A 57,374-nucleotide genomic window follows, 5' to 3' on the forward strand; every position below is an offset into this window, starting at 1 on the left:
GTCTTAGAGCATGACTATCCACATGCTTATGTACGTTTATATGTGAGCATCATTCGTAAATGGTCGGGTACCCCAACGGGTTGCGAAGGACAAGCTTTATCTTGGCAATCCATTGCCGCAGAAAGCCCTTCTGTAGAACCTTTATTGCCAGCCGCTTGGCCAATGCTGGAGTGCTTAAGACGCTTTCTAGCTCAGAACTGACAAAGCGTCAGTTTGAAGGGTACATCCGCATTAATAGGCTGCGCTTTCTTGTCTTGCTCCGCCTTTAAAAAGCGTACGGAGAGCAGGTATTTATTAGCACTAATTTCTGAGTAGAGACTATCGTCTTCCACCATGATGCGCATGAGCTGGTATACCTTGCCTGAGGGGGCCTGTTGAAACGCTCCATTGTGTGCGAGCACATCCTTCGCCTCACCGGATTGGCGCAATAGACGTAAAAATAATTGACATGCATCTTGCCAAGGCAAGAGAGGATGAACATAATTTTCTAAAAGTTTGCGGCGCTCAGTTGATGGGCTATTTTTCCAGGCATGGTAGCTTGGCAAATCAATTGGACTTGTTCCGCCAGGAATATTTAAGCGAGTACGAATTGCATTGAGCCATTCACTATCAGTAATGACTGAATTCGGTCTGCCAGTTGATTGATTGATGCTGCTAGCAACTGAGTCAATCTCAGAAAGAGTTTGCGCAAGCGCCTCTTGGTCTACTTTTTGTGACGACTTGAGTCCATTGAGCGCATATTTTTGTCGCTCGAATTCTTTGAGTAATAAAGATTTAATATCGCCACGAGCACCAATGTCGCCAAGATCAAACAAAATAGAGATCGCATTGTGGTGTAACTCTGGATCATCCGAGCGAGTAAAGTGATTAAAACGGGCGAACAAATACTCCAGCCGAAGCATGCTTCGAACTAATTCGTTGAAGGGGTATTCGTAGACAATCACAAGCCCATATTCTATGACGAACTGAGCAGATCTTTCTGAATCTGTTGAATTTTTTGGTGCAGACTTTGCACCTCTAGCTCCAAGTCCTCAAGACGCCCTTGGTTTTTGATCACCGTATCGGCCTGGCTGAGGCGCTCTTCTCGACTGGCTTGAGCTGCCAGAATTCTCTCAATTTCTAGACGGGATAAGTTGCTGCGCTGCATAACTCTCTCAATTTGCGTCTCTTTTGGGCAATCCATCACCACCAAGTGATCAATTAAGCCCTTCCAGGCGCCGGACTCTATCAGCAGGGGCACCACGAATACAAGATATAGCGCGCCATCCTGGGCCGACTGTAAAGCTTGCTTGATGGTTTCTTGTCGAATAAGGGGGTGGGTAACAGCTTCCAGCAATTTGCGGGATTCAGGATTTTCGAAAACTAGGGTCCGCATCTTGGCTCTATCGAGCGCTCCATCGTCTCCAATGTATTCCGAGCCGAATTGTTCCCGAATAAGTGGAATAGCTGAACCCCCTGGGCCAGTAATGTGATGGGCGATCAGATCGGTATCGACAATACCCGCACCCAATTGAGCCAATAACTTACTAACTGCGGTTTTTCCAGACCCAATGCCACCAGTCAGGCCAATGAGGGGAATACGCCCCTTCAATGCCGCTAAGTCGGACTGATTATCAGGATGTTTTGGAGTAGCTGTGGCCATAACAACTCAATGATGCCAGCAAAGATGAGAAATGGCCCAAATGGAAATGCCGAGCCAATAGTTTGTTTATTCAGTTTTAACCACGCTAGACCGCCTAGGAGGCCAGCGATCGAGGCGGTAAATAAGAGGGCGGGAAGTGAGCTCCATCCAAGCCAGGCACCCAGACCAGCTAATAGTTTGGCATCCCCCATGCCAATACCCTCTTGTTTTTTAAGAAATCGGTAGAGGCGATTTAATCCCCATAGACAGATATAGCCCAGTATTGCGCCCAAAATAGATTGCTGAAGGTTGACAAATCGGAGGCCAGAAAGCGCATTAAAGAAAATGCCAGAGGCGATCAAAGGAAGTGTGATGAGGTCAGGCAGTTGAAAGGTCTGAAAATCGATATAGGCTAAATACACCAATACCAAAATCAGTAGGGTACGAATTAGGTCGACTACTGCAGGATCACTCATTAAACAATCTGCCCTAAATTAAAGATTGGAAGATACAAGATTATGACAAGACTACCAATCACAATCCCCACGAAGATGATCAGCAAGGGCTCCAAGCTTTGACTTAAGGTATTGAGTTTGTTGCTTAATTGAGTGCCCAGAGTATTTGCACGTTTACACAACATTTGTGGGAGTGAACCGCTTTCTGAAGCGATACGGAGTAATTGCAAAGTTTCAAGATCAAATAGCTGATGCTTGGGATCTGCACGTATCAACGCATCCCCGAGTGGCCATCCCCTAGTGAGGTGTTTAAAGACTTCTGCACTCAAGTCATGGCTCAGCCAATGATTGGAGGATTGTGCAGTCACCCTTAAGGCATCAGGCAGTGGTAAGCCAGATTCCAATAAATGACCGAGTGTCCTGCACCAGTAAGTAAGGGTAGCTAGGCGAAATAATCTACCCAGTATCGGAATAGAAAAACAAAGTGCATCACACTTTTTTTGTAGACGAGAAGATCTCAGCCATGAGATAGCAAACACCGTACTAGTAAAGAATAGCAGGATGGTGATTTCTAGAAAGTAATGTTGGACCAGCGTTGAGATTTGAATCAAGACTTTGGTGGGTGCAGGCAATTCTGCTTGAAAGTGGGTAAATACATCCTTAAAAACGGGCACTACCCAAATCATCATGACTAAGATCAGTAAGAAAGAGCTGGCGAGTGTAATCAGAGGATAGCTCAGCGATTGTTGAATCTTGTGACGTAATTCAATTTGCGACTCTAACTGCTGGCAAATAGTTTGCAATGCTAATTCAATATTTCCGGTACGTTCGCTGACTCGAATCAGATTGATAAATTCTATAGAAAACTGATTTTTCTGAGACAGCAAGCTTTGAGAAAGGCTTTCGCCCCTTTTTAATTGGGTGCAAAGATTGCCAATACCGTTTTGCCAATGTTTAGGGGCAGTGGTGTGGATCAATTCCATGGCATTGAGTAGCGGAAGCCCCGCACCTAAGAGCGATAAGAGCTGTTGAGCGAATGCCAGTTGATCCGATTTGTTTATTGCCATGTGCCAATCTCAGCTTCTAAGTCAGAATGCAATATCAAGCCTGTTTTGAGGTAGTGGAGACCCACATCAGCCATAGTGGCATGCTTGATTGAAGGATTAAAGAGATGATTACTACTTAGTACTTCATGTATTCCAATTCGACCATAGCGCTTACTTCCTTTACAGGCACTACAGTTGATATTTTCAGTAGGGGAGCTGCCTTCGCATGCTTGGCAGCGCTTACGAACCAAGCGCTGTGAGCTGACGCTACGTAAACAGGATTGGATAGACTCATCATCAATCCCTAAGCTATTTAACCTAGTGAGAGCCCCTCTGGCATCTTTTGTGTGCAGTGTGCTTAAGACCAGATGACCTGTTTGTGCAGCTTGAATAGCAAGCTGCGCGCTTGCGCTATCCCGAATTTCGCCAATCATGATGACATCCGGATCTTGTCTGAGTAGGGCGCGAATAATAGTTGCAAAGTCTAAGCCTGCACGGGGGTGATATGCCACTTGATTCACACCAGGAAGCCGAATTTCAATAGGATCTTCAATGGAACACAGGTTTCTGTGACTCTGGTTCAGCTCATGCAGGCAGCTGTATAGAGTACGTGTTTTGCCGCTTCCCGTTGGGCCAGTAACTAAGATCAGCCCATTCGTCTGACTAAGGGCGCTTCGAATGATTGTCAACTGTTCTGGTAATAAACCAATTTGATCGATCGATAATTCATCGATGCGGTTTGGCAAGATTCTCACAACGGCTTTTTCACCGTACAGGGTGGGGAGTATAGAAACCCTACAATCTACGTCGGGTTTAGAAAAGTCGTTTCCAACGAGTAATCGACCATCTTGCGGCAGACGTTTTTCAGCGATATCAAGCCTCGCCAAGATTTTGATGCGGGTGATTAAGCGTTCATGCAGGTCCAGCGGAAAATGTGACTGTACTTGTAGCAAGCCATCTACCCGAATCCGAACTAGCGTCCCACGAAGTCCGGCTTCAATATGGATATCACTCGCTCTGGATGCAAGCGCATGAACTGCGATTTCATGCCAGGTGCGAATAATGAGTGAGTCTTCATGATGACCACTCAATCTTGCGCAGGACTTAAGATGGGGCGATAAAGCTTGACGGTCTTCACTCCCTGATCATCAAACTGCACAATTTCCATCACGATATCGGCAATGCGAAGGCTGACATCGTGATCTGGAATAGCCTCAAGTTTTTCGAGTATCAGGCCATTGAGAGTTCTGGGGCCATCCAATGGAAGGTTGAGGTTGAGTAAGCGATTAAGATCTCGCAGCGAGGCGCTACCACTGGCGAGATACGTACCATCTGCGAGCCAATGTGGGTCGGTTGATAGGTTGGAGAAGGAGGTAGTGAACTCCCCAATCAGCTCTTCCACGATATCTTCAAACGTGACTAGACCCAGAACTTCACCATATTCATTAACGACTAGACTCAAGCGCTGTTGGTTGTCTTGGAAGAATTGCATCTGCTGCAAAACCGGGGTACCACTTGGGATGAAATATGGCTCATTGAGTAATGATCTAAAGTCTTCATGTTGTAAGTCGGTATCGCCCAAAAGGGAAAGTGCCTTTTTGACAGACAAGATGCCGACAATCCTCTCAGAGTCACCATCACATACTGGCAACTTATTGTGATAACAAGTCTCCAATTGCTGGACTACTTCATCAATGGGTCGTGAGAGGTCCAGGATCTCAATCTTGGATCGAGGGGTCATGACATCATCAACCGTAATGTTTTCAAGGTTGAATAAGTTCAACAGAATATTGCGATGATGATTCGAGACGAAACGGTTCGATTCTAGAACTAGGCTACGCAACTCCTCTTTGCTCATGGTTCTGCTATCTGAAGAGGATTGCAAGCCAGATACTCTCATTAAGCCTGAAACAAAGTTATTAATGAGCCATAAAAGGGGTTTAAGGAAAAAGGTGAGCGGCAGAATGAACCAACCAACTCGAGACGCAATTTTTTCTGGAAAGGCTGCACCAATCACTTTTGGGGTGATTTCGCTAAAGATAATGATGAGTAAGGCAACTACTAGGGTAGCGATGGAAAGTACTAGGCCGCTATCTCCAAATAGGTGTAAAGCAATACCAGTCACCAAAATAGGGAGGATAGTATTAATGAGATTGTTAGAAATTAAGAGAACCGATAAAAGTGAATCAATCCTCTTGAGCAGTCGTTCTGCTAAAGCAGCGCCAGCATTCCCACTCGCAGCCATGGCACGTAGGCGATGGCGATTGGAGGAAAGCATGCTGGTCTCGGCCATGGAGAAAAAGCCTGAGAGTGCGAGTAAAAATAGGACAAGAGCAACTTGGCTATAAAAAGGCCAATCGTCAAAAAAGGTGTCCATGAGGTCTGCCTGCAAAAAAGTAAGGATGAATCAATATAGCAAAGTGGCAATTCACAAGCTATAGATGAGGAAGAAAGCCTTATCAGTTTATTTGCTAAATTATGTAAGAATTACTCCCTATGGCATCTTCTCATCGGCAAACCCGTTCTGATAGCGCTCAATATTGTGTGATCACAGCCCCTTTTGGGCGGCTGGGCATTGGTACTGAATTGGTGGATGACAGTTTGATGCTGTCCAAAATCGACTATCTTCCAGCTACAGCCCAACTCATGAGCCCTAAAAATCACTTGGCTAAAGAGGCAGAAAAGCAATTTAGGGCCTATTTCAAGAACCCTGATTATCAATTTGATTTGCCTACTAAGCCAGCGGGGACAGAGCATCAGAAAAAGGTGTGGGCCGCCGTTCAAACTATTCCTGTGGGTAAGACAAAAACCTACGGTGACATTGCGAGTCAATTAAAAAGCGGGGCTCGTGCTGTCGGGACAGCCTGTGGAGCAAATCCTTATCCTTTAGTTGCCCCTTGTCATCGAGTAGTTTCTGCAAAAGGAATCGGCGGCTTCATGAAGGAAGATGCACCAGGGCTCTATCGCCAAATCAAAATCTGGCTTTTAAAACACGAAGGTGTTCTCTAGTTAGCGTACTTTACGCAAAGGGCGTGACGCCGCGAAAAAAAAGACTTTCATTAAAGAATCGCTGGCTACTGCAAATTTTGTAAAGACGTAAAACGCCATTACCGTTTTGCGCTTCAGCTTAAGCTCATCTTTATCGTTGAAAGATTCCTGCTGTGCGATTTTCGACAGCGTCATGACTGCGAGGCCAAAGGCTAAGAAACAAAAACGCCTCATTCCAAACTCTTTTTTTGGAATCAGCGCAATATAGTCTAGAGATTCCTGTAGTTTTCTATAGGCAATCTGCAAAAGCTGATTCTGGTCCATGCCAGCGGGTTTCCAAGATACGCCACGAGCCCTATCTTCAGGAGAGTCTTTGAGAATGTTAGTCATTTGCAAAGCCTGTCCAAAAGCAATTGCTAAATTCTCATGACTCTTGATCTGCTTTGCAAAAGCAGGTGAGTGATTGCTGAAGATCGTCGTGAGGAGCTCTCCAACAACTCCAGCAACTACATAACAATACTTCTCAAATTCATTTAAATCCTTCAAGCCAGCCGCATTCTGTTTGCTATGAAAGTATGACATTCCTTCTGACATGACAGAAATACAGCGACTAACTGCCGCTTGATCGGCTTTAGAGCATGTATGCAGGATGCGCAACACAGTTGGTGTGTGCGCAATCAGATCCAGTTCATCTGAATTGCCATAGTCAGAGAGGGCAGCTAAACAGGGATCCACAAAAGATTCAACGGAACTTTTTTCAAGTACGGCATCTAAAAATAATTTAGAAAGTCGTTGTTTGGTATCTGGATCTAAGTTCGCAGCGTCTTCAATCGTATCCACAATGCGACAAAGTAAATAGGTATTGCCCACCACTTTTTCAATGCTAGTGGGCAAGAGGGGAATGGTTAAAGCAAAGGTGCGGGAGACTGAGCCCAAAATGGCTTTTTGGTAGGCCAGGTCAGAATTAGGGTTGTAGCCGAAGTGATTTTTTGGGGAACTCACCCTTGAATTATGTCAGAGTGGTGTGCTCTACGCAGTAGCCAATACAGTGCGCCAAATTCGTGCGAATTCCCTTACTGACAAAAGTGACAAGGACATATAATTTCACGAATTCTTTAGGGGGAAATCGGGCGTGCTTATTTGGTTCGTCATCATTTATTGGGTTATTTCTGTAGGCATTGGCTTGTGGGCTGCTTTACGAGTGAAAAATACTGCCGACTTCGCAGCCGCCGGCCACAGTCTCCCGATGCCCATTGTGACTGCAACTGTATTTGCGACATGGTTTGGGTCAGAAACAGTATTGGGTATTCCAGCTACCTTTCTTAAGGAGGGTCTGGGCGGTGTAGTTTCTGATCCCTTTGGATCCTCTTTATGCCTAATTTTGGTCGGTCTCTTTTTTGCGCGGCATTTGTATAACCGCCGCATGCTCACGATTGGTGATTTCTTTCGTGAGAAGTATGGTCGAACTGTTGAGGTATTAGTAACACTCTGTATTGTTGTCTCCTACTTGGGATGGGTTGCTGCACAAATTAAAGCCTTAGGTTTGGTATTTAACGTTGTGTCAGAGGGTGGTATCTCACAGACGGGTGGCATGATGATTGGCGCAGCTAGCGTTTTGATCTACACCTTATTTGGCGGGATGTGGTCGGTGGCGATTACTGACTTTATTCAGATGATCATTATCGTGGTCGGCATGCTGTATATCGGTGGTGAAATGACCATGCAAACTGGGGGAGTTGCGGTAGTGATTGAGCATGCAGCGGCGGCGGGTCAATTTAGTAACTTCTGGCCCGATATGAATTTGGCGTCTATTCTAGGTTTCGTTGCAGCCTTGTGCACGATGATGCTCGGCTCGATTCCGCAGCAAGATGTGTTTCAACGAATTACCTCTTCGAAGAATGTCAATATTGCGGTGCAGGCTGCCATATTAGGTGGCGTTTTGTACTTTATTTTTGCTTTTGTACCAATGTATTTAGCCTACTCAGCAACCTTAATTAATCCGGATTTAGTAAAAGAATATTTAGATACTGACCCTCAGATGATTCTGCCAAAGTTGATTCTGAATCATGCGCCAATGATTGCGCAGGTCATGTTCTTTGGCGCCTTACTTTCTGCAATTAAGAGTTGTGCCAGCGCCACCTTACTTGCGCCTTCCGTTACGTTTGCTGAAAACATTGTTAGAGGTTTTTATAAACACTTGTCTGATCGAGATTTATTGAAAATTATGCGCATTACCGTTTTGTGTTTTGCTGTAGTGGTAACCTTCTTTGCCGTGAATTCTGAACTTTCAATTTTTAAAATGGTAGAAAGCGCCTACAAGGTGACCCTGGTAGCTGCGTTTGTGCCCTTGGCATTTGGGGTTTATTGGTCTAGAGCAAATTCAATGGGTGGATTGCTAGCTGTGGTGGGTGGCCTAACCATTTGGATCAGCTGTGAAATTTTGGCTCCAAATGCGATTTTGCCACCTCAATTGGCGGGCTTATTAGCCAGTCTGTTGGGCATGATTTTGGGAAGTTTGGTGCCAAAAGACCTTTTAAAGCCTGTTTAAATGATATGTTGCCTAAATATTAGGCAATCATAATTGTTGCACTGCAAAATATTCTCATCTAATATGACACTAATACAAAATTTTTTATTCTTATGGAGTTTTTATGAAAATCTGTGTAATCGGAGGCGGTGGTGCCATTGGCGGCTACTTAGCGGTCATGCTCTCGCGAGCAGGCAATGATGTCACTGTAGTCGCGCGGGGAGCCACTCTTGCCGCTATCAAAAAGAACGGTTTAACGCTCATTAATGAAGAACACCCTGAGCCTTTAGTCGCAAAAGTGAAGGCGGTTGAAAAAATTACTGATGTAGAAACACCTGATGTGGTTATTCTGGCTGTGAAGGCGCATCAGGTTGATCCAATCATTCATGATTTGGCATCGATTATTGGATCAGAAACTATTTTGATCCCAATGCAAAACGGAATTCCTTGGTGGTATTTCCAAAAATTGTCAGGCGAGTATCAGGACCATAGTGTTGAGACGATTGATGCAGGTGGCATTGCTAAGAACGCTATTAATCCAAACAACATTATTGGTTGCGTAGTTTACCCAGCGACTTTCTCTGAGGCGCCTGGTGTGATTCGCCTTGTCGAAGGTAATCGCTTCCCTTTGGGTGAGTTAGATGGCAAGGTGACAGAGCGAGTACAAAAAATGTCAGAGATGATGACTAATGCAGGCTTCAAGTCACCAGTGCTCGAAGATATTCGTTCAGAAATTTGGCTCAAGCTTTGGGGCAATATGACTTTTAATCCCATTAGCGCTTTGACTCACGGGACTTTGGAAGGTATTTGCCAGTTCCCATTAACGCGAGAATTAGCACGTAATATGATGGCCGAAGCACAGGCAATTGCCGGCAAGTTGGGTGTCACTTTCCGTGTGGATATTGAGCGCCGCATCGCGGGTGCAGAAAAAGTGGGTAAACACAAAACATCGATGCTGCAGGATTTGGAAGCTGGACGTAGCTTGGAGGTTGATGCCTTATTAGGTTCTGTGATTGAACTCGGTAACATCACTAAGACACCTACACCTTGCTTAAATACCGTTTTTGCTTTAACTAAATACCTTGATGAAAACATCCAAGCAACTGGTGGAAGTCTGGCCTTACCTCCAGTAGGTGATTGTTACGTGTTGAACTAGTATTCGTTTGGCAATAAAAAACCCTCATCAATTTGATGAGGGTTTTTCTTTTTGAGAGGCGCTTTACTCAAAGCGATTATCGAGTCGACCAACACCTTCAATAATGATGCTGACGCTACTGCCAGGTTTCATGGAGCCAACGCCAACAGAGGTGCCACAAGCAATGATGTCGCCTGGCTCTAGTGGAACATCTTGTGAGATCAAGCTCACTAGTTTTGCAGGCGGGAAAATCATATCTGAGACAGGGTAGTTTTGACGCTCTTGCTCATTCAGGATGGTTTTGATTGTGAGTTTGCTAGGGTCAATCTCAGTGGTGATGTAAGGCCCAAATACACCAAAGGTATTGAAACTCTTTGAGCGTGTCCACTGAGCATACCCTGGCTCACGATTCAGAATTTCAATGGCGGTGACATCATTAATGCAGGTGTAACCAAAGATGGCCTGAGCGGCTTGTGCTTCATCCGCTTCATGGCAGTGTTTGCCAATCACAATTCCGAGCTCGCCCTCGTAAACCACTTTTCCTGAATAGGATTTGGGTGTTCGAATAATTTGGTTTGCTGCCAAAAAAGAATTATTGCCTTTCAGAAAGTACAAAGGCTCTGCTGGCACGGCATGCTCAAGTTTGGTAACTAGCGCATGGAAGTTATCAACCATGGCTACCATCTTGGATGGTGTGCAAGGTATGTCAATCGTCACATCTGCTAATTTGAGTGTTTCACCAGTAGGTTTAGGGCCCTGAAATAGATTGCCTGAGTAGACGCTAATGTGGTCGCCGTTGAGCTGTCCTAAACCACTTGTTCCTTGATGCTGAAATCGAAGCCATTGAGCCATTTGAAGATCCTGAAAGGTAAATAATGAATTTAAGTTTGGCGAGCGAGGGAGTATTCGCATAGCGCACGAAGCGCAGCGGTTGCTTCATTGTTGGGGAAGTCTTGAATACATTCCAAAGCCAGATCAGCCTCACGTTTTGCTGCAGATTGTGTGTAGTCAAGGGCTCCAGAGCTTTGTACAGCTCCTAAAATTTGGGCAAATACATCGTCTGGTAAATCTTGGTTTTGTTCAATTGCAGCCCGCACTAAAAGACGCTCTTCTTTACTGCCATTTTCCAGTAAATAGATCAGTGGCAAAGTGGGTTTGCCTTCACGTAAATCATCTCCAGCATTCTTGCCCATCTGAGCAGCATTAGCGGTGTAATCCAATAAGTCATCCATTAACTGGAACGCAGTACCAATGTGCCGACCGAAGGCAGCTGCTTGTTCGCGCTGTACATCAGTTGCATTGGCCAAAATTGCACCAAGTTCTGTAGAGGCTTCAAAAAGTTTGGCGGTCTTGTAGCGGATAACTTGAAGGTAGCTTGCCTCATCCACCTCTGGATCGTTCATGTTCAGGAGTTGTAAAACCTCACCCTCGGCAATCGTGTTGGTGGCATCCGATAGGATTTGCATGACCCGAAGGTCATTTGGGCTAACCATCATCTGAAATGCCCTGGAGTAGAGAAAATCCCCCACTAAAACGCTGGCGGCATTACCAAAAGCGGCATTTGCGGTTTCTCGCCCCCTTCTGAGGGTGGATTCGTCTACAACATCATCGTGAAGGAGGGTGGCAGTATGGATAAATTCCACTACCGCTGCCATTTCTAGGGAATGGGAGGTTTCCTGGCCATTGGCCAGTGCCTTGGCTACCAGCATCAAAAGGGCTGGTCTTACCCGTTTTCCGCCTGCGTGGATGATATAGGTCGAAATTTGGTCAATTAAGGCAACTTTTGAGGCTAATCGCTCACGAATGACCCCATCTAAGGCCTTGAAATCTAAGGCAATCGGGGCCAGGATTTGGCTTAAGTCATTGATTTTGACAGTGCTCGTCATGCAAGATATAATAATGGGCTTAGCTTCTCCAGGGTGGATTAGCTTAAATGTAGATATTAATTGAGGTTTCAAACCATGTACGCGGTCATAAAAACCGGTGGCAAACAATATAAAGTTGCTGCAGGCGAAAAATTGAAAATAGAACAGATACCAGCGGAAATCGGCAGCGAAATCACTCTTGACCAAGTCCTCGCCGTTGGCGAAGGCGCTTCACTGAAATTGGGTGATCCGTTGGTTAATGGTGCAGCTGTGATGGCCACTGTCGTCTCCCAAGGACGTCACGATAAAGTGACAATCTTTAAGATGCGCCGTCGCAAGCATTATCAAAAGCACCAAGGCCATCGTCAGAATTTCACTGAAATTTTGATCAACACGATTAAAGCCTAATTCAGGGTAGGAGAAAGATATGGCACAGAAAAAAGGCGGCGGCTCAACACGAAATGGCCGCGACTCAGAATCGAAACGCCTAGGCGTTAAGGTATTTGGCGGCGAGCAAATTAATGCTGGCAGCATCATCATTCGTCAACGTGGCACACGTGTTCATCCGGGTGCTAATGTTGGTATTGGTAAGGATCACACTTTGTTTGCCTTAGTTGACGGCCAAGTGGAATTTAGCGTTAAGGGTGCATTGAAGAAGGCCCAAGTTTCAGTTTTGCCTCGTTCATAAGGCGCCTGACTGAGACTCGTTTGATTCAGATTTATTCCGAATTTAACTCTTAGGAACAGGCCTCGCTAAGCGAGGCCTTTTTTATTCATGAAATTTATAGACGAAGCGCGTATTGAAGTCATAGCTGGCCAAGGTGGCGCCGGAAGCGCGTCTATGCGCCGTGAAAAGTTCATTGAATTTGGTGGACCTGATGGCGGTGATGGCGGCAAGGGCGGAAGCGTTTGGGCTATTGCCGATCGCAACATTAATACCTTGATCGACTATCGCTACGCTAAAACACACACTGCAAAAAACGGTGAACCAGGGCGAGGCGCTGATTGCTATGGCCGCGCAGGCGACGATATTGAATTGCGTATGCCAGTAGGTACCATCATCGCTGATTACGAAACTGGCGAGCCGATTGCTGACTTAACAACTCATGGCGAGCGTCTTTGTTTAGCGCAGGGTGGTGTTGGTGGTTGGGGCAATATTCACTTTAAGAGTTCTACAAACAGAGCTCCGCGTCAAAAGACCAATGGCAAGCCAGGTGAGCGTCGCAAGCTCAAGCTGGAATTAAAGGTATTGGCAGATGTGGGTTTGTTGGGCATGCCAAATGCGGGTAAGTCGACATTGATTACTGCGGTTTCTAATGCACGTCCAAAAATTGCGGATTATCCATTTACTACCTTGCATCCAAATTTGGGTGTGGTGCGAGTCGGCAATGAACGTAGTTTTGTGATTGCGGATATTCCAGGTTTGATTGAAGGAGCTGCTGAAGGTGCTGGCTTAGGCCACCGCTTCTTGCGCCACTTACAACGTACTGGCGTGCTATTGCACCTGGTTGATCTCGCTCCATTTGATGAGAACGTTGATCCCGTTGCCGATGCCAATGCGATTGTCAATGAATTGCGTAAATATGATGAAGCCTTGGTTGAGAAGCCACGCTGGTTAGTGTTGAACAAAGTCGATATGATTCCCGAAGAGGACCGCAAGAAAGTTGTCGCTGACTTTGTGAAAAAGTTTAAGTGGGAAGGCCCAACATTTGAGATTTCTGCTTTGACTGGACTGGGTTGCGATAAGCTTTGTTATGCCTTGCAAGATTACTTAGATTCTGTGCGTCGCAATCGAGATGAGATAGATGAGCGTGCTCAAGATCCTCGTTACCAAGATCAGTTAGAAGATAAAAAACCGGATTAAAGTATTCATTCACACTGCAAGATGTTATGAACACCACTCAAACTAAACGCATCGTTGTTAAAGTAGGCTCTAGCCTTGTCACCAATAACGGTGAGGGTTTAGACCATGCTGCGATTGGAATGTGGGCTGAGCAGATGGCAACCCTTTTAAGGGCGGGTCATCAAGTGCTCATGGTGAGCTCTGGGGCGATTGCTGAAGGTATGCAGCGTCTGGGTTGGACAAAACGCCCACAAGAAATTCATCAACTACAGGCCGCAGCTGCAGTGGGTCAGATGGGTTTGGTACAGGTTTACGAAAGTTGTTTTGCGCGTTTCAACTTGCACAGCGCTCAGATTTTGCTAACCAATGCGGATTTGGCGAATCCTGAGCGCAATGCTAATGCGAAAGCAACTTTGGATACGCTATTGAAGCTAGGGGTCGTTCCGATCATTAATGAGAATGACACTGTAGTCACTGATGAAATTAAGTTTGGCGACAACGATAGTCTCGCAGCTTTAGTTGCAAATTTAATTTATGCAGATCTCTTAGTGATTTTGACTGATCAGGGTGGTTTATATACTGCAGATCCACGTCAAAATCCTAATGCCACTTTGTTAACTCATGCAATTGCTGGGGATCCTGCCTTGGAGAAAATGGCGGGTGGCGCTGCCAGTGAGCTGAGTAAGGGCGGCATGTTGACTAAAGTCCTGGCTGCTAAAGTAGCTGCTCAAACTGGTGCCACCACGGTGATTGCCTCTGGGCGCGAACCTAATATTCTTACCCGACTTTTGGCGGGTGAAAATATTGGAACGCACCTTACTTCAAGCAAAAATACTTAATTCGCAATTATTCCAAATGAATTGCTGGGCTGAGTACCACCAGTAAAGTTATTGGGGTTTAGCGATTTCTGAATCGTAGCCATGTTTTTCTCTTGGCTGGTGAAATTGCAAAATGCACCTTGAGCTAGAGCTGCTTGATAGCGGTTTGGGACAACGGTTGGAATCGCTCTCCATGACGATAGAGGATTTTCTCTCCAAACATTATTTTCCAGTGTTCCGTACAGGCGCCACTGGAATGAGTCACAACGAATGCCTTCATACTGTGCTTGCTTTTCACCGCTGGGGTTCGTCATCACGACAATGTAGCGTGTAACCCCATCTTTGCCGATTGAAATTGAGTCGGTATCCACCGCAAATTTAAAGATCGTCGTTTCTGAAACATAGAAAGGTATTAGAGTGCCTGGATTTGGTGGATTGAGGGGCATCGTTGTAACACCCTCCTTAAAGACCATCGGAGCGTAAGGATCAAGCCCGCTTTCCATTGGGTCGCCAGCACAAGCGATCAATGTACTTGTAATGCAAATGCTGATCGTATAGCCACTGATTTTGCGAAAACTGATATTCATTTTTCTTTATCCGATTTGGTAGGTGCTTTGTTTTGATCTTCGTTGCCGGCGTAAAAGGATTGGATTAGATCGAGCGGAGTTCCCCAAGCAAGCTGCTGCATACGTAGACCTCTAGAAAGGTAGCGAGCAAGTTCTGACAAGGCTAACTCATAGACCTCACGCTTAAAGTCAATCACTGCGTCTAGCTGAATCCAGAATGGAACCCAGCGCCAGGCATCAAATTCTGGGTGGTCTGAGGCACGCAATTGAATATCGCTATCTAAACCTACTAAGCGCAAAAGAAACCAGATTTGTTTTTGGCCGCGATAAGCGGTGCGGTGAATGCGTGTGGCATGTTGACGGCGCAGGTATTCCTCAGGGACGTCATAGCGAAGCCAATCCCTAGTCCGTCCAATAATTTGGACATGTTCCGGCAGCAAGCCAACTTCCTCATGCAATTCGCGGTACATAGCCTGCTCAGGGCTCTCACCATGCTGAATCCCGCCCTGCGGGAACTGCCACGAATGCTGCCCAACGCGTTTTCCCCAGAAAACCTCGTTACGGCTATTAAGGAGGACAATGCCGACATTGGGGCGATACCCTTCACGGTCAAGCATGATCGTGCCTCAAATCCTTTAAAATCAATGATTTGATTATATCCATACATGAAAGCATCACAATCATTTCTCGCAACGTTAAAAGAAGCCCCCTCTGACGCTGAGGTGGTTTCGCACAAACTCATGGTGCGGGCAGGCTTAATTCGCAAGCTCAGTGCAGGCATCTACAACTATTTGCCGCTCGGCTTGAAAGTGATTCGCAAGGTGGAAAACATTATTCGCGAAGAAATGAATCGTGCGGGTGCAATTGAGTTGCTCATGCCGATGATCCAGCCAGCTGAATTGTGGCAAGAAACGGGTCGCTGGGAAAAGATGGGCCCTGAATTACTCCGCATTAAAGATCGTCATGATCGTGACTTTTTGATTCAGCCAACCTCAGAAGAGGTTATTACAGATTTAGCTCGCAATGAAATCAAGAGTTATAAACAACTTCCAGTCAATTTCTATCAAATTCAAACGAAGTTCCGTGATGAGCGCCGCCCGCGTTTTGGCATTATGCGTGGCCGTGAATTCAGCATGAAAGATGCCTATTCGTTTGATCGTGATGCGGAAGGTTTGAAGAAGTCCTATCAAATCATGTTTGATGCTTACACCCGCATTTTTAAGCGCATGGGGCTTAAGTTTCGTGCAGTCACTGCAGATAACGGTGCGATTGGCGGTTCAGGAAGTCAAGAGTTTCACGTGATTGCAGATACTGGAGAAGATGCCATTGTATATTGCCCTAATTCCGACTACGCAGCCAATCTGGAGGCGGCAGAGTCGCTTGCATTGATTGCTACGCGTGCTACTGCTTCTGCACCAATGAGTAAGGTTGCAACACCCGATAAAACTCATTGTGCGGAAGTTGCGAAGTTCTTAAATATTCCACTAGAAAAGACTGTGAAGTCTTTGTTGTTTGCTGCCGATCAAGAAAAAGGCCCTGCCAAACTGTTTATGTTGTTGGTGCGCGGAGATCATGAGCTCAATGAAGTAAAGGCGAGCAAAGTGCCGGGCTTGGCTGAGTCGCGTTTTGCTACAGAGACTGAGATTCAGCGGGCATGCAATGCCCCTGCAGGTTATTTAGGTCCTGTTGGTGTAAGCGGAGATGTCACAGTGGTCGCTGATCGGACCGTTGCCAATATGTCTGATTTTGTTTGTGGTGCAAATGATGCTGGCCATCATTTAACTGGTGTGAACTGGGGCCGTGATTTACCTGAACCAATGGTTATAGATATTCGTAATGCCATGATTGGCGATCCATCACCAGACGGTAAAGGTGTTGTTGATATCTGTCGCGGTATTGAGGTGGGGCATGTATTCCAATTGGGAACACGTTATTCTGAAGCAATGGGCTGCACATACCTTGATCAACAAGGCAAAGCACAACCTATGGTGATGGGTTGCTATGGAATTGGAGTGACTCGTTTATTGGGTGCTGCTATCGAGCAAGGTCATGATGAGCGCGGCATTATTTGGCCGATCTCCATGGCACCTTTTGAAGTGGTTATTTGCCCAATGGGTTACGATAAATCAGAAGCCGTTAAGGCTGCCTGTGATCAACTGCATGATGAATTACTTGCAGCCGGTATTGATGTGATCTTGGATGATCGCAATGAGCGTCCGGGTGCGATGTTTGCGGACTGGGAGTTGATTGGCGCGCCATTCCGGGTAGTGATCGGCGATCGTGGTTTGGCAGATGCGCAAGTGGAATTTAAAGGCCGCACTGATGCTGAATCGCAAAACATTCCGCTGGTAGACATCAAGGCTAAAGTGATTGCTGCCGTGCAAGCAGCAAAGACCGCTATTCACTAAACGCTTTGCAAGATTGACTGAGTTTATTTTTTAAAGAGGCCGCCGATACCCTTGGCGGCTCCTTTTGCAGCCATGGTCGCCATGGTGCGCGCCATCTTCCCACCCTTAAATTGTTTCATCATCGTTTGCATTTGCTCAAACTGAGCAAGCAGGCGATTTACTTCTTGTACTTCTACGCCAGCACCAGCGGCAATGCGGCGTTTACGGCTTGCCTTGAGTAGTTCTGGCTTACTACGTTCGCGTGGAGTCATGCTATCAATAATGCCGCGCATCCGTTTGGTTTGTTTGTCAGCGTTGCTCAGATTTGTTTTAGAGGCAGCTTGCGCTACTTGACTTGGGAGCTTATCCATCAAACTAGCCATGCCACCCATCTGCTGCATTTGCATGAGCTGATCGCGGAAGTCTCCAAGATCAAAGCCACCTTTAGAAATTTTGCTAGCAAGCTTTTCTGCTTTAGCAACATCCACATGTTGCTGGGCTTGCTCTACTAATGCCAGGATATCGCCCATACCCAAAATACGATTGGCCATGCGCTCGGCATCAAATTCCTCCAGGCCATCCATTTTCTCGGCTACGCCAATAAATTTGAGTGGCACACCTGTGACCTGTCGCACAGATAGCGCGGCACCACCACGAGAGTCACCATCTAGCTTGGTGAGGATCACGCCTGTCAGGGGTAAGGCTTCATGGAAAGCCTTAGCTGTGTTGACGGCATCCTGTCCGAGCATGGCATCCACTACGAACAAGGTTTCGATAGGGTTTAGGCTTGCATGCAAAGTTTTGATCTCTTGCATGAGTGCTTCATCAATACCGAGGCGACCTGCGGTATCGACAATAACTACATCAAAATAATGGCGACGGGCCCAATCGAGTGCTGCGAGAGCAATATCGTTTGGTTTTTGGTTGATGTTGCTCGGGAAAAATTCTGCACCGACCTGCTTGGTAACAGTTTCCAATTGCTCGATCGCCGCAGGACGATACACGTCACACGATACGGTCAATACTTTCTTTTTCTTTTTCTCTTGCAGCCACTTGGCTAACTTGCCAACCGAAGTCGTTTTACCAGCACCTTGTAGACCTGCCATCAAAATGACCGCTGGAGGTTGGGTGGCTAAATTCAGTTCACCGCTTTGATTAGTGTCACCTTGCATGACTTGGGCGAGCTCGCGTTGAACTACGCCAACAAGTGCCTGTCCAGGACTCAGGCTGCCAACCACTTCTTCGCCAAGGGCTTTGAATTTAATTTGTTCAAGCAAAGACTTGACTACAGGAAGGGCTACGTCAGCCTCCAATAAGGCTAGGCGGATCTCCCGCAGCATTTCTGAGGTATTGGCTTCAGTCAGGCGGGCTTGCCCACGCATTGTTTTAACAACGCGTGATAGGCGGTCGGTGAGGTTCTCTAGCATTTATCGATTAGACTTTCCAGATGGATATTTTAGGTTACTCAAGTTCTGGCTGGCTGCCATCGGCACTTTACTTGCTACTTTTGCTTGTTTTGAGCTTAAGAGCCAAGGGTGGCGCGGAGTCATCTCTATTTACTGGGTTCATTCAGGCGGCGATTTTGATCGTTTTATTGATTCATGGCTTTCAATTGCATGATTCTGTCTTTACGCCACAAGGTTTTGTATTTGGCTTTGCCCAAGATTTATCTCTAATTGCCTGGGTTGGCCTAGCTTTTTACTGGTTTCAGTCTTGGTTTTTGCCGATCTCCAGTTTGCGTTGGATGGTATTGTTTTTTGCCTGCGTTTGCGCCTTACTCCCAAATATTTTTCCGGGAACACTGCTATCAGCAAAAGCGGTTTCTGACCCTTGGTTCAAGGGTCACTTTATCGTGGCAACCATTTCAGTTGGCCTCCTGAGTTTGGCTGCGATGCATGCGATGTTGATGAGCGTACAAGACCGCGCACTCCATCGCCAACTTGCAATCGTTCCCAATAGCCGTGCCGCCCATTGGCTAGAAGAGTTACCGCCTTTGATGACCATGGAAAGTCTGCTTTTTAACTTGCTCTATGTCGGCTTTGCCCTCCTGACTCTCACGGTATTTTCAGGCTTACTGTTTTCACAAACCTTGTTTGGTCGACCACTAGTCTTTGATCACAAAACTATTTTTGCATTGATATCTTGGGTTTTATTTGGCGGCTTACTCATTGCACGCTGGCGTGTTGGTCTACGCGGTAGGGCAGCGATTCGCTGGGTATTGAGCGCTTACACTGCTTTACTGCTAGCGTATGTTGGTAGCCGCTTTGTGTTGGAAGTGATTCTTCAGAGAGTATGATCCTTGTTTAAGTGGCTCTTACTGTTTGCTGGCGCAGGCCTTTTTTATCTTTGGCTCAAGAAAAAAAAGCAGGCAAAGTTTGATCAAGAGAATGCTGGAAAAACTCAGCCCAATAAGACTCAGACCCTTATAAAACCAGAGGCAATGGTGCAATGTCAATATTGCAAAGTGCATCTTCCCCAGTCGGCCGCTATTGCGCATGAGCACCGGTTTTATTGCTCAAATGAACATCTCAACAACTTAGATCAACACGGCTGGATTGGTAACGCTGCTTGGCGGATGTCACCAAATAAAGATGCAAGGCCAGAGGGTATTAATCCGGATGTGCTGGTCATTCATCACATTAGTCTTCCGCCGGGAGAATTTAAAAATCAGGCATCAAGCCGCTACATCGTGGATTTTTTTCAAAATAAATTAGATCCAACTGCCCATTCTTATTTTGCAGAGATTGCAGACCAAAAAGTTTCTAGCCATTTTTTAATTACCCGTGTCGGAGAGTGCATTCAGTTTGTCTCTACTCAAGATAGGGCATGGCATGCTGGGGCATCAAGCTTTCTGGGCAGAGAACGATGTAATGATTTCTCAATTGGTATCGAACTAGAGGGTGATGGGGATACCCCTTTTGATGATGTGCAATACACCGCATTGGCAAACTTGGTGCAGCAGTTGTCGGCAGGCTACCCTAATCTGCAATGTGCAGGACACAGTGATATTGCTCCAGAGCGCAAAACTGACCCTGGAAAATATTTCGATTGGATAAAGTTCCAAAAAGAGACAGGTATTTCGACAGAAAAATTGCCCTACGGTTTAGTTTCTCGTTAGGACCAATTGATGTATGTGAGCATACGCTCACTTTTTTAGCCTTTAGCTAAAAAGGGCAAAAAAATCCGCACCAAAATGACCCCAAAAATAGCTGAAAACTTAGTAAAAATACTAATACAGAATTGTCAGAAAAAACTTACCAAAGGCTAAATATTTCCCTATACTTAGTGTCAAATGCACTTCGAAGCACTAGATGTAGTGTTTTGAATCCCGCAATACCCCATTGTTTTTTAACGATATTTTGTCCAAATCACTATATATAAGCAGGAGCAACATGACATACGCCAATCCACAGACAGCAGGCCAGCAATCTGGAGCCAATAATCCAGGAATGAGTCCTGCCGGAGCTATTAATCAAGCTCCTTCTGCCGGCTTTGTAGCCGGAGGTGTTGGCGGTAGCCAAGCAACCCAATTGTCTGACTACAAAATTATTCGCCGCAATGGTTCAGTGGTGGCATTTGAGCCATCCAAAATTGCGATCGCAGTAACCAAAGCATTTTTAGCAGTTAATGGCGGCCAAGGTGCAGCCTCTGCGCGCGTTCGTGAACAAGTAGAGCAATTAACGCATTCAGTTGTACGTGCTTTATTGCGTAGCCGTCCTAATGGCGGTACTTTCCATATTGAAGATATTCAAGACCAAGTTGAATTGGCTTTGATGCGCAGTGGTGAGCACAACGTTGCTCGTGCCTACGTTCTCTATCGCGAAAAGCGCAATCAAGAGCGCGCTGCCCAACAAGAAATATCCCCAGAAACACAAGCTGCCAACCAGGCTAATGAATCCGGCATCAAAGTAAGCGATAACGGTGTTGAGAAATACCTCGATATGGCTGCATTGCGTACGGTCATTGAAGCTGCATGCGAAGGTTTGGGTAACCACATTGACGCAAGCCCAATCATCACTGAGACTATCAAGAATTTGTATGACGGCGTGCCAATGGCGCAAGTGTATGACTCCGCTATCTTGGCTTCTCGTACTTTGATCGAAAAAGATCCTGCATACAGCCAGGTAACTGCTCGCATCTTGATGCACGTGATTCGTAAAGAGATTTTTGGTAAAGAAGTATTGCAAGGCGATACACAAGCTGAGTACAGCACTTACTTTGCAAAGTACATCAACGAAGGCATTTCTGCAGAGTTATTAGATCCGCGTATGCGTGAGTTTGACCTGCCACGTTTGGCTGCAGCCTTGAACGCTAGCCGTGACTTGCAGTTCAACTACCTTGGTCTGCAAACTTTGTATGACCGTTATTTCTTGCACATTGAAGACCGTCGTATTGAAATGCCACAAGCTTTCTTTATGCGCGTTGCAATGGGCTTGGCCATGAATGAGTTGGATCGTGAGCGTCGCGCAATCGAGTTCTATGAAATTCTCTCAACATTTGATTTCATGTCCAGTACACCAACATTGTTTAACTCAGCAACTACACGTCCACAGCTTTCTAGCTGCTACTTGACAACAGTTGAAGATGACCTTGATGGTATTTACGAAGCGTTGAAAGAAAATGCACTCCTGTCTAAGTTTGCTGGTGGCTTGGGTAACGACTGGACTAATGTGCGTGCATTGGGTAGTCATATCAAAGGTACAAACGGTAAATCTCAAGGTGTTGTGCCATTCTTGAAAGTAGTGAATGACACAGCAGTTGCAGTGAACCAAGGTGGTAAGCGTAAGGGTGCGGTTTGTGCCTACCTGGAAACATGGCACTTAGACATTGAAGAATTCTTGGAGTTGCGCAAGAACACTGGCGATGACCGTCGCCGTACGCATGACATGAATACTTCTAACTGGATTCCTGACTTGTTCATGAAGCGTGTCATGGAAAACGGTGACTGGACTTTGTTCTCCCCATCTAATACTCCGGATTTGCATGACAAGTTTGGTAAAGCCTTCGAAGAAGCTTATGTTGCCTATGAGCAAAAAGCAGATCGTGGTGAATTGAAGCCATTCCGCAGAATCCCAGCGCAACAATTGTGGCGCAAGATGCTTGGTATGTTATTTGAAACCGGTCACCCATGGATCACTTTCAAAGATCCTTGTAATATCCGTAGCCCGCAGCAGCATATTGGCGTAGTTCACTCATCCAACCTCTGTACTGAGATCACTCTCAATACTAATGAGGACGAGATTGCTGTTTGTAACCTGGGTTCTGTGAACTTAACTGCGCACATGACTACCGATGCAAACGGTAAATTGATCTTGGATCACGAGAAGCTCCAGAAAACAGTACGTACTGCAATGCGCATGCTCGATAACGTGATTGATATCAACTACTACGCTGTTGCTAAAGCACGTAATTCCAACCTCAAGCATCGTCCAGTCGGTATGGGCATCATGGGCTTCCAGGATTGCTTGCATATGCAACGTATTCCTTATGCAAGCGATGAAGCTGTGAAGTTTGCTGATTCCTCTATGGAAGCGGTTTGCTACTACGCATACCAAGCTTCTTGCGAGTTGGCTGAAGAGCGTGGCGTGTATAGCACCTACAAGGGTTCCTTATGGGATCGCGGCATCCTCCCACAAGACTCAGTCGCCTTGTTGGCGCAAGAGCGTGGCGGGTATGTAGAGGTGGATAACTCCTCCACCATGGACTGGAGTGGTTTGCGTGCTCGTATTAAGCAACACGGTATGCGTAACTCCAATTGCGTAGCGATTGCCCCTACAGCAACTATTTCTAACATCATTGGGGTATCCGCTTGTATCGAGCCGACATTCCAGAACTTGTTCGTGAAATCTAATCTTTCAGGTGAGTTCACAGTGGTAAACGAGTACTTGGTCCGTGATTTGAAGGATCGTGGCCTCTGGGACGAAGTGATGATTGCTGATTTGAAGTACTTTGACGGTACTTTGTCGAAGATTGATCGCATTCCACAAGATTTGCGCGATTTGTATGCGACTGCTTTTGAAGTTGAACCAACCTGGTTGGTTGAGGCAGCGTCCCGTCGTCAAAAATGGATTGACCAAGCCCAGTCATTGAATATCTACATGGCTGGTGCATCTGGTAAGAAGTTGGATGACACCTACAAGTTGGCCTGGTTGCGTGGTTTGAAGACTACTTATTACCTCCGCACTATGGCTGCAACCCACGTTGAGAAATCCACAGTGGCTAGCGGTCAATTGAACTCAGTATCTAGCGGTGGTGGCGTAAACGGCACTGATGCTGCAGCTGCAGCAAGTGCGGCTGGCGCAGTAGAAGCCGATGGCCCAGTTTGCACAATGCGCCCAGGCGATGCCGGCTTTGAAGAATGTGAAGCATGCCAATAAGCCATTTGCTTATTGGTCAGAAATAGAAGAATTTAGGAGAAAGTTATGTTGAATTGGGAAGAAGAAGTTGCTCCAGCACTAGCGAAAGCTGGTCTTGCACCGCAGCCGGTTGCAGTGGAGCCACAACGCCCACAGCCAGATCAAGTGGCAATGGCACCACAAACAGCGACAGCTGCACCAGTAGAGTCTGCCAACCTAGCGGGTGGTGCAGCCTTGCGTGTAAATGCAGCTGATAAACGCGTTATCAACGCGAAGACTGACGTCAATCAGTTGGTTCCGTTTAAATACAAGTGGGCATGGGAGAAGTATTTGGCTGGTTGTGCAAACCATTGGATGCCACAAGAGATCAATATGAACCGCGATATCGCGCTTTGGAAAGATCCTAACGGTCTCACTGAAGATGAGCGTCGCATCATCAAGCGCAACTTGGGTTTCTTCACTACCGCCGATTCTTTGGCAGCAAACAACATTGTCTTGGGTACATATCGCCACATTACCGCTCCAGAATGCCGCCAATACCTATTGCGCCAGGCTTTTGAAGAGGCAATTCATACCCATGCGTACCAATATATTGTGGAATCTTTGGGTCTAGATCAGTCTGAAATCTTCAATGCGTATCACGAGATCGACTCAATTCGCGCTAAAGATGAGTTCTTAATTCCTTATATTGATGTATTGACCAACCCAAATTTCAAGACTGGGACATTAGAAGCCGACCAAACTTTGCTCCGTTCACTGATTGTTTTTGCTTGTGTGATGGAAGGTTTGTTCTTTTATGTTGGTTTTACGCAAATACTTGCAATGGGTCGTCAAAACAAAATGACGGGTGCTGCTGAGCAGTATCAATACATCCTTCGGGACGAGTCCATGCACTGCAATTTTGGTATCGATTTGATTAACCAAATCAAGCTGGAGAACCCGCAGTTATGGACTTCCGCGTTCAAAGACGAGATCAAATCTATCTTCGAAAAAGCAGTCGAATTAGAGTACCGTTATGCCGAAGATACGATGCCTCGCGGAGTACTCGGATTGAACGCTCCGATGTTCAAAGGTTACTTAAGATACATTTGTAATCGCAGATGTTTGCAAATAGGACTTGACGCGATGTTCCCAAATGAAGAGAATCCATTTCCATGGATGTCAGAAATGATTGATCTGAAAAAAGAACGAAACTTTTTTGAGACACGCGTTATTGAGTATCAAACCGGTGGTGCGCTAAGTTGGGAGTAGTAAATAAGCGTACAGCTGGCTAAATAGGAGATTAGACGGTTGGATAGTATTAGTAATCAACAAAACCAGACTCAAATCCGAAAACCCTTGTTTAAGGGTGTCTGGGCTATCCTCTCTGCTTTTTCCAACACATTTAAGAAGCCGTTGTCCTTTGGGGCCACGGCTTTTTTTCCAGGATTCATTAGCGTGCAGCACTTAGCATCAAGCCGCGCGCCGATGAATGGCTCGCTCGTCAAATCCAAATGGTTGCAAAACCAAGCGGAAATGAGTGGTCGGGTCTTCTTAATCGGTAGTTTGTATTAATCCTCACGTGAAGGAGTATGACTATGGCAATCGCCAAGAAAAAACCTGCTGCAAAGAAACCAGCTGCTAAGAAAAAAGTAGCCGCTAAGCGTCCAGCTGCTAAAAAAGCTACTGCTAAAAAACCAGCTGCTAAAAAAGTAGCTAAGAAGCGTCCTGCTGCTAAAAAAGCTGCTGCTAAGCGTCCTGCTGCTAAAAAAGCTGCTGCTAAGCGTCCAGCTGCTAAAAAAGCTGCCGCTAAGCGTCCAGCTGCTAAGAAGCGTCCAGCTGCTAAAAAAGCTGCCGCTAAGCGTCCAGCTGCAAAGAAGCGCGTAGTAAAAAAAAAGTAAGTAAGCCTGCTGCGAAGAAAGCGGGCTCTGCTGTAAAAAAGCCCGCGGCTAAGAAAGCTGCATTGGCAACAACCGCCGCTGCTTGGCCCTTCCCAACTGGCACACGTCCTTAAACAGACGGGTGTTACTCGAAGGGGTCTCTAACGAGACCCCTTTTTTATTGCCAGTTGCTTAATATTGATTTGGATTTAGTAGCTAAAGCCGAAAGCGGTTTTAAATTGTCCGGCGATCTCATCTTTGCTGGGCTGATGATTTTGGGGGCCTTGATGGCTAATTTTGATGGATCCCATTAGGCTAGCAAGCCGGCCGGTAGTTTCCCAATCCATACCATTCTCAAGTCCAAACAGTAATCCACCTCGGAATGCATCTCCGCACCCAGTTGGGTCGATCACTTTGGCTGCTGGAACTGGCGGAATAGAAATGCATTTGCCATCAGAGTAAATTTCGGCACCTTCGGCACCCTTGGTGACTATCAATGCCTTCACTCGCTCAGCAATTGTTTTGAGGCTAAGTCCGGTTCTTTTGGAAAGCATTTCACCCTCATAGTCATTCACAGCGAGATAGCTGGCAATTTCAACTAACTCGAGCAGTTCAGGCCCATCAAACATTGGTAATCCTTGGCCTGGATCAAAAATAAAGGGAATGTTTGCTTCAGCCAGCTGATGGCAGTGTTCCCACATCCCTTGGCGTCCATCGGGAGCAACGATGCCAAACTTGGCGGGACCCTTGGAGTTTTTGCTGCGCTCAGCGACCACCGCAGAAACTTGATTGAGGTGGGATTCACCCATGGCACCAGGATGAAAGGCGGTAATTTGGTTATTGGCCTGATCAGTTGTGATCATCGCCTGCGCTGTGAATGCTTGGTCAATTTGACGAATATGGGTTGGATCAATCTTCAGATCTTGAAGATGCGTCATGTAGGGAGCCGCGTCACCACCAACGGTTGCCATGATGATGGCGTCACCACCCAAGAGATGTAAGTTGTAAGCAATATTGCCTGCACAACCACCGAATTCACGGCGCATGGTTGGTACCAGGAAGGCGACATTCAGAATATGAATCTGGTCCGGCAGGATTTGATCGGCAAATTTGCCCTCAAAGTTCATGATGGTGTCGTAAGCGATAGAACCGCAGATCAAGCTAGCCATAAATTGCTTTCAGTAAGGTGTGTGAGGATGACGATAGGTAAAGAATGGGGATACAGAATAAAGAAAAAACCAGAGCGCTATGGGTAAAACGCGCGCACTCGATAGCCAGCAGCATTCTGCGGCAAAAGAATGGGTAATTCGGTTTGAATAAGTTCACCCGAAGGGATGCCCTTGCGCAAAAATTCAGGAGGAGATTCTTGCCAAGTTATCGGCAACCATTCTTTCGGTGTTAGTTGAATGGTTTTGATCTCAGATTCTTCAGCATCTGTGAGAGAGATTTCTAAATTCGGAGGCAAAACAGCCAGCGCAAGACGATTTTGTATTTCAACTTGCAAGAGTGATTGGTTTGCAGACGATTTAAGGCCCCCTACAGCGTTTTCAGAGGATAAGGTGACCGAAGTTATTTTCCATGCAGCAAAATCGCTCACAGGGCGATTAATGCAGCCTAGTGCGGCACACAATTTTTCATCTACGCGTTGCAATGCAGAAAAAGCGTGCACAGATAACTCACTTGAGCTGCCATCAACACGCGGCGCTAGTGCTGGAAGCAAAAAATTTCTAGAAAGATGCTCGCCAAACACCAACAGCAGAGTAAAAAAACAGACTAGTAAAACTGCCTTAACAGTTTTTTTTTGAGCAGGTGCAGCAAAAGCGGATGATTTTTTGAGAGTGCCGTGTAAGCAAACCCAGCCATCATTTTCTTTCCAAACAGATAGGGTTAGCCACTGGCTGTAGGTGGCAATCACCTCATCAGCTTGGCGCGCAAGCACCCCAGATAGGACAATTTGACCACCGACGCGCATTTTGTTCACCAATGCTGGTGCTAGTACCTGCAATGGATTAGCCAAAATGTTGGCCATCACAATGTCGTACTTCGTTCGTGCTGCAAGTTCTGGTGCATCTTCGTTGGGTAAAACAAATTGAATTTGCGTGCCGTTGATTTCTGCGTTGCTGCGTGCTGCAACCATTGCCTGGGGATCAATATCGGTGCCAACTACGGGATTGCAACCGAGTTTTGCGGCAGCAATCGCCAAAATACCTGAGCCACAACCGTAATCGAGCAAACTTTGATTTTGCAGTTTGCTTTGTCCTTCGAGCCAAAGTAGACATAAATGCGTCGTTGGATGGCTGCCAGTGCCAAAAGCTAAACCCGGATCTACTGCTAAGCAGATCGCATTGGGATCAGTCGGAGCATCGTGCCAAGATGGCACTACCCAAATACGTTTGCCGATCTGAATTGGTGCAAACTGGCTCTGAGTTAGTCTCACCCAATCTTGTTCTTCAACAATTTTTTCTTCGGGTGTTGATAGGGCAAAACCCGCTTCTTGAAGCGAGGCAAGCAATTGTGGAATAAATTCTACGCTGCCAGATTCATCAATCTCGGGATTAAAGAGTGCAGTAACGGATGACCTATCCCATGCGAGGACTTCTGGGCTGAGGCCAGGTTCCCCATAAAGCGGATTCTCATCGTAACCACCGGCAGCATCATCTTCTACCGTAACCGATAGGGCGCCCAACTCCAAAAGGGCATCACCCAAAGGTTCTGCGGTTTCAGCTGCTACCGTGAAAACCAGTTCACGATAAGACATGGAGCGCTCGCATTAGCTGGAGATTAGGGCTTGCCGCGACTTGCAGCTTGCTCTTCTAAGCGATGCTCCAAGTAGTGAATGCTAGTACCACCCTCAATGAAGTTGGGGTCAAGCATGAGCTCACGGTGCAGGGGTACATTCGTTGTAATGCCATCAATCACCATCTCAGAGAGGGCGATTTGCATGCGACGAATTGCTTGCTCGCGAGTGTTGCCGTAAGAAATCAACTTACCGATCATGGAATCGTAATTTGAGGGAACCACATATCCACTGTAGGCATGCGAGTCAACGCGAATACCGGGCCCGCCAGGCATGTGGAATGAGCCAATTTTCCCTGGACTGGGTGTGAACTTGAATGGATCTTCTGCATTCAGACGACATTCAATCGCGTGGCCACGGAAAACAATGTCTTTTTGGCGATAAGACAGTTTGAGGCCGGCAGCAATGCGAATCTGCTCTTGAACAATATCCACACCAGTAATCATTTCAGTAACAGGGTGCTCGACTTGAACACGGGTATTCATCTCGATGAAGAAAAATTCACCGTTTTCATAGAGAAATTCGAAGGTACCTGCACCGCGATAGCCAATTTTGCGACAGGCTTCAGCACAACGCTCACCAATCTTGGCAATCAAGCGGCGATCTATGCCTGGCGCTGGAGCTTCTTCAATGACTTTTTGGTGGCGACGTTGCATAGAGCAATCACGCTCACCTAACCAAATAGCGCTGCCATGGGTGTCAGCCAAAATCTGAATCTCTACGTGGCGAGGTTTTTCTAAAAACTTCTCCATGTAGACTTCTGGGTTGCCAAAAGCGCGACCCGCCTCTTCACGAGTCATGTTGACGGCGTTAATCAGTGCAGCTTCGGTGTGCACCACCCGCATGCCGCGTCCGCCACCACCGCCAGCAGCCTTAATGATCACCGGATACCCAACCCGTTTGGCAGTGGCAATAATTTCTTTGGGGTCATCGGGTAGTGCACCTTCAGATCCTGGCACGCAAGGTACACCAGCTTTAATCATGGCGCGCTTGGCAGAAACTTTGTCGCCCATCAAGCGAATGGATGCCGCAGTGGGCCCAATAAATGCAAAACCTGATTTTTCTACACGCTCTGCAAAGTCCGCATTTTCTGAGAGAAAACCGTAGCCCGGATGAATCGCCTCAGCATCAGTTACCTCTGCTGCAGAAATAATCGCAGGCATATTGAGGTAGCTCAGTGGTGATGGAGCTGGCCCAATGCAAACGGCTTCATCAGCAAGTTTTACATATTTCGCTTCTTTGTCTGCAGTGGAGTAAACCACTACAGTTTTAATTCCCAACTCGCGGCACGCGCGTTGGATACGGAGAGCAATTTCTCCCCGATTAGCAATCAGAATCTTATCGAACATGTCGGCTCTGAGTTAGGTACAAAAGATTATTAGGAAAGGCTAAGAAATTAAGCAATGATGAAAAGCGGCTGATCAAATTCAACGCCTTGACCGTTTTCACACAAGATTTCTTTAATAACACCGGCTTTTTCTGACTCAATTTCATTGAGTAGCTTCATCGCCTCGATGATGCACAGTGTTTGGCCTTCTTTTACGGTGTCACCAACATTTACAAAATTAGGGGACTCAGGATTCGGTGCGCGATAGAAAGTGCCCACCATTGGAGAGCGCGCAACAAAACCAGTCTCAGCTTCGGGCGCTTCAGGTATAGCGGCAGCTATAGGTGAAGCGCTTGCCATTGGCGCGGCTTGTAGAGCTTGCGCAGGAGCTGGGTTGGAATAGACTACTTGACCAACTGGGGCGGGTGCGCCTGCATTCACAATGCGAACACGATCTTCACCTTCGTTGACCTCCAACTCTGAAATTCCTGACTCAGAAACTAGGTCGATCAGGGTTTTTAGTTTTCTCAGATCCATATGAGTGCTTCCTCTCTCGTGATTCTTTAAATAAGCTTATTTTTGTAAACGCGCCAGCGCTGCTTGGAGCGCTAACTCATATCCAATTGCACCAAGTCCGCAAATTACCCCTGTTGCGATGTCAGATAAATAGGAATGCTTACGGAATTCTTCGCGTTGATGAATGTTTGATAAGTGCACTTCCACGAAGGGAATCGCCACCCCAGCCAAAACATCGCGTAGGGCAACGCTGGTATGGGTAAATGCCCCTGGATTGATGATGATGAAATCAACCCCATCTAACTTCGCCTTCTGAATGCGGTCAATTAATTCACCTTCATGATTGCTTTGGTAGGTTTCAAGCTCTGCAGAGTGTGATTTCGCTAGTTCTTCTAGCTTTCTATGGATATCTTCAAGAGTGGTTTTCCCGTAAACCTCGGGTTCACGAGTGCCCAATAGATTAAGATTTGGGCCCTGAATTACAAGAATTGAAGCTTTTTTCGACATAGATCCCTGTTTTTAGATGCAGTTAGATATTTAATTGCTTCAGATGCTCTACTGGAAGTATACCCCCTCAAAACTCTCAAAAGTGGAATTTGGCGCCTATTTGGGGTCAAAAAATAGGCATCCCTTCAATTTTTACCTAATTTTGAGGCAAAAAGATTGGGGAAAAAATCCATAAAACTCTGCAAAGTTTCCTATAAAGTAGACTTAATGGCTTTTCTGAGCTCTTCTTCGCTTATCTTCCCTAATTTACTGTAAGTTGCCTTACCTTTGCTATTGATGATCACGGTAAAAGGCAGGGCACCTTGAGTATTTCCCATTTGCTTGGAGATCCCGCTACCTTCTAGGCCGCCAATCACAATGGGGTAGCTGACAGGTGTTTTTTTCAGAAATTCGCGAATATTAGAGGGTGAATCAATGCCGATGCCAACAAATACGACATTTTGCTGAATAAATTCTTGCTGAAGAAGGTCTAAGGTCGGCATTTCCTCTACACAGGGCGGGCACCAGGAGGCCCAAAAGTTAATAACGAGGACTTTTCCTTGCCATTTGCTGGCATCAATCGATTTGCCATCTGGACTTTGCCAAGCATTGGCAAAAAAGGCTTTTACAGAGGGTTCGCTGGCTAAACCAGTTTGTGAAATCCATTGCGAAGTAAAGATGCCGCCAAGCAATGCTGCGAGACTGATTCCGCAGATCATGAGCAATTGTCTTCGGTTCATTGCAACTCCTTCGCTAAAATTCGCTAATGCATATACATATCTTAGGCATTTGCGGTACTTTCATGGGCGGCATTGCCGCAATCGCTCGGCAAGCCGGGCATCGGGTAACTGGTTGTGATGCTAATGTATATCCGCCAATGAGCACTCAGTTAGAAGCTCAAGGCATCGAACTGATTGAGGGATTCTCACCAGATCAATTATTACAGTTTGAGACGATGCCGGATTTATTTGTCATCGGCAATGTAGTCTCGCGCGGCAATCCCTTGATGGAGGCTATTCTCAATCAAGGTCTTCCTTATATTTCTGGCCCACAGTGGTTGGGCGAACAAGTCTTGTACGGCAGGCATGTTTTGGCGGTTGCAGGTACTCATGGCAAAACGACGACATCAGCAATGCTGACTTGGATCCTTGAATTTAATGGTTACAAGCCTGGTTATCTCATCGGTGGTGTCCCGCTCAATTTCACTGTGTCTGCACGCTTAGGAGAGAGTCAATACTTTGTCATTGAAGCGGATGAATACGACACAGCATTTTTTGATAAGCGCAGTAAGTTTGTCCACTACAGACCACGCACCGCTTTACTCAATAATTTGGAGTTTGATCATGCTGATATCTTTGCCGATCTTGCAGCGATTGAAACCCAGTTCCATCATCTGGTGCGCACAGTCCCAGGTGATGGGCTAGTAGTCGTCAATGGGGAAGAGCTCGCCTTAGAGCGCGTTATTACTCGGGGCGTATGGTCGCCAGTGGAGCGCTTTGGGCAAGATCTTGCAAATGAATGGTCGCTGATCTCACAAGAACATGATGGTTTTATTGTCCGTAAATCTGGTGAAGAACTTGCAATTGTGAAATGGGCGCCTGACTCTGGAGTAATGGGTCGCCACAATCAACTCAATGCCTTAGCTGCGATCGCCTCTGCGAATCATATTGGTATTTCACCCAAAGATGCGGCAAGAGCCTTGGCGGAATTTAAGAATGTGAAACGTCGACTTGAGACTATTGGAGTGGCGAATGACATCACGATATACGATGATTTTGCACATCACCCAACAGCAATCACAACTACCGTGGATGGGCTGCGTCGTCGGGTGGGTCAAGCGCGCATCTTGGCGGTGCTAGAACCTCGTTCCAATACCATGAAGCTCGGTGTCATGAAAGCGCAGTTACCCGATAGCCTGCAACAGGCTGATAAGGTATTTGCTTATGGCGCGAATAGCGGCAAAGAATCTTTGGGTTGGGATTTGGTAGAAGTTTTATCTCCACTGAACGCCAAAGAAGCCGACAAAGCCCATGCCTTTGATGAACTCAGTGCTTTAGTTGCAGCGGTTGCCAAGGAGGCAAAACCTGGCGATCACATTCTGGTAATGAGTAATGGTGGATTTGGTGGCGTACATCAAAAAATATTGCAAGCTATAGCTGCTTGATGAATCAACAAAAAGCAATCAACACAGGGGCAAAAAATGGGCGATAGATTAAAAGACAAGGTAGCGATCATTACGGGTGCAGCCAAGGGAATTGGATTTGCTACAGCCCAACGTTTCGCTCAAGAGGGTGCCACAGTCATCATTGCGGACATGAACTTAGAGGCAGTGAAGAGTGCAGCTGCGCAAATTACAAATGCGCAAGCCTATGTCATGAACGTGACGGATCGCGCTAGTATTCAAGCGGTGGTTGATGAGGTAATGCAAAAACATGGCCGTATTGATATTTTGATTAATAACGCTGGCATTACGCAAGATGCGCGCTTGGTGAAGATGACTGAAGCCCAATTTGACACGGTGATTGACGTCAACTTGAAGGGTGTTTTCAATTGCACGCAGTTAATTGTTCCTCATATGCTCGAAGTGGGTTCGGGCGCTATTGTGAATGCCTCTAGCGTTGTCGGTCTATACGGTAACTTCGGTCAAACCAATTATTCCGCCACCAAATTCGGCGTTATTGGTTTTACAAAAACCTGGGCACGTGAGCTCGGCCCTAAAGGCATTCGGGTCAATGCAGTTTGCCCTGGGTTTATTGCGACAGAGATGGTGAAGGCTATGCCTGAAAATATTTTGAAAGACATCGAGAGACGCAGTTGGCTGGGACGTCTGGGTACTCCCGAAGAAATGGCAAGCGTCTATTTATTTTTAGCCAGCGATGAAGCGAGTTACGTCAACGGAGTTGCCTTAGAGGCCAGCGGCGGAATTTCCCTCTAAGTATGAATCTTTTGTACGAAGAAAGCGGCGATATGAAGATCGCCACTGTGCAGTCTGCCTCCGGAGCGGGTGATGCTGAATCGTGGCAGGCGACTAGCCTTTCGGGAAAAAAGATCAAACTCAAAGCAAAGGAAGTTTGGTTACGCTTTGAGAAGCCTGAAGCTCAGGCTGTGATGGATGAGGCAACTACTTTATCGAAAGATATTGATTTGCAATTGCTCTGGGATTGCGCGCCAGATGAAGAGTTTGGCTTGGTAGATGTTGCTGGCGAGTATTTTGGCGCTCAAGCAACAATTTCCCAGCAGACTGCATTGGCGATTGCTCTCCAAGGGGCTCCCGTATTTTTTCGTCGCAAAGGCCGGGGGAGATTTCAGAGGGCGCCACAAGAACAGTTGCAGGCTGGCTTAGCTGCATTGGATCGTAAGCAAAAAGAACTACAGCAACAATCTGCTTGGCAACAACAGTTAGTAATGGGTATCTTCCCCGAGACCCTCAAGTCTTCTGCTCAGCAATTATTGTTTTCTCCGGATAAAAATACTTCAGCATACAAAGCCTTACTAGCTGCATGCAATGAGACTGGGGAGTCTCCCGCTCAGTTGATGATTCGCTGCGGTGCGATTGATTCACCCTTGGCTTATCACCAAGGCATGTTTCTGAAGGCTCACTTTCCACAGGGAGCTGAACATAGCTCAAGTATTGGAGTAGATGCAGCCACATATGCCGCTGCAGTTGCAGAGCTACCACTTGCGCAGGTCAACGCATTTTCGATAGATGATGCCGGAACAACTGAGATTGATGATGCGCTCTCAGTAACAGAGTTAGCGGATGGTGGGCACCGAGTGGGTATCCATATTGCTGCCCCAGGCTTAGCCATTACCAAGGATGACTCCTTGGATCAGCTTGCGCGTAGCCGCATGTCTACGGTGTATTTCCCTGGCGATAAAATCACGATGTTGCCCAATTCTGTAATTGAGCAATTTTCTTTAGATGCGGGAGCTCCAAGACCTGCTTTATCGATCTATGTGGATATTGATAGTGAAGGTATCGCGAACAGAGACTCTCTACAAATGCGTGCTGAGATGGTGCCAATGGCAGCCAATTTGCGTTTAGAAGATATCGAGCATCTTGTGAGTGAAGAGAGTTTGCAAGACGAAAGCGCTTCGTATCCATATCGTACTGAGTTAGTGATTTTATGGAAGGCTGCGAAGCATCTACATGCCAGTCGTCAAGAAAAGCGAATTGCTAACGGCCTTCGCGCTGAGCAGTTGGGTCTCATTGACCCTAATGCCTTAGCAAGAGACTTTCATTTTCAAATCAAAAATATCAATGGGGTGGAGCATGTAGAAATTACCCCACGTCAGCGCGGCTCGATTCTGGATACGATTGTTGCCGAATGGATGATTTTTTGTAATAGCGCTTCTGGCCAATTATTAGCCGATCATGGCTTGCCAGGCTTATTTAGAACCCAAAAGGGTTGGGGCCCATTGCGCACTCGTATGCAAACGACCCCAGGCCCACATGAAGGCTTGGGCTTGGATTGCTACGCATGGTGCACATCTCCCCTGCGTCGATATTCTGACTTGGTAAACCAATGGCAACTCATTGCCCTAGCTAAGCATGGTGTGACTGCAAAGATGGTTGCTCCTTTTCCGCCGCGTGATGCTGCTTTGATGGGTATTGCGGCCGACTTTGAGTCCTGCTATCAAACTTATGGTGAGTATCAAGATCGGATGGAAAAGTATTGGTGCTTACGCTGGCTCATTCAAGATGGTGAATCGAAAAACGTATTTGTGCGGCACCTAAAAGAGGGCATGTCTAGACTGGAATTGGTCCCACTGCATCTACCCATTCCCGAACTGGCAAGTCATCCGCGTATGACCCGTGCTCAAGTTGCGCTCGCAGATGTGGACTTATTGCAGCTAAGCGCTGCCGCTCGGGTTCTGGAGATTGAGGCCAAGGTGGAATTGCCTGAAGTGAGCGCTGAAGAAGATGGTAGCCCAGATTAAATTGTCAGGATTTGAGATGCCTGAAACATTTCGCAAGGCGATTTTGTATTTTCAGAGCGCCTGGCGTCGTCATCCATTCCGGTTGGCACTTTGCGCATCTCTTTTAATTCATCTCATCTTTTTATCCATACGATGGGGTTTTGGGGAGATGGAGAGTCGCCGATTGAATACGCCCTTGAGCGTAGTGTTGGTCAATGCCAGCAATAAAGCAGCTCCGAAGGAAGCCAACAAATTAGCGCAGGCTGATCTACAAGGTGGCGGCAGAAGCGACTCCCAGGATGCTGTGGCATTACACCGAGCCAGATTGGGAGCGGAGGCTCGCCTTGAGGTTTTGGAGAAACAACAAAAGCAAATGTTGGCAAAGCTAGAAGATCAAAGAGCGCGTGCAGGTGGGCGCAAGAGTGGCGAGGAACAAAAAATTGCTCCGCAACTCAATTCGCTGGAGGCTGAGCTGGGTAAGCGTTTGCAAGTAGATGGCCGACACCCGCGACGCAAAGTGTTAACCGGTGCGAATGTAAAAGCTGTCTCATTTGCCCATTATTACGATGCGATGCGGCAAAAGATTGAGGCTTATGGCAGCGCATTTTTCCCTCGTGCCAATGGCCGTCCTTTGTATGGCAGTTTGGTAATTGTTGTGAGTGTTGATTCTCAGGGTCGGATCACTAGTAACGCTCAGGGCAAGGATGGTCTCTCAATCGGCCGCAGCTCTGGCAATCCTGAGTTAGACCGCCAAGCAATTGCAATCGTGCGAGCATCAGCTCCTTTTGGACCTTTTCCCTCGGAAATGCGCAATCAAATTGATGTACTCGATTGGGTCTCGACTTTTGAGTTCACTCGAGACGGTGCTGATCGCCTTGAGCTTAAGCGCTAAGATTTTTTAAACTCCTGAGAAATTCGCTTATTCTGTACACATCATGAGTTCACTCAATCCAGCCGATCTCCATACAGATCCCACCCTATTTTCCGGTGTGGATGTATACGCCGTTGCTGGTAATCCGATTGCTCATAGCAAATCGCCGGAGATTCATCAGCGCTTTGCAGAGCAGGCTCAGCAAAAAATGCACTATGGTCGTTTGCAGCCTGACATCAACGCATTTGCTCTAGTAGCAAAGACTTTTTTTGCTGCAGGCGGGAAGGGAATGAACGTCACCGTACCTTTTAAGCTGGATGCGCAGGTATTTGCTGATGCCTTAACTCCTCGCGCTCAGCTGGCTGGCGCAGTCAATACTTTATGGATTAAAGATGGCCAGGTCTGGGGCGATAACACTGATGGGGCTGGATTAGTGCGAGATCTGTTAGCTCAAGGAATCGCGCTGCATCAATCCCGAATCTTGCTCTTGGGCGCGGGTGGTGCAGCTCGAGGTGTACTTGGACCTTTGCTTGAGCAATCACCAAAGTGTTTAGTGATTGCTAACCGCTCTAGCGAAAAAGCAGACGAGTTGGTGAAGTTATTTGCAAACCTTGCAGCCATAAACGAGGTTGCACTAGAGTCACGAACTTTGTTAGAGCTCGAAGATGCTACAAAAACGCCTTATGCCTTTGATTTAGTCATTAATGCCACTGCTGCAGGCCTGACAGACGAATCTCCTTTGAGTACTGGAGCCGTAGCAAATGTGTTTGTGCCAAGCTCTTTTGCCTACGATATGGTGTATGGCAAAACTACGGCCTTTATGCGCCAAGCTCTGCAAAGGGGCGCGCGCGTAAGTGATGGTCTAGGGATGTTAGTAGAGCAAGCTGCCGATGCTTTCTTATTATGGCGTGGTGCTCACTTGGCTACCGTGATTGACCCACGCGCAGTATTGGCCAAACTTCGTAGCTAATCTTTTATGCGTTGGATAGCTTATCCAGTCAAATGCCTGATCTGCGGTATTTTGGCAATGCAGATTTATTTTGCGTTGCAGATTGCTTTATGGAGTGGCTTAAATCCTGCCAGTACAGCATTTCAGAGGGCTGAACGCTGGCGCTTATGTTCCTGGCATTGGTCTTGCGAAGTCCATTCCAAATGGGTCCCTTACAACAAAATTTCCAGCAATCTCAAGCGTGCTGTTTTGGTGAGTGAAGACGATATCTTTTTTCAACATAAAGGGGTACGTGTCGAAGATATGCAAAAAGCATGGGAAAAGAATCAGCAAAAATCCCAATTTAAGAATGCCCCAAAGACAGCTTTGCGGGGAGGTTCAACCATTACTCAGCAGTTAGCTAAGAATTTATTTTTGTCTTCAGAGCAAAATTATTTACGCAAAGGGCAGGAGCTGATCATTACTGGGCTCCTTGAGCTAATTTTGTCAAAACAACGTCTATTTGAGATTTATCTCAATTCGGTGGAGTGGGGTGAGGGAGTTTTTGGGATCGGGGCTGCTTCACAGCACTATTACGGGATACCACCGGCTGCCTTAGATTTGGATCAAGCAGCAGCACTTGCTTCTGCCTTGCCAGCCCCAAAGTGTTTTGATAAAGCGCAATATTGTCGCAAGGCCAATATTCACTTTCCAACTCGTCAAGAATTTATTCTCGAAAATATGGGTCGTGTCGCATTAGCGCCTATACCACTGGCACCTAAAAATACTAAGTAGTCAATTTATTTTGCGGCAGCTGCCCTAAGGGCATCGCGTGTGCTTTGTGCAGCCACTCTTGCTGCTTGAGCAAAGTCACTGCCTGAGCTTGCATACAAAATTGCTCTGGATGAATTAATGATCATGCCGGTGCCAGGCGCACCTGGAATGCGACCAGCTTTCACAGTGGCATCAATATCACCACCTTGAGCACCAATTCCAGGAATGAGCAGTGGCATTTCGCCAACGATCGCACGCACCTTCGCAATTTCTTCCGGGAAGGTGGCGCCAACCACTAAGCTGATTTGACCAGAGTGATTCCACTCTTGTGCAGCGAGCTTGGCTACCTGTAAATAGAGTGGTTCGTTATTTGGGGCAACATTGAGAAATTGCAAGTCTGACCCGCCAGGATTGGAGGTGCGACAAAGCACTATAACTCCCTTCCCGGGGTATTTGAGATACGGTTCAATCGTGTCAAAACCCATGTAAGGGTTGACGGTCACAGCATCTGCGCCATAGCGCTCAAAAGCTTCCAGGGCATAGTGGTCGGCGGTGCTACCGATATCACCACGTTTGGAATCCAAAATCACGGGAATGTGGGGGTATTTATCTTTTAGGTGGCCAATCAACTTTTCAAGCTGGGCCTCTGCTCTTTGGGAGGCGAAGTAAGCAAATTGTGGTTTGAATGCACAGACCATATCTGCAGTGGCATCAGCGATTTCACGGCAAAACTCAAAGATGCCCTCAGACTTCCCTTGGAGGGAGCTTGGTAGCCTTTTAGGATCTGGGTCAAAACCAATGCACAGCATGCTACCTTGGGAAGCCCATGCAGACTGGAGTTGCTGGTTAAAGGTATTTGAGTGAGCGTTCATTGGATTTGGCTTATTTTAGAGAAACTGTCATGGTCTATAGGATAAACTAGCGCACATTCCTTAGGAGTTCACCATGATCAACTTGTTCGTCCTGCAAAATGGCCGCCTCTCTCAAGAGCAAGTGGAAGATCGCAATGAATTGTTGCAATACACCAATCCTATCTGGATTGACGTAGTTGATCCAGAAGAAGAAGAGTTGATTTGGATTAAAGAGGCATTTGGGGTACTTTTACCTGAGTTGGATGACTTGGGCGATTTAGAGGCTTCAGCTCGATACTTCGAAGCCGATGATGGCCATCTCCATATCCGTACGGATTTCTTACTGGACGAGGAAGAAACTTCTCGTAACGTCCGCGTGGCGTTTGTTCTCACTAAACAGGTTTTGTTCTCCATTCATGATGAAGATCTACCGGTATTCCGTTTAGTCCGTTTGCGTGCACGTTTGCGCCCTGGATCGGTTAGCAATGCAAAAGATGTGTTGCTCGATTTGTATTCCACCGATGCTGAATACTCTGCAGATGCTCTAGAAGAGGTTTATGAAAACCTCGAGCAAGCGGGTAAACGTGTCTTATCTGACAACATTAATGATGCTGATGCTGCTGAAGTTTTGGAAACAATAGCCACCGAGGAAGATACCAACGGCCGTATCCGTCGCAATGTCATGGATACCCGTAGAGCCTTATCTTTCCTAATGCGTAGCAAGTTACTATCCGATGAGCAGCAAGAGGAAGCGCGCCAAATTTTGCGCGATATTGATTCCTTAGAAAACCACACTGCATTCTTATTCGATAAGATTAACTTTTTAATGGATGCGACTGTGGGTTTCATTAACTTGAACCAATCGAAGATTATTAAGATCTTCTCGGTGGTATCAGTCGCCCTCATGCCACCAACTTTATTGGCCAGCGTTTGGGGCATGAACTATAAGTACATGCCAGAGTTGGACTTGCCTTGGGGATATCCAATGGCAATTGGCGCCATGGTGATTTCAGCAATTATTCCTTTGGCCTACTTCCATAGCAAAGGTTGGATGAAGTAATAGCTCGTCTACTAAGCGCTGAGCAATCTGTGTAGCTCAGTCAAAGCATATTCAGCGGCTTGCTCCCGAATGGCTGATCTATCCCCAAGAAATAATTTGGTTTGGCATGCGATCAGATTTTCACCGTCTTGATCGCACATTGACCATCCAAAGCAAACCGTTCCAACGGGTTTTTCTGCTGTGCCCCCAGTTGGTCCAGCTATTCCAGTAATGGAGACTCCAACATGGGTTCCAGCCATACGCTGAGCACCTTGAGCCATGGCTTTGGCCACCGGTTCGCTCACTGCGCCATAAGATTGAATGAGTTCAGCGGGTACGCCGAGACATTTTGTTTTGGCTTCATTGCTGTAAGTGATATAGCCCCGCTCAAACCAAGCACTAGATCCTGATAACTCGGTCAATTTGGCACAAACCAGGCCACCTGTACAAGATTCAGCCAGTGCAAGCTTCCAATTTTTGGCAAGCAAGAGCTGGGCGATAGATTGAACTAGATTCATCAGATGCATTATTTAACTAGAGTTTGAAATAAGGCAATGAGTAATAGCGTGCAGAAAGCTGCAGCAAGGTCATCGACCATGATCCCAAAGCCGCGCCAAAGGATTTGCAGTGGAGTAGATGGCGCTAAGTTGCTGGCATCAAAGTTTTTAAAGTGCTGATCGATCATCCCAATTGGACCTGGCTTGACGGCATCGAAGAAGCGAAAGAGTGCAAATGCAGCTGCTTGCATCCAAAAATGAGTAGGTGTGATGAAAAGCAGCACAATCCAAAAGGCAATGATTTCATCCCAAACAATGCCACCAAAATCTTTCTTACCTAATTCTTCACTCACCTGGCCGCAGACCCAGCATCCTAGTAACACACCGCCAGCAATGATCCATACAAAATCTTCGGTAGATAGAAAATACTCACCAATCAAGAAGGCTGCCCACGCCCAGAGAGTGCCGACAGTGCCTGGTGCAATAGGGCTTAAGCCGCTACCAAAGCCAAAGGCGATAGTACGACTTGCGGTTTGCAGCACCCATCGAAGATTGGGTTTAATCTCTGTTGAGTGTTCAGAAAAAGTCATGATGCAAAGTGGTCAAATGATTTGAGGAATGACTGTGTTTCAGATTCACTCAGCAAATTTCCTTGAGTATTGCGTAAGGCTATCCGTTTGCTTGAATTTTCTTTTGCCACAATTTTGCCAATGCAAGTCAGCGGTAAATCGAGTGCCTTGCTGATTTCAGAAATCGCATTACTTTGAGTGCTCGACGCGGTGAAGCACAATTCATAGTCATCGCCACCACAAGTTGCAAATTGATTTTGAATGTCAATAGACTGTTTTTGGAGAGTGATCGATTTGGGAATTTGATTTAAGAAAATTTCTGCATTGACATCGGATTGTTTGAGAAGATGTTGCAGATCACCGAGCAGTCCATCAGATACATCTAGCGCTGAACTTGCAATGTCACGCAGTTTGATCCCAAGTTCCAATCTAGGGGTGGGTTCATGCATGCGGTGGGCAATATGCATGAAGTCTTCCTCAGAGAGCTTGATTTCATGACGCAGTGCAGCAAGAGCAAGTCTTGCATCTCCCACTGTTCCGGAAACCCAAATTTGATCGCCCACTTTTGCCCCTGATCTGCGTATGGCTTTCCCGGCAGGAGTGCTGCCAATCGCTGTGATGGAGATGGTGAGGGGCCCGGCAGTAGTGTCCCCACCAATGAGTGGGCAGGCGTACTGGCTGGCGATACTAAAAAGCCCCTTAGAAAACCCTTCTAGCCAGACCAGATCAGGCTTCGGTAAGGCAATCGCTAGCGTGAATCCAAGTGGTTTTGCACCCATTGCCGCTAGGTCTGAAAGGTTAACTGCCAGGGTTTTGTAGCCCAGAGACTGGGGATTGGCATCTGCAAAAAAATGCCTGCCTTCGACCAGCATATCGCTGGTAATTGCGAGGTCCTCCCCTGAGGGTGGCTTGAGCAGGGCGCAATCATCGCCAATACCTAAGGCAATGGCGTTGCTCGGACCGCCGTTCGAGTGCATAGCGTCCGCACCCGATTTAAAAAAGCGGGCAATCAGATCAAATTCACCAAGAGGGCCAGATTCAGAATGCATGTCCCATTTTATGGCTCTTGGGATCCTGACGCTCGAGAGGAATAGAATTAGACACTTCAATACGTCTTACCAAAGAGTTGACTGATGAGCAAAGAAAACAATAAAGAGCAACAAATTGCAGCCCTGAGAGAGGCCGCACTTCAATATCACGAGTTTCCGACTCCGGGCAAGATTGAGATAGCCCCAACCAAACAATTAACCAATCAACGTGATTTAGCGCTTGCTTATACGCCTGGCGTTGCGGCCCCTTGTGAAGAGATCGTAAAAGATCCAGCGAATGCTTTTAAGTACACGGCTCGCGGTAATTTGGTTGGTGTGATTACTAACGGTACTGCAGTTCTAGGTTTGGGAAATATTGGACCATTGGCAAGTAAGCCGGTCATGGAAGGCAAAGCTGTACTCTTTAAAAAGTTTGCAGGCATTGATGTTTTCGATATCGAAGTGAATGAAAACGACCCTGACAAGTTAGTTGAAATTATTGCTGCACTTGAGCCCACATTTGGCGGCATTAATTTAGAAGACATCAAAGCGCCAGACTGTTTTGTGGTTGAACGCAAGTTACAAGCACGCATGAAGATTCCCGTCTTTCATGATGATCAGCACGGCACTGCCATTGTGGTGGCAGCTGCAATCCTGAACGGACTCAAGGTTGTTGGCAAGGATGTTGGCAATGTAAAACTAGTGACCTCCGGTGCAGGTGCTGCGGCGCTAGCCTGTTTAGATCTATTGGTTGACTTAGGAATTCCTCGCAAAAATATTTGGGTAACCGATTTGGCGGGTGTTGCATACAAGGGTCGTAAAGAATTGATGGACCCAGAAAAAGAGCCATTCTGCCAAGAAACTGATTTGCGGACTTTGGATGAAGTCATTGCAGGTGCAGATATTTTCTTGGGACTTTCTGCTGGTGGCGTGCTCAAACAAGACATGGTTAAGAAGATGGCTGATAAGCCATTGATTTACGCATTGGCAAACCCCACCCCAGAAATCTTGCCTGAGGAAGTGAAAGAAGTTCGCCCTGATGCAGTAATGGCTACTGGCCGTACTGACTATCCTAATCAAGTCAATAACGTTTTGTGTTTTCCATTTATTTTCCGTGGCGCACTCGATGTAGGTGCTACCACCATTACTCGTGGCATGGAAGTTGCTGCAGTTAAGGCTGTAGCTGAACTGGCCCAAGCAGAACAAAGTGAAGTCGTAGCCTCCGTTTACGGCATTGAGAACTTGTCCTTTGGACCTGAATACCTCATTCCAAAACCATTTGATCCGCGTTTAATTACTGTGATTGCTCCTGCGGTTGCAAAGGCAGCGATGGATGATGGCGTTGCTTCTCGCCCAATCAAAGATTTTGATGCCTATCGCAACCAGTTACAACAGTTTGTATATCACTCTGGAACTTTGATGAAGCCGCTCTTCAGTATTGCGAAGCGCGTACCAGCGAATCAAAAACGCATTGTGTTTGCTGAGGGTGAGGATGAGCGTGTATTGCGTGCTGTGCAAATCATTATTGATGAAAACCTGGCTACTCCAATCTTGATTGGTCGTCCAGCGGTGATTGAGCATCGTATTGTCAAGTTTGGTTTACGCATGAAGATGGGTGAGGATTTTGAAATTGTTAACCCAGAAAATGACTCGCGCTTCCGCGATTTCTGGCAAACCTATTTAGGCCTAACTGAGCGTAAGGGTGTTACAGAGTCTTTTGCTAAGCTAGAAATGCGTCGCCGCAATAGCTTGATTGGCTCAATCATGATTAGCAAGGGTATGGCTGATGGCATGATTTGTGGAACGGTTGGCAATTCGGCAACTCATCTGAAATACATTGATGAAGTAGTGGGTCACGAGCCTGGCGCAAAAGTATATGGCGCTATGTCTGGCTTAATTCTTCCGGGTCGCCAAGTATTTTTGGTGGATACACACATTAATATTGACCCAAGCGCTGAGCAGTTGGCTGAACTCACACTGATGGCTGCGAGTGAAATGCGCAAATTGGGATTGGTACCAAAAGTAGCGCTACTCTCCCATTCCAATTTTGGTTCAAGTAATGCCCCTTCAGCAGTCAAAATGCGTGAAGTGTTGGCATTAATCAAATTAGCGGATCCAACATTAGAAGTTGATGGTGAGATGCATGGGGATAGCGCTCTGGATGCAAGTATTCGTGAAGGTGCTGTAACTTCATCTTCATTGAAGGGCGATGCCAATCTCTTGGTAATGCCGAATATTGATGCGGCGAATATTTCTTACAACTTGCTAAAGACAGCAGCAGGTAATGGAATCGCCATCGGACCATTGTTATTGGGTGTAGCTAAGCCAATTCATATTTTGACTCCGGCAGCTACCGTTCGCAGGATCGTTAATGTGACTACTTTGGCGGTGGTAGAGGCTGCAAGCAACGCGAGAGGCATCAACTAGGGTGGGAAAATATATGTAAGTTAGTAGTAACTTACATATATTTAATTTATATAAATCAATAACTTATATAAAAAGTGCTCTATATGGGCTTGATTTGATGGGCTGTTACGGGTAACCTATCACCCATCATGAATAATCGCTCAGAAATCAGCAATACAGCCAGCTTCGACGAACAGAGCCGCGCTGAAAGTTGGGATAGTAATGATCGACTTGAAACCGAATCATCCGCTGCCAACGTATATGCTCAAGGTGGTTTATCTCGCTTACAAAGCTACGCAGCAAATCAAGTCTCGGGAAAAAAAGTGACCGCTTCATGGCGTGCCGCTTTGGCCGTTCGCGACGCGGGACCTCCCGCAATGTTGCGTAGTGTCCGCACGAACATTGTTCAGTCGATTCGCGCGTTTCGTACACCTGACTTACAAGAGGCTGCTACGGAACTCGGTCAACATTTCATTTATGCCAATTGCGCTAATGCAATGACCAAAGGCGAAGTGCTGGAAGCAATTGCAATTGCTTATACATTTACCAAGCAGCAGGCTAAGAATTTCGATCCTTTGCTAGATGCTTTGACAACTCTTACCGACAAAGCTGGTCAACAGCCAGGATTTGTTGTGGTGTTGGAAGGTTTGCCTTGCACTCAAAAATTCGATAAAGAAGCGCGTGAAACATTATTAGATGTGTTCCGTGATGCTGTTGACTATTGGGCTGAACGCCGCACACCTTATCGCGTCTTCTACTCTTTCGCCTAAGCTTTAGTTCATTGGCTCTCAGCCCTAAAATCGCCTCTATTTGAGGCGATTTTGCATTTCTGGATTCCAGATGCTGTGTACGGTTGTGATCGCAACAACGCCAGCAGTTTCAGTTCTGAGTACACGCTCTCCTAGAGAAACGATTTGATAGCCAACAGCTTGCGCCTGAGCCTCTTCCTCTGGCGAGTGACCGCCCTCAGGGCCAATCATCAGCACAATATCTTGAGGATCTGTATCTATTAAAACGGAGTACATCGTCTTGGTAGCATCTGGACTGAGCAAGAGTTTGAGTTTGGCCTGAGGTGCTGACTGTAAATAGGCATCAAAAGTTTGAATGGGCTCTAACCTTGTTAAGACAGTTCGATCGCATTGCTCGCACGCTGCTTGAATAATCCCCATCCAATGAGTTTGGCGTTTTTGCGCACGCTCCAGATCACTAGTGCGGGTCAGTTTCAAGATCGAGCGCTCACACTGCACGGGTGCAATCACTTGGGCGCCCGTTTCAACGGCCTTTTCCACGATCCAATCCATCTTGTCTCCACCAGCAAGCCCTTGGGCCAAAGTAATGGCATAAGGAGTCTCACGATGGGTATCTAATCGGATATCGCTTAGCTGGGCTTGCCCGGTTTTCCCGCTCAAAGAAAGCAGTTCGGCCTGAGCTACCTGGCCCTTGCCATCAAATACCGGAAAGGATTCCCCAGTCTGGATACGACGTACTCGCAAATGGTGGGCCACCTCAGGGGTGAGGGGGGTGGGCTTTTGGGATTCCCATGGTCCGGGAAGATAAAATTGAGGCATTACTGAAATATAGCCAATTTATTTTCCTCGAGACCACTTTTACGATGTCAAACCTTCAAATACGCATGGCCAATGCGATTCGTGCTTTATCCATGGATGCAGTTCAGCAGGCAAATTCAGGTCATCCTGGTATGCCGATGGGTATGGCGGATATCGCTGTTGGGCTTTGGAATGAGCATTTAAAACATAACCCCACTGATCCCCATTGGATTGATCGCGATCGTTTTGTATTGTCGAACGGGCATGGATCCATGTTGTTGTATTCGCTCTTGCATTTATCTGGCTACGATTTGCCGATTGAAGAATTAAAAAATTTCCGCCAATTGCATAGCAAGACACCGGGACATCCTGAGTACGGAATTACTCCGGGTGTTGAAACTACTACCGGTCCACTCGGCCAAGGTATTTCGAATGCAGTAGGTATGGCTCTTGCTGAGAAATTACTCGCAGAAGAATTTAATCGCCCAGGTCATAACATCATTGATCACTACACCTATGTATTTTTGGGTGATGGTTGTTTGATGGAAGGCATCAGCCATGAAGTGTGTTCATTGGCTGGCACCTTAAAGTTAAATAAGTTAATTGCGCTTTGGGATGACAACGGTATCTCGATTGATGGCAAGGTCGTTTCTTGGTTTAACGAAGATACGCCAAAACGTTTTGAGGCTTATGGCTGGAACGTCATTCGTGCTGTAGATGGCCATGATGCAGAGGCTGTATCTGCCGCTATCGCTAAGGCCAAGAAAAGCGATAAACCGACTCTCATCTGCTGCAAAACCGCTATTGGTCAAGGTTCGCCAAACATGGCTGGTAGCGATAAAGTACATGGATCACCTCTCGGTGCCGCTGAAATTGCTGCCACTCGGGTAGCACTTAATTGGCCATATGCCCCTTTTGAAGTTCCTAAAGATATTTATGCGGCATGGGATTTTAAAAAGCGTGGTCAAGCTGCTGAGCATGAGTGGAATAAAGAATTTCAGAAATATAAAAATAAGTTCCCAGAGCTTGCCTCGGAATTGCAGCGTCGCATGCAAGGCGATCTATCAAAAGACTTTTCTGCAACTTTGCGTGCGTATTTAAAAACTTGTCAATCAAAAGCAGAAACGATTGCTACTCGTAAGGCAAGTCAGAATGCCATCGAAGCATTGGCTCCAGCCTTACCAGAATTTATGGGCGGCTCTGCCGACTTAACAGGTTCTAACTTAACCAATTGGTCAGCATGTAAACCTGTACGTGGTGATCAATGGGGTAATCATATTAATTACGGTGTACGTGAATTTGGTATGAGTGCCATCATGAATGGCATTGCCTTGCATGGTGGCTATATTCCGTTTGGGGGCACCTTCTTAACCTTCTCTGATTACAGTCGTAACGCGCTGCGTATGGCTGCTTTGATGAAGTTGCGTAGTATCTTTGTCTTTACCCATGACTCTATTGGTCTAGGAGAGGATGGCCCTACCCATCAATCAGTAGAGCATGTTGCCAGCTTGCGCCTCATTCCGAATCTGATGGTTTGGCGTCCTTGTGACACCACCGAGAGTGCTGTAGCCTGGGGCTCAGCCATTGAGCGTAAGAATGGTCCTAGCGCTTTAATCTTTAGTCGCCAAAACTGCCCATTTGTTTCTCGTGATAGTCAGCAGATTAAAGATATTGCTCGGGGCGGCTATGTCTTGCGTGATCCCCAGTCCGGAAAGATTGATGCGGTTCTCATCGCCACGGGATCTGAAATTGCGCTCGCCCTACAAACTGCGCAGCAGTTAGAAGGCGAAGGTTTGGGTATTCGTGTGGTTTCAATACCTTCTACTACGGTTTTTGATCAGCAAGACGCTGCATACAAAGCCACTGTGTTACCAGGCAATATTCCTCGCATTGCTGTTGAAGCGGGAGTGAGTGATTTCTGGTGGAAATATGGCTGTGCTGCTGTACATGGTGTTGACACCTTTGGCGAGTCTGCACCTGCAGGGCAGTTGTATGAATATTTTGGTTTAACAGCGGATCAAATTGCAAAGACTGTTAAACAATGCATCGCTCAGAAGTAATGCGAGTCATGCGAAATCCATTCAATATTAGTAAGGGGAAATAAATGACAATACGTGTCGCAATTAATGGTTATGGACGCATCGGTCGCATGGTGTTGCGTGCCTTATATGAAGACCAGGTCAATGGTAAGCCACGTCGTGATATCAAGATCGTTGCGATCAACGCCATGGGTGACATCGCTATCAATGCGCACCTTACACAGTATGACTCAGCGCACGGTCGTTTTCCTGCAGAAGTCAGTGTCGACGGCGATTACATGGTGGTCAATGGCGATCGCATCAAGATGTTCTGTACTCGTAATCCCGCTGAAACTCCGTGGGGTGAGTTGGGTGTAGATTTAGTTTTGGAGTGCACGGGCAAGTTCACTTCAAAAGAAAAGGCGATGATTCATATTCAGCAGGGCGCCAAAAAAGTATTGATTTCTGCTCCTGGTGAAAAAGATGTGGATGCAACCATTGTGTACGGTGTTAATCAAAATGTATTAAAGCCAAGTGATGTCGTTGTTTCTAACGCGAGTTGCACCACGAATTGTTTGGCACCATTGGTAAAGCCGTTGTTGGAAAACATTGGGATTGAGTCAGGCTTGATGACTACTATTCATGCATTCACGAACGACCAAGTATTGACAGATGTGTATCACAAGGATATGCGTCGTGCCCGCTCTGCTGTCAGCAGCATGATTCCCACTAAGACTGGTGCTGCAAAAGCAGTAGGCCTAGTATTGCCAGCTTTAGCAGGACGCTTTGATGGTTTTGCGATGCGCGTGCCGGTAATTAATGTTTCTGTCGTGGATTTAACCTTTGCGGCCAGTCGTACCACTAGCGTTGATGAGGTTAATGCAATCTTGAAGACGGCTAGTGAGGGCGAACTCAAAGGTATCCTGGGCTTCAATACATTGCCTTTGGTATCGATTGACTTTAACCATGATCCCCGCCCAAGTATTTATGATGCCTCCCAGACTCGCGTGTCTGCTGATGGTAAGTTGGTCAAAGTATTGGCCTGGTACGACAATGAGTGGGGATATTCAGTGCAAATGCTCAATGCAGCAGAGGCATTGATGGCTGTTAAGTAATTAAAAGTGCTTATCTGTAGCTAAAATTCGGTAAAAATCACCTTTTTAGCGAAAATCATTCAAAAAGACCTCGAATTGAGGTCTTTTTGAATTCTGCAGCAGCGAAATTGGCCAGAAAAGTGCTTATTTTTGCTTATTTCGGCAGTTTTTCTTCTGGCAATGGCCGTACATGGCTAATGAGTGCTCTTGAAGCTTAAACCCCAGGTTTTTGGCAATATCCCGCTGCCTTTTTTCGATTGCCTCGTCTACGAATTCCTCAACATGGCCGCAATCTAAGCAAACGAGATGATCATGGTGGTTACCTTCGTTTAACTCATAGATCGCGCGGCTATCCCCTTTGCTGGATTCAAAATGGCTGCGTAGCAGGAGCCCAGCTTGTTCAAACTGGGTGAGAACACGATAGACCGTCGCCAGGCCGATTTCTTGATCTTCTTTGGCGAGGGCCATAAAGACATCTTCAGCACTAAAGTGGGTGCCCCCATTTTGATGAAAAAAATCCAGAATTTTCATGCGTGGCCCAGTGGCTTTGAGGCCAATATCACGCAAATTTGCTGGTGTGGGGTTTTGGGTCATATTCATGGCTTTGGGAGCTAAAATCAATGTCTTAATGATACGGCCAGCTATGCAAAATTGCTTTGAACTTTTTAGTCGTTTTTTGAACCCCGCATTTAAGGGGTCTTATGGATCTGCCCGTCTGGGGTTTGCAGTGCTCGCCTTAGTTGGATTATTGGGTATAGGGGGCTGCACCTCCGCGGTTGATGAAACCCAGCGAGCTTGGATGAATAAAATTTTCCAACCTTACGTTCCTGACACCGTACAAGGAAATTTTATTTCGAGTGAGCAGTATGCAAAGCTGCAATTGGGTATGAGTCGAGAGCAGGTTCGGCAGATTTTAGGAACCCCTTTATTAGCAAGCTATTTTCACGCGAATCGCTGGGATTACATATTTGAATTCAAGCGCGATGGGCGACCTATCGGCAAAGAACGCCGTGTAACTGTCTTCTTCGATGGCGATAAGGTAGTGAAGTTTCAGGGGGATGCTTTGCCTACCGATATTGAGATGGTGGCTGAGATTGATAACTATGCAAAGAACAAACGTTCATTTTGGGATGTCATTACAGGGTCAAATAAAGCACCCGTAACACCACCCCTGCAATCGCCTGAATTGTTGGTGCCAAGCCCTACCGATAACTTACCTAAGGGCGCAGCGGTACCACCTATACCTGCAGAAGCTAAAAGTTCTTTCTGGGAATTCTTTGGCTCATCTAACAAGCCGGCAGATGGACAAGCAGTGCCAGCATCCGAGACATTGGGTCCTGGCGCTATGAATATTCCGCAGCCAACAGAAGTAAAGCAATGACACGTTTAATTAGAAGCGAATACATATGATGAAGATTGCTATTGCAGGAGCCACTGGTCGAATGGGCAAGATGTTGATTGAGGCTATCCTCAATAGCTCTGATGCTCAACTGGTTGGCGCACTTGAGCATGCTGCTTGCCCACAGTTAGGGGAGGATGCCGGTGCATTCTTGGGCAAAAAAACAGGTGTGATAATTTCTGCTGATGTTGCGAAGACTTTAGCCAATGCGGAGTTTTTGATTGACTTCACAAGGCCTGAGGGCACGATGGCGCACCTCGCAGCTGCCCAAGTCACGGGTACTAAAATGATTATTGGGACAACGGGTCTAAGCACTGAACAGATCGCCAATTTAAAAAAGGCCTCCGCCCAATTAGCGATTGTTTTTGCTCCGAATATGAGTGTGGGCGTGAATGCGACATTCAAGCTGCTCGAGATTGCCGCCAAGATGCTCAATCAGGGCTATGACATTGAAATTATCGAAGCCCATCATCGCCATAAGGTAGATGCACCTTCAGGTACTGCGCTCAAGATGGGCGAAGTCATTGCAGATGCATTGGGTGAAAAGTTAGATGATGTCGCTGTATATGCACGTGAGGGGCACACAGGAGAGCGTAAGGAAGGCTCAATTGGGTTTGCAACCATTCGTGGTGGCGATATTGTTGGCGATCATACCGTGCTGTTTGCTGGTGATGGCGAGCGGATTGAGATTAGTCACAAGTCATCTAGTCGCCAGTCTTATGCTCAAGGATCTTTGCGCGCCGCGCGCTTTTTGCAATCCCAATCTTCTGGTTTGTATGACATGCAAGATGTATTGGGTTTGCGCAAATAAGACCCCGCTACCATTACTAAAATAAGAAGAAAAGAGTTGTCTTGAATGAGTAAGGATTACGACTACCGCAGTATTGAAGCGGCAGCGCAAGCTGATTGGGAAAGTGCGCAAGTCTATCGAGTGTCAGAAAATGCCGTTGATGCATCTGGCAATCTAAAAGCAAAGTTTTACGCCTGCTCTATGCTTCCTTACCCTTCCGGTAAGTTGCATATGGGGCATGTACGCAATTACACGATCAATGATGTGATGGCTCGCCAACTGCGTATGCAGGGCTATAACGTATTAATGCCGATGGGCTGGGATGCCTTTGGTATGCCTGCTGAAAATGCAGCAATCCAAAATAAAGTTCCTCCCGCAAAGTGGACTTACGACAACATTGCTTACATGAAAAAGCAAATGGCCGCGATGGGTCTAGCGATTGATTGGTCTCGAGAAGTTGCAACGTGTAATCCAGATTATTACCGTTGGAACCAATGGCTTTTTTTGAAGATGTTGGAAAAAGGCATTGCTTATCGTAAGACTCAAGTGGTGAATTGGGATCCGATTGATCAAACCGTTCTTGCAAATGAACAAGTGATTGACGGGCGCGGCTGGCGCTCTGGAGCCTTGGTCGAGAAGCGGGAGATCCCGGGTTATTACTTCAATATCACTGCATATGCCGAACAATTACTCTCTGGTTTGGATGGCTTGGGTTGGCCTGAACGCGTGAAGACCATGCAACAAAATTGGATTGGCAAGAGTCGTGGCGTACGTTTTGCTTTTAAGCATGACATTGCGGATGACCATGGCAACTTTATTCAAGATGGGCTGCTGTATGTCTTCACAACTCGTGCTGACACCATCATGGGTGTGACCTTTTGTGCCGTGGCTGCGGAGCATCCTTTGGCAACGAGGGCGGCTGCCAATAATCCTGCCTTAGCGAGCTTTATTGAGAAATGTAAAACGGGTAGTGTGATTGAGGCTGATTTAGCGACCCAAGAAAAAGAAGGTATGTTTACTGGGTTGTACGTAACACATCCCCTCACGAATGAACCTGTGCCAGTTTGGGTTGGCAATTACGTTTTAATGACGTATGGTGATGGCGCCGTGATGGGCGTGCCTGCCCATGATGAGCGTGATTTTGCTTTTGCAGTGAAATATGATTTACCAATCAAGCAAGTGATTGCTCTCGAAAGCGAATCCCCAATATTTAATTCCACCCAGTGGGAGGATTGGTACGCCCAAAAAGAGGGGGTTGTTTGCTTTAATAGCAAACAGTACGACGGCCTGTCTCATGACGAGGCGGTCAGTGCTGTGGCTAGAGATTTAGAAAAGATGGGTATTGGTGAAATGAAGACCACCTATCGATTGCGCGACTGGGGAATATCACGTCAGCGTTATTGGGGTACCCCCATCCCAATTATTCACTGTGGCGATGAAGCTCATCCAGGCTGTGGCGCTGTTCCAGTACCCGAATCAGACTTGCCAGTCGTATTGCCAGAAGATTGCGTACCCGACGGTAGTGGTAATCCATTGAATAAGCACACAGACTTTTTAAATGTGAACTGTCCGAAGTGTGGCAAGCCCGCCCGCCGTGAGACTGACACGATGGATACCTTTGTAGATTCTTCCTGGTATTTCATGCGCTATACCGGGGCTGATGCTAAAACCATGGTCGATGAGCGCAATGAGTATTGGATGCCAATGGATCAGTACATTGGCGGCATTGAGCATGCGATTTTGCACTTGCTCTATGCGCGCTTCTGGACCAAGGTGATGCGCGATCTCAATTTAATTACTTTTGATGAACCATTTCAAAACTTGTTAACGCAAGGAATGGTGCTTAATGAAACATATTACTCAGAGGATGCCGCTGGTAAAAAAACTTGGCTCAATCCATTAGATGTAGAACTGAGCCTCGACGATAAAGGTCGGCCAATAGGGGCGAAGCTCAAGGGTGATGCATCAAATGCTCCGATCATTGTGGGTGGTGTTGAGAAGATGTCCAAGAGTAAGAACAACGGAGTTGATCCACAAGCACTGATTGATGAGTACGGTGCCGATACTGCTCGATTATTTGTGATGTTTGCCGCACCACCAGAGCAGCAGCTTGAGTGGTCGGGGGCAGGTGTGGAGGGTGCATCTCGCTTCCTGCGCCGGGTGTGGATGTACTCCAGTAGTCAGGCAAATGTAATTCGTGACACACAAGATACTTTGCCAAATCACTTGAACGATGCTGAAAAAGAGTTGCGCCGTGAGGTGCATACTATTCTGAAGCAAGCTAATTTTGACTATCAACGTCGCCAATACAACACCGTAGTTTCGGCGGCGATGAAGATGCTCAATGTCCTTGAGCCAATTAAGTTAGATCAGAGTGCACAAATTAGCCCTCCAGTTTTACGTGAGTGCTTAAGTATTTTGTTACGAGTCCTCTACCCAGTAGTTCCCCACTTAACTCATGTACTTTGGAATGAGATGGGTTATGTCAAGACCTATGGTCAGCTTCTGGATGCCCCTTGGCCTTCAGTAGATGAGGCTGCTTTAGTGCAAACAGAAATTACCTTGATGCTGCAAATTAATGGGAAGTTACGGGGTGAAATCCGAGTGCCCGCCGATGCAAGTAAAGAGCAGCTTGAGGCATTAGCATTACAAAGTGAGCCTGCAGCTAGGGCCTTGAATGGTAGTTCGCCTAAGAAAGTCATTGTTGTGCCTGGCCGCCTTGTCAATATTGTTGCTTAATCAATTACTCTAACTAGAATCTAAAAATATGAGCACCAATCACATTCGTCGAAGATTTTTAGGGTTTATGACTCTTGCGCCTTTAAGTGGTTTGATTGCTTGCGGTTATCGTCTGCGTGGCATGGTTGATTTGCCCTTTAAGGCAATTGCTATTACTGGAAATCCATCGCCTCCACTGCGCGCAGATTTAACAACCGCTATTTTGACTGGCACGGATGTGAAGGTTGCCATTAATCCCAAAGATGCCGATTTAATATTGGATGTAAATAATGAGCTCAATGGCCGAGAAATTTTGGCCTACAGCTCTACTGGACAGGTATCGGCTTATCGACTAACTATTCGTGTAGCCTTTCGGGCTTACGATTTGGCCGGTGCAGAAATTATTCCTGAGAGCGATATCTACATTACTCGAGACATGGATTTCTCCAACTCCACTGTTTTGGCGACTGATGTTCAGCAGGCACAGTTCTTAACGCAGATGCGTAAGGATTTGGCATTGCAGATTCTGCGCCGCCTTTCTGCTGCAGCTAAAAATCCGCAAGCAAGAAGTTTCTAGAGATTGATCGAGAACTCGCATGGTCAAAGTCGACGCCTTGCAGGTACATCTTAAAACCTTGAGTTCTGGCGCAGCCATGTCTCCACTCTATATTTTTAGTGGTGATGAACCACTTTTAATGATGGAGGCAATGGATCAGTTGCGTATAGCTGCGAAGAAGCTGGGCTTTACTGATCGCGAAGTGATGGTGCAAGAGCGAGGCTTCGATTGGAGTTCGCTGATGAATGCGGGTCAAACCATGTCCCTATTTGGAGACAAGCGTTGGGTGGAATTACGCATCCCTACTGGGAAGCCTGGACGTGATGGTGCAGACGCATTAAAACAATTTGCCGCACAAATTTCTGAGATGCCAGTAGGTTCTGATGGTCCTGATACAGTCATTTGTATCGTGTTACCCAGACTCGATGGAAAAACCAAGACCTCTGCTTGGTTTAGCGCCTTAGATGAGGCGGGCATGGCAATACAGATAGATACGCTAGACCGTATTCATTTACCGCGGTGGATTGCGGGTCGATTGCAAAAGCAGGATCAGGAAGTGGAAGTCGGACCGGAGGGGCAGCGGGCATTAGAGTTTATTGCTGATCAAGTTGAGGGCAATTTAATTGCTGCGCATCAAGAAATCTTGAAGTTGGGATTGCTATATCCAACTGGTAAGCTAAGTGAGGAGCAAATTCGTTCTTCGATTCTGAAAGTGGCGCGCTATAACGTATTTGAATTAACGGAAGCCATGTTGGCGGGTGATTTGCCTAGGCTAAACCGGATGTTGGATGGTTTAAAAGGCGAAGGCGAACCACTAGTATTAATTTTATGGAGCGTAACGGAAGAGCTTCGGCTACTATCTAAATTAAAGGCTGCGAGTGATGCTGGTGAGCCTATACAACAGCTGATGCGAGCTAATCGGATTTGGGGCAATAAAGAGCGCTTGTATCCAACAGCTATTAGACGTGTGCAACCCCTGAAACTGCGTAAGGCAATGCAGGTAGCTGCGGGATTGGATCGCCAGTCAAAAGGTTTGCATGCTGCAGATCTTCCGGCTGATCCTTGGGATGGTTTGCGTTTACTTGGAAATTTATTGCGTTAGGGTTTTAGAAGGTTAAGAATATGAGTGAAGCAGTGAATATCAATATTCAGGAAATGATGCAAGACATCGGTCAAAGAGCGCGCGTCGCATCGCGTGCGATGGCACGTGCATCTGCTGAGCAAAAGAATCAAGCGCTATTGCATATTGCCAAGCTGGTTCGCCAAAAAGCGAGTGACATTCAAAAAGTCAATCAAATTGATGTCGAGCGCGCAAAGGCAAATGGCCAGGATGCAGCCTTTGTGGATCGCCTCACCATGACTCCTAAGACAATCGAAACAATGGCTTTGGGTCTTGAGCAAATTGTTTCCTTGGATGACCCTATTGGGAAGATATCTGCATTTCACAAGCAAGCATCTGGGATTGAAATCGCGCAAATGCGCGTTCCCCTGGGTGTCATTGGCATCATCTATGAGTCACGCCCTAACGTCACCATTGATGCGGCTGCACTTTGTTTGAAGTCCGGCAATGCAGTCATATTGCGCGGGGGCTCTGAGGCCATTGACTCTAATACCTTGTTAGCACAAATTATTAAAGAAGGTTTGGCTGCAGCTCATCTTCCAAAAGATGCTGTGCAGGTAGTAAGTACTACCGATCGCAGTGCTGTTGGTGAGATGATTACGATGACGCAATATATTGATGTCATCGTCCCACGAGGCGGCAAGAGCCTAATTGCTCGATTAATGGCTGAAGCACGCGTACCCATGATCAAGCATTTGGATGGTATCTGTCATACCTATATTGACGCAGATGCGGATGTCGCCATGGCTGTGAAGGTTTGTGACAACGCTAAAACGCAACGTTATGCACCATGCAATGCGATGGAGACTTTATTGGTGAATCAAGCCGTCGCTCAAAAAGTGTTACCAACACTGTGCAAGATCTATCAAGATAAAGGTGTGGAGCTTAGAGTAGATCCTTTGACTCGCAAAACGTTGGAAGAAAATGGTTTTAAAGATTTAGTAGATGCCAGCGAAGAGGATTGGCAGACCGAATATTTGGCCCCAATTCTGTCAATTAAGACTGTGGCTGATATCAATGAAGCCATGGATCATATTGAGCGCTATGGTAGCAAGCATACGGATGCCATTATTACGAACAATAAAGCGCAGGCGGAACGTTTTTTGCGTGAAGTTGATAGCGCCAGCGTGATGGTAAATGCCAGCACGCGCTTTGCTGATGGCTTTGAATATGGTTTAGGCGCAGAAATTGGTATCTCAAACGATAAATTACATGCCCGCGGCCCAGTAGGTTTAGATGGTCTGACCTCCCTCAAATATATCGTCATGGGTCATGGCGAGATTCGGACTTAATCAGTATGAGTAATTCCTACCTTTGGGTGAAAACCTTTCATATTGTATTCATCACATCTTGGTTTGCTGGTTTGTTTTATTTGCCACGCATCTTTGTGAACTTGGCGGATGAGAAAAATACTGAAGCCTATGCGCGTCTTCTAGGTATGGCAGATCGCCTCTTTCGCTTTATGACGATCTTGGCTGTGCCAGCGGTTTTGCTGGGACTGACACTCTGGCTGTACTTTGGTATTGGTGCGGGGGATGCTTGGATGCATGCCAAGCTATTTTTTGTGCTGTTGGTGATTGGCTATCACCATGCTTGCTTTAGCTTACTGAAAAAGTTTCGTGCCGGCGTGAATACGAAGTCAGGTATTTGGTATCGC

At 46.6% G+C, this 57,374-nt stretch carries 55 protein-coding genes and 2 pseudogenes (2 of these 57 cut by a window edge); 32 read left to right on the forward strand and 25 right to left on the reverse strand.

What is annotated here, in order from left to right:
• Positions 1-201, forward strand: the 3' portion of a protein-coding gene (locus C2757_RS00940; protein ID WP_215374954.1) for an NUDIX domain-containing protein. 222 nt of this gene lie to the left of the window's left edge; the window shows 201 of its 423 coding nt (coding positions 223-423); its start codon lies off the left edge, out of view; its stop codon occupies positions 199-201.
• On the opposite strand, the gene zapD is transcribed toward C2757_RS00940, so the two are convergent.
• From zapD to C2757_RS00970, 6 genes are read right to left on the reverse strand one after another with little or no spacing between them, the layout of a single operon-like run.
• Positions 192-902: a cell division protein ZapD gene (gene zapD / locus C2757_RS00945; RefSeq protein ID WP_256438133.1), complete on the reverse strand. Its 711-nt coding sequence runs from the start codon at positions 900-902 to the stop codon at positions 192-194. The two genes, C2757_RS00940 and zapD, sit on opposite strands and share 10 nt — an antisense overlap.
• A gap of 53 nt (positions 903-955) precedes the next feature.
• Positions 956-1,564 carry a dephospho-CoA kinase gene (coaE, locus tag C2757_RS00950; RefSeq protein ID WP_371817035.1) on the reverse strand — a complete coding sequence of 203 codons (609 nt, stop codon included), beginning with the start codon at positions 1,562-1,564 and terminating at the stop codon, positions 956-958.
• Positions 1,565-1,596: 32 nt separating this feature from the next.
• Entirely contained in the window at positions 1,597-2,097 is a 501-nt protein-coding gene (locus tag C2757_RS00955) for an A24 family peptidase (RefSeq protein WP_215374960.1), read from the reverse strand.
• Positions 2,097-3,143 (reverse strand): type II secretion system F family protein, encoded by a 1,047-nt coding sequence (locus tag C2757_RS00960; RefSeq protein ID WP_215374963.1) that lies wholly within the window; start codon positions 3,141-3,143, stop codon positions 2,097-2,099. The genes C2757_RS00955 and C2757_RS00960 overlap by 1 nt, the downstream gene beginning before the upstream one ends.
• Positions 3,134-4,213, reverse strand: a complete 1,080-nt coding sequence (locus tag C2757_RS00965; protein ID WP_215374966.1) for a GspE/PulE family protein — start codon at positions 4,211-4,213, stop codon at positions 3,134-3,136. Before C2757_RS00965 ends, C2757_RS00960 begins: the two co-directional genes overlap by 10 nt.
• Positions 4,210-5,499, reverse strand: a complete 1,290-nt coding sequence (locus C2757_RS00970) for an HlyC/CorC family transporter (protein WP_215374969.1) — start codon at positions 5,497-5,499, stop codon at positions 4,210-4,212. Before C2757_RS00970 ends, C2757_RS00965 begins: the two co-directional genes overlap by 4 nt.
• Positions 5,500-5,618: 119 nt before the next feature.
• Here C2757_RS00970 and C2757_RS00975 point away from each other — a divergent pair, with 119 nt between their 5' ends.
• Positions 5,619-6,131 carry a methylated-DNA--[protein]-cysteine S-methyltransferase gene (locus C2757_RS00975; protein WP_215374972.1) on the forward strand — a complete coding sequence of 171 codons (513 nt, stop codon included), beginning with the start codon at positions 5,619-5,621 and terminating at the stop codon, positions 6,129-6,131.
• On the opposite strand, the gene C2757_RS00980 is transcribed toward C2757_RS00975, so the two are convergent.
• Positions 6,132-7,112, reverse strand: a complete 981-nt coding sequence (locus C2757_RS00980) for a squalene/phytoene synthase family protein (protein WP_215374975.1) — start codon at positions 7,110-7,112, stop codon at positions 6,132-6,134. It abuts the gene before it with no gap.
• Between the two features lie 130 nt (positions 7,113-7,242).
• Between C2757_RS00980 and C2757_RS00985 the strand changes: the two genes are divergently transcribed.
• Both C2757_RS00985 and C2757_RS00990 read left to right on the forward strand, forming a co-directional pair.
• Positions 7,243-8,658: a sodium:solute symporter family protein gene (locus C2757_RS00985; protein WP_215374978.1), complete on the forward strand. Its 1,416-nt coding sequence runs from the start codon at positions 7,243-7,245 to the stop codon at positions 8,656-8,658.
• A gap of 103 nt (positions 8,659-8,761) precedes the next feature.
• Positions 8,762-9,793, forward strand: coding sequence for a 2-dehydropantoate 2-reductase (locus tag C2757_RS00990; protein ID WP_215374981.1), 1,032 nt, complete (start codon positions 8,762-8,764; stop codon positions 9,791-9,793).
• A gap of 63 nt (positions 9,794-9,856) precedes the next feature.
• Here the strand turns inward: C2757_RS00990 and C2757_RS00995 are convergent, their stop codons facing one another.
• Entirely contained in the window at positions 9,857-10,624 is a 768-nt protein-coding gene (locus C2757_RS00995; RefSeq protein WP_215374984.1) for a fumarylacetoacetate hydrolase family protein, read from the reverse strand.
• Positions 10,625-10,653: 29 nt separating this feature from the next.
• A complete protein-coding gene (locus C2757_RS01000; RefSeq protein WP_215374987.1) occupies positions 10,654-11,658 on the reverse strand; it encodes a polyprenyl synthetase family protein in 1,005 nt (334 codons plus the stop codon).
• Between the two features lie 75 nt (positions 11,659-11,733).
• On the opposite strand from C2757_RS01000, the gene rplU reads away from it, so the two are divergent.
• From rplU to proB, 4 genes and pseudogenes are all read left to right on the forward strand, one after another.
• Positions 11,734-12,045, forward strand: a complete 312-nt coding sequence (rplU, locus tag C2757_RS01005; RefSeq protein WP_011902040.1) for a 50S ribosomal protein L21 — start codon at positions 11,734-11,736, stop codon at positions 12,043-12,045.
• Between the two features lie 19 nt (positions 12,046-12,064).
• Complete coding sequence (rpmA, locus tag C2757_RS01010) at positions 12,065-12,325, forward strand: 50S ribosomal protein L27 (RefSeq protein WP_215374990.1); 261 nt, start codon at positions 12,065-12,067, stop codon at positions 12,323-12,325.
• An 87-nt stretch (positions 12,326-12,412) separates the two neighbouring features.
• Positions 12,413-13,501 (forward strand): Obg family GTPase CgtA, encoded by a 1,089-nt coding sequence (gene obgE / locus C2757_RS01015; protein WP_215374992.1) that lies wholly within the window; start codon positions 12,413-12,415, stop codon positions 13,499-13,501.
• 26 nt (positions 13,502-13,527) lie between these two features.
• Positions 13,528-14,298, forward strand: a pseudogene (gene proB / locus C2757_RS01020) (glutamate 5-kinase); the annotation flags it as partial.
• 17 nt (positions 14,299-14,315) lie between these two features.
• On the opposite strand, the gene C2757_RS01025 reads toward proB, so the two are convergent.
• Entirely contained in the window at positions 14,316-14,885 is a 570-nt protein-coding gene (locus C2757_RS01025; RefSeq protein ID WP_215374998.1) for a CNP1-like family protein, read from the reverse strand.
• Positions 14,882-15,481, reverse strand: a complete 600-nt coding sequence (locus C2757_RS01030; RefSeq protein WP_215375001.1) for an RNA pyrophosphohydrolase — start codon at positions 15,479-15,481, stop codon at positions 14,882-14,884. The genes C2757_RS01025 and C2757_RS01030 overlap by 4 nt, the downstream gene beginning before the upstream one ends.
• A 48-nt stretch (positions 15,482-15,529) precedes the next feature.
• Here C2757_RS01030 and C2757_RS01035 point away from each other — a divergent pair, with 48 nt between their 5' ends.
• Positions 15,530-17,272, forward strand: a complete 1,743-nt coding sequence (locus C2757_RS01035; RefSeq protein WP_215375004.1) for a proline--tRNA ligase — start codon at positions 15,530-15,532, stop codon at positions 17,270-17,272.
• A gap of 23 nt (positions 17,273-17,295) precedes the next feature.
• On the opposite strand, the gene ffh is transcribed toward C2757_RS01035, so the two are convergent.
• Positions 17,296-18,678, reverse strand: coding sequence for a signal recognition particle protein (ffh, locus tag C2757_RS01040; protein WP_215375007.1), 1,383 nt, complete (start codon positions 18,676-18,678; stop codon positions 17,296-17,298).
• A gap of 20 nt (positions 18,679-18,698) precedes the next feature.
• Here ffh and C2757_RS01045 point away from each other — a divergent pair, with 20 nt between their 5' ends.
• From C2757_RS01045 to C2757_RS01065, 5 genes are all read left to right on the forward strand, one after another.
• Entirely contained in the window at positions 18,699-19,547 is an 849-nt protein-coding gene (locus tag C2757_RS01045) for an inner membrane protein YpjD (protein WP_215375010.1), read from the forward strand.
• A 3-nt stretch (positions 19,548-19,550) separates the two neighbouring features.
• Entirely contained in the window at positions 19,551-20,369 is an 819-nt protein-coding gene (ampD, locus tag C2757_RS01050; protein ID WP_256438126.1) for a 1,6-anhydro-N-acetylmuramyl-L-alanine amidase AmpD, read from the forward strand.
• A gap of 331 nt (positions 20,370-20,700) precedes the next feature.
• A complete protein-coding gene (locus C2757_RS01055) occupies positions 20,701-23,628 on the forward strand; it encodes a ribonucleoside-diphosphate reductase subunit alpha (RefSeq protein ID WP_371817036.1) in 2,928 nt (975 codons plus the stop codon).
• A 45-nt stretch (positions 23,629-23,673) separates the two neighbouring features.
• Positions 23,674-24,858, forward strand: coding sequence for a ribonucleotide-diphosphate reductase subunit beta (locus tag C2757_RS01060; RefSeq protein WP_215375015.1), 1,185 nt, complete (start codon positions 23,674-23,676; stop codon positions 24,856-24,858).
• A gap of 326 nt (positions 24,859-25,184) precedes the next feature.
• Complete coding sequence (locus C2757_RS01065; RefSeq protein WP_215375018.1) at positions 25,185-25,487, forward strand: histone H1-like repetitive region-containing protein; 303 nt, start codon at positions 25,185-25,187, stop codon at positions 25,485-25,487.
• A gap of 188 nt (positions 25,488-25,675) precedes the next feature.
• Here C2757_RS01065 and C2757_RS01070 read toward each other — a convergent pair whose 3' ends face one another.
• The 7 genes and pseudogenes from C2757_RS01070 to C2757_RS01095 all read right to left on the reverse strand — a co-directional run bounded on the left by C2757_RS01070 (position 25,676) and on the right by C2757_RS01095 (position 31,332).
• Complete coding sequence (locus tag C2757_RS01070; RefSeq protein WP_215375021.1) at positions 25,676-26,635, reverse strand: carbohydrate kinase family protein; 960 nt, start codon at positions 26,633-26,635, stop codon at positions 25,676-25,678.
• 77 nt (positions 26,636-26,712) lie between these two features.
• Positions 26,713-27,216 carry a DUF3426 domain-containing protein gene (locus tag C2757_RS08990; protein WP_251366804.1) on the reverse strand — a complete coding sequence of 168 codons (504 nt, stop codon included), beginning with the start codon at positions 27,214-27,216 and terminating at the stop codon, positions 26,713-26,715.
• Between the two features lie 75 nt (positions 27,217-27,291).
• Positions 27,292-28,224: pseudogene (prmA, locus tag C2757_RS08995) on the reverse strand (50S ribosomal protein L11 methyltransferase); the annotation flags it as partial.
• A gap of 23 nt (positions 28,225-28,247) precedes the next feature.
• Entirely contained in the window at positions 28,248-29,612 is a 1,365-nt protein-coding gene (gene accC / locus C2757_RS01080) for an acetyl-CoA carboxylase biotin carboxylase subunit (protein WP_215375027.1), read from the reverse strand.
• 47 nt (positions 29,613-29,659) lie between these two features.
• On the reverse strand, positions 29,660-30,127 hold the full coding sequence (accB, locus tag C2757_RS01085) for an acetyl-CoA carboxylase biotin carboxyl carrier protein (protein WP_215375031.1): 468 nt from the start codon (positions 30,125-30,127) through the stop codon (positions 29,660-29,662).
• Positions 30,128-30,163: 36 nt separating this feature from the next.
• Positions 30,164-30,613: a type II 3-dehydroquinate dehydratase gene (aroQ, locus tag C2757_RS01090; protein ID WP_215375034.1), complete on the reverse strand. Its 450-nt coding sequence runs from the start codon at positions 30,611-30,613 to the stop codon at positions 30,164-30,166.
• A 191-nt stretch (positions 30,614-30,804) separates the two neighbouring features.
• Positions 30,805-31,332, reverse strand: coding sequence for a TlpA disulfide reductase family protein (locus C2757_RS01095; RefSeq protein WP_215375036.1), 528 nt, complete (start codon positions 31,330-31,332; stop codon positions 30,805-30,807).
• A gap of 26 nt (positions 31,333-31,358) precedes the next feature.
• Here C2757_RS01095 and mpl point away from each other — a divergent pair, with 26 nt between their 5' ends.
• From mpl to mtgA, 6 genes are read left to right on the forward strand one after another with little or no spacing between them, the layout of a single operon-like run.
• A complete protein-coding gene (gene mpl / locus C2757_RS01100) occupies positions 31,359-32,756 on the forward strand; it encodes a UDP-N-acetylmuramate:L-alanyl-gamma-D-glutamyl-meso-diaminopimelate ligase (protein ID WP_215375039.1) in 1,398 nt (465 codons plus the stop codon).
• A gap of 36 nt (positions 32,757-32,792) precedes the next feature.
• A complete protein-coding gene (fabG, locus tag C2757_RS01105; RefSeq protein WP_215375041.1) occupies positions 32,793-33,527 on the forward strand; it encodes a 3-oxoacyl-ACP reductase FabG in 735 nt (244 codons plus the stop codon).
• A 2-nt stretch (positions 33,528-33,529) separates the two neighbouring features.
• Positions 33,530-35,533 (forward strand): ribonuclease catalytic domain-containing protein, encoded by a 2,004-nt coding sequence (locus C2757_RS01110; RefSeq protein WP_215375043.1) that lies wholly within the window; start codon positions 33,530-33,532, stop codon positions 35,531-35,533.
• 16 nt (positions 35,534-35,549) lie between these two features.
• Positions 35,550-36,404, forward strand: coding sequence for an energy transducer TonB (locus tag C2757_RS01115; RefSeq protein ID WP_251366761.1), 855 nt, complete (start codon positions 35,550-35,552; stop codon positions 36,402-36,404).
• Positions 36,405-36,447: 43 nt separating this feature from the next.
• A complete protein-coding gene (gene aroE / locus C2757_RS01120) occupies positions 36,448-37,353 on the forward strand; it encodes a shikimate dehydrogenase (RefSeq protein ID WP_215375048.1) in 906 nt (301 codons plus the stop codon).
• Positions 37,354-37,359: 6 nt separating this feature from the next.
• Entirely contained in the window at positions 37,360-38,106 is a 747-nt protein-coding gene (gene mtgA / locus C2757_RS01125) for a monofunctional biosynthetic peptidoglycan transglycosylase (protein ID WP_215375050.1), read from the forward strand.
• A 5-nt stretch (positions 38,107-38,111) separates the two neighbouring features.
• Here the strand turns inward: mtgA and pyrF are convergent, their stop codons facing one another.
• On the reverse strand, positions 38,112-38,957 hold the full coding sequence (pyrF, locus tag C2757_RS01130; protein WP_215375053.1) for an orotidine-5'-phosphate decarboxylase: 846 nt from the start codon (positions 38,955-38,957) through the stop codon (positions 38,112-38,114).
• 73 nt (positions 38,958-39,030) lie between these two features.
• Here pyrF and corA point away from each other — a divergent pair, with 73 nt between their 5' ends.
• Positions 39,031-39,996 carry a magnesium/cobalt transporter CorA gene (gene corA, locus C2757_RS01135; RefSeq protein ID WP_215375055.1) on the forward strand — a complete coding sequence of 322 codons (966 nt, stop codon included), beginning with the start codon at positions 39,031-39,033 and terminating at the stop codon, positions 39,994-39,996.
• 11 nt (positions 39,997-40,007) lie between these two features.
• On the opposite strand, the gene C2757_RS01140 is transcribed toward corA, so the two are convergent.
• From C2757_RS01140 to thiL, 3 genes are read right to left on the reverse strand one after another with little or no spacing between them, the layout of a single operon-like run.
• A complete protein-coding gene (locus C2757_RS01140) occupies positions 40,008-40,493 on the reverse strand; it encodes a CinA family protein (RefSeq protein ID WP_371817022.1) in 486 nt (161 codons plus the stop codon).
• Between the two features lie 8 nt (positions 40,494-40,501).
• Positions 40,502-41,062, reverse strand: a complete 561-nt coding sequence (locus C2757_RS01145) for a phosphatidylglycerophosphatase A (RefSeq protein WP_215375059.1) — start codon at positions 41,060-41,062, stop codon at positions 40,502-40,504.
• Positions 41,059-42,090, reverse strand: coding sequence for a thiamine-phosphate kinase (gene thiL / locus C2757_RS01150; protein ID WP_215375061.1), 1,032 nt, complete (start codon positions 42,088-42,090; stop codon positions 41,059-41,061). The genes C2757_RS01145 and thiL overlap by 4 nt, the downstream gene beginning before the upstream one ends.
• Before the next feature lie 84 nt (positions 42,091-42,174).
• Here thiL and C2757_RS01155 point away from each other — a divergent pair, with 84 nt between their 5' ends.
• Both C2757_RS01155 and C2757_RS01160 read left to right on the forward strand, forming a co-directional pair.
• On the forward strand, positions 42,175-44,496 hold the full coding sequence (locus tag C2757_RS01155) for an NADP-dependent malic enzyme (protein WP_215375063.1): 2,322 nt from the start codon (positions 42,175-42,177) through the stop codon (positions 44,494-44,496).
• 128 nt (positions 44,497-44,624) lie between these two features.
• Positions 44,625-45,245, forward strand: coding sequence for a barstar family protein (locus C2757_RS01160; RefSeq protein WP_215375065.1), 621 nt, complete (start codon positions 44,625-44,627; stop codon positions 45,243-45,245).
• Positions 45,246-45,281: 36 nt separating this feature from the next.
• On the opposite strand, the gene C2757_RS01165 is transcribed toward C2757_RS01160, so the two are convergent.
• Complete coding sequence (locus tag C2757_RS01165; RefSeq protein WP_215375067.1) at positions 45,282-46,043, reverse strand: 16S rRNA (uracil(1498)-N(3))-methyltransferase; 762 nt, start codon at positions 46,041-46,043, stop codon at positions 45,282-45,284.
• Positions 46,044-46,087: 44 nt separating this feature from the next.
• On the opposite strand from C2757_RS01165, the gene tkt reads away from it, so the two are divergent.
• Together tkt and gap are read left to right on the forward strand one after the other, a co-directional pair.
• Entirely contained in the window at positions 46,088-48,082 is a 1,995-nt protein-coding gene (tkt, locus tag C2757_RS01170; RefSeq protein ID WP_251366762.1) for a transketolase, read from the forward strand.
• 44 nt (positions 48,083-48,126) lie between these two features.
• On the forward strand, positions 48,127-49,155 hold the full coding sequence (gene gap, locus C2757_RS01175; RefSeq protein ID WP_215375070.1) for a type I glyceraldehyde-3-phosphate dehydrogenase: 1,029 nt from the start codon (positions 48,127-48,129) through the stop codon (positions 49,153-49,155).
• Between the two features lie 123 nt (positions 49,156-49,278).
• On the opposite strand, the gene fur is transcribed toward gap, so the two are convergent.
• Positions 49,279-49,734 (reverse strand): ferric iron uptake transcriptional regulator, encoded by a 456-nt coding sequence (gene fur, locus C2757_RS01180; protein WP_371817023.1) that lies wholly within the window; start codon positions 49,732-49,734, stop codon positions 49,279-49,281.
• A 199-nt stretch (positions 49,735-49,933) separates the two neighbouring features.
• On the opposite strand from fur, the gene C2757_RS01185 reads away from it, so the two are divergent.
• The 7 genes in view from C2757_RS01185 to C2757_RS01215 are tightly spaced (at most 45 nt apart) and all read left to right on the forward strand, a layout consistent with a single transcriptional unit that may run on beyond the window.
• On the forward strand, positions 49,934-50,515 hold the full coding sequence (locus tag C2757_RS01185) for an outer membrane protein assembly factor BamE (protein ID WP_251366763.1): 582 nt from the start codon (positions 49,934-49,936) through the stop codon (positions 50,513-50,515).
• Positions 50,516-50,543: 28 nt separating this feature from the next.
• Positions 50,544-51,344: a 4-hydroxy-tetrahydrodipicolinate reductase gene (dapB, locus tag C2757_RS01190; protein WP_215376743.1), complete on the forward strand. Its 801-nt coding sequence runs from the start codon at positions 50,544-50,546 to the stop codon at positions 51,342-51,344.
• A gap of 45 nt (positions 51,345-51,389) precedes the next feature.
• Positions 51,390-54,062: a leucine--tRNA ligase gene (gene leuS / locus C2757_RS01195; protein ID WP_215375074.1), complete on the forward strand. Its 2,673-nt coding sequence runs from the start codon at positions 51,390-51,392 to the stop codon at positions 54,060-54,062.
• Positions 54,063-54,090: 28 nt separating this feature from the next.
• On the forward strand, positions 54,091-54,618 hold the full coding sequence (gene lptE / locus C2757_RS01200; protein WP_215375077.1) for an LPS assembly lipoprotein LptE: 528 nt from the start codon (positions 54,091-54,093) through the stop codon (positions 54,616-54,618).
• 19 nt (positions 54,619-54,637) lie between these two features.
• On the forward strand, positions 54,638-55,699 hold the full coding sequence (gene holA / locus C2757_RS01205; protein ID WP_215375079.1) for a DNA polymerase III subunit delta: 1,062 nt from the start codon (positions 54,638-54,640) through the stop codon (positions 55,697-55,699).
• Between the two features lie 20 nt (positions 55,700-55,719).
• The gene (locus C2757_RS01210) at positions 55,720-57,009 is read left to right on the forward strand and encodes a glutamate-5-semialdehyde dehydrogenase (protein WP_215375082.1); all 1,290 of its coding nucleotides are present in this window, start codon (positions 55,720-55,722) and stop codon (positions 57,007-57,009) included.
• Between the two features lie 5 nt (positions 57,010-57,014).
• Positions 57,015-57,374 carry the 5' portion of a CopD family protein gene (locus tag C2757_RS01215; RefSeq protein ID WP_215375084.1) on the forward strand. The gene runs 66 nt beyond the window's last position, so the window shows 360 of its 426 coding nt (coding positions 1-360); its start codon is at positions 57,015-57,017; its stop codon lies off the right edge, out of view.

The organism is Polynucleobacter sp. MWH-Svant-W18, from assembly GCF_018687495.1.
Taxonomy (GTDB): domain Bacteria; phylum Pseudomonadota; class Gammaproteobacteria; order Burkholderiales; family Burkholderiaceae; genus Polynucleobacter.

Bases quoted from the DNA above. Each gene is read 5' to 3' on its own strand.
- leuS (WP_215375074.1), top strand. From the start codon at position 51,390: ATGAGTAAGGATTACGACTACCGCAGTATTGAAGCGGCAGCGCAAGCT.
- C2757_RS01095 (WP_215375036.1), bottom strand. From the start codon at position 31,332: ATGAACCGAAGACAATTGCTCATGATCTGCGGAATCAGTCTCGCAGCA.
- C2757_RS01025 (WP_215374998.1), bottom strand. From the start codon at position 14,885: ATGAATATCAGTTTTCGCAAAATCAGTGGCTATACGATCAGCATTTGC.
- C2757_RS01070 (WP_215375021.1), bottom strand. From the start codon at position 26,635: ATGGCTAGCTTGATCTGCGGTTCTATCGCTTACGACACCATCATGAAC.
- accB (WP_215375031.1), bottom strand. From the start codon at position 30,127: ATGGATCTGAGAAAACTAAAAACCCTGATCGACCTAGTTTCTGAGTCA.
- aroE (WP_215375048.1), top strand. From the start codon at position 36,448: ATGAGTTCACTCAATCCAGCCGATCTCCATACAGATCCCACCCTATTT.
- mpl (WP_215375039.1), top strand. From the start codon at position 31,359: ATGCATATACATATCTTAGGCATTTGCGGTACTTTCATGGGCGGCATT.
- aroQ (WP_215375034.1), bottom strand. From the start codon at position 30,613: ATGTCGAAAAAAGCTTCAATTCTTGTAATTCAGGGCCCAAATCTTAAT.
- C2757_RS01160 (WP_215375065.1), top strand. From the start codon at position 44,625: ATGAATAATCGCTCAGAAATCAGCAATACAGCCAGCTTCGACGAACAG.
- C2757_RS01115 (WP_251366761.1), top strand. From the start codon at position 35,550: ATGCCTGAAACATTTCGCAAGGCGATTTTGTATTTTCAGAGCGCCTGG.
- dapB (WP_215376743.1), top strand. From the start codon at position 50,544: ATGAAGATTGCTATTGCAGGAGCCACTGGTCGAATGGGCAAGATGTTG.
- C2757_RS00990 (WP_215374981.1), top strand. From the start codon at position 8,762: ATGAAAATCTGTGTAATCGGAGGCGGTGGTGCCATTGGCGGCTACTTA.
- C2757_RS01185 (WP_251366763.1), top strand. From the start codon at position 49,934: ATGAATAAAATTTTCCAACCTTACGTTCCTGACACCGTACAAGGAAAT.
- pyrF (WP_215375053.1), bottom strand. From the start codon at position 38,957: ATGAACGCTCACTCAAATACCTTTAACCAGCAACTCCAGTCTGCATGG.
- fabG (WP_215375041.1), top strand. From the start codon at position 32,793: ATGGGCGATAGATTAAAAGACAAGGTAGCGATCATTACGGGTGCAGCC.
- C2757_RS01065 (WP_215375018.1), top strand. From the start codon at position 25,185: ATGGCAATCGCCAAGAAAAAACCTGCTGCAAAGAAACCAGCTGCTAAG.
- gap (WP_215375070.1), top strand. From the start codon at position 48,127: ATGACAATACGTGTCGCAATTAATGGTTATGGACGCATCGGTCGCATG.
- mtgA (WP_215375050.1), top strand. From the start codon at position 37,360: ATGCGTTGGATAGCTTATCCAGTCAAATGCCTGATCTGCGGTATTTTG.
- fur (WP_371817023.1), bottom strand. From the start codon at position 49,734: ATGAATATGACCCAAAACCCCACACCAGCAAATTTGCGTGATATTGGC.
- thiL (WP_215375061.1), bottom strand. From the start codon at position 42,090: ATGCATTCTGAATCTGGCCCTCTTGGTGAATTTGATCTGATTGCCCGC.
- C2757_RS01155 (WP_215375063.1), top strand. From the start codon at position 42,175: ATGAGCAAAGAAAACAATAAAGAGCAACAAATTGCAGCCCTGAGAGAG.
- ffh (WP_215375007.1), bottom strand. From the start codon at position 18,678: ATGCTAGAGAACCTCACCGACCGCCTATCACGCGTTGTTAAAACAATG.
- tkt (WP_251366762.1), top strand. From the start codon at position 46,088: ATGTCAAACCTTCAAATACGCATGGCCAATGCGATTCGTGCTTTATCC.
- C2757_RS01165 (WP_215375067.1), bottom strand. From the start codon at position 46,043: ATGCCTCAATTTTATCTTCCCGGACCATGGGAATCCCAAAAGCCCACC.
- rpmA (WP_215374990.1), top strand. From the start codon at position 12,065: ATGGCACAGAAAAAAGGCGGCGGCTCAACACGAAATGGCCGCGACTCA.
- C2757_RS01000 (WP_215374987.1), bottom strand. From the start codon at position 11,658: ATGACGAGCACTGTCAAAATCAATGACTTAAGCCAAATCCTGGCCCCG.
- C2757_RS01055 (WP_371817036.1), top strand. From the start codon at position 20,701: ATGAGTCCTGCCGGAGCTATTAATCAAGCTCCTTCTGCCGGCTTTGTA.
- C2757_RS00955 (WP_215374960.1), bottom strand. From the start codon at position 2,097: ATGAGTGATCCTGCAGTAGTCGACCTAATTCGTACCCTACTGATTTTG.
- C2757_RS00960 (WP_215374963.1), bottom strand. From the start codon at position 3,143: ATGGCAATAAACAAATCGGATCAACTGGCATTCGCTCAACAGCTCTTA.
- C2757_RS00975 (WP_215374972.1), top strand. From the start codon at position 5,619: ATGGCATCTTCTCATCGGCAAACCCGTTCTGATAGCGCTCAATATTGT.
- C2757_RS01060 (WP_215375015.1), top strand. From the start codon at position 23,674: ATGTTGAATTGGGAAGAAGAAGTTGCTCCAGCACTAGCGAAAGCTGGT.
- rplU (WP_011902040.1), top strand. From the start codon at position 11,734: ATGTACGCGGTCATAAAAACCGGTGGCAAACAATATAAAGTTGCTGCA.
- C2757_RS01110 (WP_215375043.1), top strand. From the start codon at position 33,530: ATGAATCTTTTGTACGAAGAAAGCGGCGATATGAAGATCGCCACTGTG.
- accC (WP_215375027.1), bottom strand. From the start codon at position 29,612: ATGTTCGATAAGATTCTGATTGCTAATCGGGGAGAAATTGCTCTCCGT.
- C2757_RS01045 (WP_215375010.1), top strand. From the start codon at position 18,699: ATGGATATTTTAGGTTACTCAAGTTCTGGCTGGCTGCCATCGGCACTT.
- holA (WP_215375079.1), top strand. From the start codon at position 54,638: ATGGTCAAAGTCGACGCCTTGCAGGTACATCTTAAAACCTTGAGTTCT.
- C2757_RS01035 (WP_215375004.1), top strand. From the start codon at position 15,530: ATGAAAGCATCACAATCATTTCTCGCAACGTTAAAAGAAGCCCCCTCT.
- lptE (WP_215375077.1), top strand. From the start codon at position 54,091: ATGAGCACCAATCACATTCGTCGAAGATTTTTAGGGTTTATGACTCTT.
- C2757_RS01030 (WP_215375001.1), bottom strand. From the start codon at position 15,481: ATGCTTGACCGTGAAGGGTATCGCCCCAATGTCGGCATTGTCCTCCTT.
- C2757_RS01145 (WP_215375059.1), bottom strand. From the start codon at position 41,062: ATGACTTTTTCTGAACACTCAACAGAGATTAAACCCAATCTTCGATGG.
- corA (WP_215375055.1), top strand. From the start codon at position 39,031: ATGATCAACTTGTTCGTCCTGCAAAATGGCCGCCTCTCTCAAGAGCAA.
- C2757_RS00995 (WP_215374984.1), bottom strand. From the start codon at position 10,624: ATGGCTCAATGGCTTCGATTTCAGCATCAAGGAACAAGTGGTTTAGGA.
- obgE (WP_215374992.1), top strand. From the start codon at position 12,413: ATGAAATTTATAGACGAAGCGCGTATTGAAGTCATAGCTGGCCAAGGT.
- C2757_RS00970 (WP_215374969.1), bottom strand. From the start codon at position 5,499: ATGGACACCTTTTTTGACGATTGGCCTTTTTATAGCCAAGTTGCTCTT.
- C2757_RS01140 (WP_371817022.1), bottom strand. From the start codon at position 40,493: ATGAATCTAGTTCAATCTATCGCCCAGCTCTTGCTTGCCAAAAATTGG.
- zapD (WP_256438133.1), bottom strand. From the start codon at position 902: ATGCTTCGGCTGGAGTATTTGTTCGCCCGTTTTAATCACTTTACTCGC.
- C2757_RS01210 (WP_215375082.1), top strand. From the start codon at position 55,720: ATGAGTGAAGCAGTGAATATCAATATTCAGGAAATGATGCAAGACATC.